We start from the raw sequence: 57,535 nt of genomic DNA on the forward strand, positions 1-57,535 counted from the left end.
GTTCAATGACAGATGGTTATGACTGCTATCAAAATGCACTGGCTGAGAGTAAACGGTATTCTTAAAAACGAATACTTGTTAATGAAACCAAATAACCTAAATGAGGCAAGGGAAATGGTAAAACAATCAGTCGATTTATATAATCAACAAAGGCCACATTCGGCCTTAAAATACAAAACGCCCGATGAAATTCATCAGGCGTTTTAATCAAAAAAGTGTCAACCCATACTAGGATGGGTCACAGCAGACTTCAAAAAATCATATTAGCTGTGCTGATCTAACAAAGTGGCAAGTCTGTCTTGCACTATTGCTACATCGGTTGTTTCAACTAAAAATGCAGCTTTGGTTTCATCTAAATCCAGCATGCTGGCAAAAAAGCCAGATAAGCCTCGCGCTTTGCGATCGATTTCTAAATACACCTCAGTGCCATTTTCTAAGTTATTAAAAATGACTTCTACTTCATCAACTCGGCCGACAAACTCACCGTGTTTGGGTTTGAACTCACATTCTTGAATAAAAGTTTGTCCCCATTTTTTTGATGCTTCGTTTTCTGCTTTAACCATGGCAAAACCCAAATTCTCCAACGCTTGTAAAAACGCGAGCTGATAGTCGTTAGCAAATACGTGTAAATAGTCTCTGTCTTCTCTATCGAGTGCAAAGTCGATATCGAGTCTGGTATCGATCCAAATTTCACTGTTACCTAACGTCATTGGGGTATTGAGCGGCAAGGTGGCATGAAACGGGATTTCTTTTATTTGCTCTGGGCCAATTCGAAAGTCGTCCCTCAGTTGTATCGTTGATAAGGTTGCTACTTTTTCAACGGTTTCGGTTTCTTCTTCAATTTCACCATAATCACCTTCAGAAGTATGTGTGACTTCAGCAAAGTAATTACAGCGAATATCTAAATCAATTTTGTTGATATCTTGGGCAACTTTTCCGCCTTGAATAAAAATCGTGCCGTGAATGGTGCCACCAGGAAATAACTGCTCTTCGGCAAGTCTTGTATCAACCACTGCTGAGCCTATGCCCACGGTTGATAGAACTTTTTGGAAAAATGACATGGGTAAACCTCTTGTGCATGTTCACCTTTAAAGTATCAGATAAAGGCTTGGAAAGGGAAAGCTACTCGTCGTATTTATTTTAATTTATACCATTTTTACATAAGGTTTACTGGTGAAATTAACAGGGGTTGGGAAGTCGGTTTTTACATTTAGATTTGTTACAATCGGCGACAATTTTAACCATCTGCTTTTATCGGGAACTTTCGACGATAAAAGGCTCTCTAAGATGGGCGCTAACTCACATAAAAACTATTAACTGGAGCATTTGCTACCAATGAAATTAAAGAAAATTGGCCGTTGGCTGTTAGTTACATCTCTCGTTGCTTTTTCTGCTCACGCTGTAACCCCTGCACCTCCAACAATTAATGCAAAAGGTCACTTATTAATCGATGCTGAAACAGGTAAAGTGATTTCTGAAGAAAACTCAGAAACGCAATTAGCACCTGCATCATTAACTAAGATGATGACCAGTTACATCATTGGGGCTGAAATTGAAAAGGGCAATATCAACCCTGAAGATATGGTCACTATCAGTGAAAACGCTTGGGCAAAAAACTTCCCAGATTCATCTAAGATGTTTATCGAAGTGGGCAAAGAAGTATCTGTTGCTGACTTAAACCGCGGTATCATCATTCAATCGGGTAATGATGCCAGTGTTGCTATGGCAGAACACATTGCTGGCTCTGAATCTGCATTTGCTGATTTAATGAATGCTTATGCTCAACAGTTAGGTATGACTGCGTCTAACTTTACTAACAGCCATGGTTTACCTGACCCAGAGCTTTACACAACGCCAAAAGACATGGCGATTTTAGGTAAAGCCCTTATCAATGACGTACCTGAAGAGTACGCCATCTACAGCGAAAAATCCTTCACTTATAACAACATCAAGCAATACAACCGCAACGCTTTATTGTGGGATAAGAGTTTAAATGTCGATGGCATCAAAACTGGCCACACAAGTGAAGCGGGTTACAGCTTAGTTTCATCTGCGACTAAAGGCGACATGCGTTTAATCGCTGTAGTCATGGGTACTGAATCTGAGCGCCAACGTAAAGTTGAAAGTAAAAAGCTACTTAACTACGGTTTTCGTTTCTTCGAAACAATTACGCCGTATGAAGCGGGTAAGAAGTTTGTTGATCAACCTATCTGGATGGGCGACAAAGAAACGGTTCGTTTAGGTATTACCCAAAGCACGCCTATTACCATCCCTCGTGGTCAGCGCAAGAAGTTAGAAGCTAACTTTGAACTTGATAAAGAGCTTAAAGCCCCAATTAAGAAAGGTGATGTCGTAGGTACGTTATACTTACAGTTAAATGGTGAAGATGTTTCACAATATCCATTAGTTGCACTAGAGAGTGTGGCTGAAGGCAGCTTATTTAGCCGCGCAGTTGATTATTTAAAAATGCAATTTGCTAACTAAAAAGCGCTAACCCATCTGTTTTACGCAGGCTAAGGAACGCACAGTGTTTCTTAGCCTGTTTACTTTTTATAGTGTGTGAAAAAATGAAAACACGTTTTGATGAATTTTTAGAATTTCCTTGTCGCTTTCCTTTTAAAGTTGTCGGTTACACAGACCCTGCTTTAATTGATGAAGTGGTTGCCGTGTTACAACAACACGTGCCAGGTGATTACTCGCCAACGTCAAAAGACAGCGGTAAAGGCACGTATCAATCGATTACCGTTGATGTCAATGTCGAAAGCAAAGAGCAAGTTGAAAAGCTATACCAAGCTTTATCAGAAATCGAAAAAGTACGTATGGTGTTATAGGTAAATCCTTCTAATGACTGAAGCTTTACTCTCTGAAATATTGGTACGTGATTTAGGCCGTCAACCTTACGAGCCTATTTGGCAAGCCATGCAAGATTTCACGGCTAATCGCCAAGACGATGCCAAAGACGAAATCTGGTTTGTTGAACACGATCCTGTATTTACTCAAGGCCAAGCAGGCAAATCAGAGCACGTTTTATTTCCGGGTGATATTCCCGTAGTTCAAGTTGATAGAGGCGGACAGGTCACATACCACGGACCCGGCCAGTTAGTCGCTTATGTCTTGATCAATATTCGTCGGAAAAAAATCAGTGTGCGTGATTTGGTCTCTGCAATCGAAAACGCCATTGTTGCCGTATTGAAAGATCACAAGATAGACGCATACCCAAAAGCGGACGCGCCTGGTGTTTATGTCGATGATAAAAAAATCGCGTCACTCGGTCTAAGAATCCGTCGTGGTTGTTCATTTCACGGTTTAGCGTTAAACGTGAATATGGACTTAGCGCCTTTTGGTCGAATAAACCCTTGTGGTTATCAAGGTCTTGAAATGACGCAATGTGCTATACTCGGCGGCCCTGATAATTTAGCGCAAGCTAAAGCCGAATTATTAACGCATTTGAAAGAAATTTTGGCGTATAGCCAACATACTGAAGTACCTGGAGTTTTGTCTCATGACAACTAAATCGTCTCGCACCGTTGCCGGTGAAAAACTTCGTGACGAAGATAAAATGCGCCTGATCCCTGTTCAGGTTATACCAACAGAAAAAGAAGAAATGTTGCGTAAGCCTGATTGGATCAAAATCAAGTTACCACGCAGCACAGAGCGTATTGATGAAATCAAAAAAGTCATGCGTGAAAATAAGCTTCACTCAGTTTGTGAAGAGGCGTCTTGCCCTAACTTAGCTGAGTGTTTCAATCACGGTACTGCGACCTTTATGATCTTAGGTGATATCTGTACGCGTCGTTGTCCATTCTGTGATGTGGCACATGGTCGTCCACTTGCTCCCGATCCTGATGAAGCAGAAAAGCTTGGCCAGACTATCGCTAAGATGAAACTTAAGTATGTTGTTATTACGTCTGTTGACCGTGATGATTTACGTGACGGTGGCGCACAGCACTTTGTTGACTGTATCGACGCTATTCGAAAATATAGCCCAGAGATCAAAATTGAGATCTTAGTGCCGGACTTCCGTGGCCGTATGGATAGAGCATTAGCTATTTTAAATACTTCACCACCTGATGTATTTAACCACAACTTAGAGACAGCGCCGCGCTTATACAAAATGGCTCGTCCAGGTGCTGATTACAAATGGTCGCTTGAGTTACTAAAAAAATTCAAAGCTGCTAACCCTAATGTACCAACTAAGTCTGGCTTAATGATGGGGATGGGTGAGACGAACGAAGAGATCGCAGAAGTGATGCGTGATTTACGTGAGTACGATGTGGAAATGCTGACTTTAGGTCAGTACTTACAACCATCGAAACACCACCTTCCTGTTAAGCGTTTCGTTCACCCTAAAGAATTTGATGAATTAAATGACTTAGCTGAAGACTTAGGTTTCACACATGCTGCATGTGGTCCTATGGTGCGCTCTTCATACCATGCTGATAAACAAGCTGCGGGTGAAGAAGTCAAATAATACCTGTTTATGAGTATCTATCGTTGATATATTCAGCGCTAGATACTCAGCTCCTCCCAATCTATCTACCACTTCAAACCAAACCTAGCTATTTTTGTTTCAGCTGTGTAAACCCGATAGGGAAGCTTTACTTTATTGCTTAAAATTAGCGCGTCTTAACACAAATTTACTCGCTGATGAAAGTTTACCTGCTAGAGCAACACAAAATACAGTTTGTACTGCTACAACGTTTGTTAGCAGGGCTAAACGATATTGAACTGATTTCACTACCAGATTTTGACTCTGGCTTTTTTGAAATTGCATTGGAAAAAGAGCCGTGTATTTTAATTTCGGGGTTAGGGCTTAAGCGTTTAGGCGCCAGTGAGTTTTTACAGCGTTTGGCCATGTTAGATGCGGTCAAAGGTTTATTGTTACTTAGCGATGCCAGTAGTGATATCTTAGAGTCGGTTGAGATCTTTGCTAAAAACTTAGGCATAGCGCATGTTAGAAGTTTACCGATTCCGGTGACCAAAACCTCAATTGCTGCAGCGACAACCCAGTTAATTAGTGCGATTAAGACTGTCGATGTGCCAACTAAGCGCAGTCGGCATACTGAAGTATTAGATGCTGAAGCTTTATCTGATGCTTTGTACAATCAAAAGTTTGTGCCTTATTTTCAACCTCAGGTCTGCGCGCAAAAGCGCAATGTCGTTGGGTTTGAATTACTAGGTCGCTTGCATCACCAAGATCAAGTTATTTACCCGGGTGATTTTATCCCTGAACTGCTCGACTCAGGCCTGATTTGTCATTACACACTACATCTTATTCAAACGGCTATTCGCCAAGCAAGGTTATACGGCTTTAGTGATAAATTGTTATCGGTCAATGTTGATTATGTCAGCTTAATGGAGCCGGGGTTTGCCCACGATTTACTAGCCATACTGAAAAAAGAAAACTTCCCCAGTCACTTATTTGAAATAGAAGTCACGGAAACGAGTTGCCCCAATAGCTTGTACGTGATTGCGAATTTAACTGAAATTCGCATGGCGGGCATATCGGTGGCAATTGATGATTTTGGCACGGGCTTTTCTGGGCTAAACGAATTACTGCATTTGCCATTTAACGTGATCAAGCTAGATAGAACTCATGTTGCGCGAGTGAATAAATCGCAAAAAGCCTTCCATGTCTTAAAAGGCATTCAACAAATGGCAAATGACTTAGAAATGAAAACGGTCGCTGAAGGGATAGAAACGGAACAGAATGCCGATGCGATGTCGGCATTAGGTGTCGGTCGGTTGCAAGGTTTTTATTACTCACCAGCGGTAAAGGCGGTGAAAGTGCCGGAGCTTATCGAGAAGATAAATTTAGCCGCGCTGGATATCCGAATGGCACAGGCCAATATCTATAAAGTGGTGAGCTAAAAAGCGACTTAATAAATTGAGCCTACAGCAATACCGCAGGCTTAATTTAAAATCACTACTCTTCAAGTAGCTCAATAGCCAGTTTGACAAAATCACTCGAACTGACAATGCCAAGTACGGCATTGGTATCTGATATCACAGGCAAGCAACCGTACTTCCTATCTAAAAAATGATTAGCTGCTAACGATAGGCTGGTGTTGATACCCACTGTTGGGTTATTGCTGTCCATAATATCTATTATAGGAACCTGACTTTCTCTTCTGTCTAAACGGTTATTGCCATAGGTTGATACTATGTTCATTATTTTAGACAACATCACTTTTTGACTGACGACGCCTAAGTATTCCAATGTCTCTTTATCAACTACAGGTATGTGACGAATACCTAAATCACGCGTGATGTTATGGGCGTCGAGTAAACTGGCACTATTGTCTAAAAACTTCACATTCGTAGTCATAATATCGCCTACAACACGTTTGCTCATATCCACCTCATTGTTTCTGTTCAATTAATTTCAAACTAAGTATGACTTATCTTGGCCAATTTACTTTGTGCTAGCGCAAATAAATCGACTTTTTTGGCAAATTGAGCAGTGTAAGGGCTAGTAGGGGGGATGATTCAGGCATAAAAAAAGCAGGCTAAGCCTGCTTTTTATCAGTTACCAGTGAATGCTTAAATGAGCTTATTGCACGTGATTGGCAATGGCTAACTCAAGGTACTTACGCACACTTTGGTTGGCGTCATTGACTAAGCGTTGATAACACATACCGGCAAACGCATAGGTTTTATCGGCGTAACTTAGCATGACCGTTGGGGCTTCTGGGTTCGTTGTGTCGTATACCCAAGTGCCGCCAATGGTCTCTTTAAATACTTCACCAACATAAGCGCCAAAGATATTGCAGACAGTGAAGATAAACTTATCTTGCTCTTGTTGGCTCTTTAGTAAAGCTGCACATTGTAATAAAACATCATCAACAGAAGTCACACTGTCCATGCTACCGTCTAGCTCGATATCGAATTGTTCTGTGGCAAACGAGATCGCATCTTGCTTAGAAGCGGCCATTAAGGTTTGTAATTCTTCAGTATTAGGTGCGTCTTGCGTCATTCTGTTTTCCTATTTGCTAACGTCAAATATCGGTTGACTCTATATGCTCACTATAAGCTTACTTAGTAGCGATAACAACCGCCCTTTTAGGTGCAGGGTAACCTTCAATTGTCTTGGTTAGATCATCGGCATCAAGAAAATCTTCTAAAGACTCATTTTCCATCCAATCGGTTTTTCTTTGCTCTTCTAGTGAAGTGGTATCGATATCAACAACACGCACATCTTTAAAACCGACGCGTTCCATCCAGTGTTTTAACGCATCACAACTTGGAATAAACCAAACATTACGCATTTTTGCATAACGCTCCCCCGGCACTAATACTTGGTTTTGATCGCCATCGATAACAATGGTTTCTAATACCAGTTCGCCACCTTTGCGCAACTGATCTTTTAGCTGGCTCAAGAAATCGAGTGGTGAGCGTCTGTGATACAAAACGCCCATTGAAAATACCGTATCAAAACACTCAGACTTAGGCAGTTCTTCAATACCTAACGGCAATAAATGAATATCTGGGCTTGGGTTGTATTTATGAATACATTGGAACTGGGCTAAAAATAGCTGTGATGGATCGGCTCCGACAACGATATCGGCCTCTTCACCCAACATACGCCACATGTGATAACCACTGCCACAACCGACATCTAACACCGCACGGCCTTTAAGTGGCGTTAAATGCGGTAAAACGCGATCCCACTTCCAGTCACTGCGCCATTCGGTATCAATGTGCATGTCGAATAAATCGAATGGGCCTTTGCGCCATGGCATAAACTGCTTGAGTAAAACTTCTAAACGCTTTAACTGCCCCGGTACAATATCTTCCGCCGTGCCAAAAGACACCTTGTCTTTTAACTCAATTTGACTGGCAGTGACATCGGGCAAGTTTTTAATGGTCTTTTGCCATTGATGAAATTCACCATGCAAATTTTCTTTATACCAATGCTCTAAAATAGGCGGTAATGTGGTTAACAAACCTTGTAATGGCGAGTCGATGATACGGCGGTAGAATTCAGTAAATTGCATGATGGCTCTGGTTATTGATGTTTAAAGTAGAGTATAGCGAACTGGTATGAAGTCAGACCGTTTAAAGGCAAGAAAAAAGCACGGAATGTATAAGCATACTTGAGCACTTTCGACGCCGTATTTTAGAGAGCTGACGACATGTTCCATTCGCTATTTTATTGCTTGATAGCGATAAAGGAAGTAAAGCTAAAACATTGATACCATTGATCAACGTGATTAAAGCCAGCGCGTTTTAAGCGAGTTTGGTGACAAGCTAAGGTATCGGTGCGCATAACATTTTCAATGGCGGTGCGCTTTTGGCTGATCTCAAGCTCTGAGTAACCATTGGCGCGTTTAAAGTCTAAGTGCAAATCATCAATCACTTGATGGGTGACTTGATCGGCAAATTGCAGCTTTTCAGATAAAACTAAAATACCGCCGGGCTTGAGCGCTTGGTAAATACGGGCGATTAAATCGTCCCTATCTTCTGGTTTTAAAAACTGTAGCGTGAAGTTTAAAACCACTAATGAAGCATTTTCCATGTCGATATTTAAAATATCGTCGCACAAGATAGTAGTAGGTACGTCGCTTTTATAAGCCGATAAAAAGCTGGTGCATTTCTCGACCATTGCCTTTGAGTTATCGACCCCGATAATCTGGTTTTTTTTAACACCTGCTGTTTGAACTGAGCGGCGTATGGCAATGGTTGCGGCGCCTAACGAACAACCTAAGTCATAGATATTGGCATCATCTTGGGCGTGTAATCGCGCTAACTGGCCTATGGTAGAAATGATGGTTTGATAGCCCGGCACCGAGCGTTTGATCATATCGGGAAAGACATCGACCACAGCTTGGTCAAACACGAAATCTTTCACTTCGCCTTGTGCATCAGCGTAAATATTATCTGGGTTTTGCATTATTTGCTTACTTGCAGCATAAAATCTCTTAATGGCTGAATTTTAGCTTAATCTGACTACTGCATAAACTGCTTTATTGCTTTATAATCTCCGGCAATTTTTCGGCTAGCTTTAATTGCATCGCCGAACCGCAAATTTTAAAGAATAATTCTCAGGAACAGATACATGCGTAGTCATTATTGTGGCCAAATTAATAAGGCTTTAGTGGGTGAAGAAGTCACTCTATCGGGTTGGGTAAACCGTCGCCGTGATTTAGGTGGTTTAATTTTCTTAGACATGCGTGATGTTAAAGGCATCATCCAAGTGGTTATCGACCCTGATTTTAAAGAATTATTCGAAACAGCTAACCAATTACGTCATGAATTCTGTATCCAAGTTAAAGGTACAGTGCGCGCACGTCCTGATAGCCAAATCAACAAAGACATGGCAACAGGTGAAGTTGAGTTATTAGCCTCAGAGTTAACGATTTTAAACAAAGCAGCACCATTACCACTGAACATGGACGGTCACTTAAACAACTCTGAAGAGCAACGTTTAAAATACCGTTACTTAGATTTACGTCGCCCTGAAATGACAGAGCGCATGCGATTCCGCGCTAAGGTGACTTCGTTTGTTCGCAACTTCATGGATCAAAACGATTTCTTAGACGTTGAAACGCCAATTCTAACTAAAGCGACACCAGAAGGTGCACGTGACTACTTAGTACCAAGTCGCACACACAAAGGCCAGTTCTTCGCATTACCGCAATCGCCACAGTTATTTAAGCAATTGTTAATGATGTCGGGCTTAGACCGCTACTATCAAATCGTTAAGTGTTTCCGCGATGAAGACTTACGTGCCGATCGTCAGCCAGAATTCACGCAAATCGATATCGAAACTTCATTCATGTCAGCTGATGAAGTGATGGGTATTACTGAGAAAATGGTACGTGACTTATTCCAGCAAATGTTAGACGTGGACTTAGGTGAGTTCCCACGTATGACTTACGAAGAGGCGATGACGCGTTTCGGCTCTGATAAGCCAGATTTACGTAACCCATTAGAAATGGTTGACGTAGCGGATTTATTAAAAGACGTTGAGTTTAAAGTATTTGCTGGCCCTGCAAACGATCCTAAAGGTCGTGTAACGGTTATTAATGTACCGGGCGGTGCTGAGAAGTTCTCGCGTAAAGGTATTGATGAATTAACTAAGTTCGTTGGTATTTATGGCGCCAAAGGCTTAGCTTACATCAAGGTTAACGATGTAGCAGCAGGCTATGAAGGTTTACAATCTCCAATTCTTAAATTCTTACCAGAAGATGTAGCTGCCTCAATTGTTGAGCGCGTGAACGCACAATCTGGCGATATCATCTTCTTTGGCTCTGATTCATACAAAGTGGTAACAGAAGCGTTAGGTGCATTGCGTCTTAAACTAGGTGAAGACTTAGGTTTAACAACAGATGAGTGGAAGCCACTTTGGGTTGTTGATTTCCCAATGTTCGAAGAATTAGAAGACGGTGCCTTAACGCCGCTTCATCACCCATTCACTGCACCAATTAATGTTACGGCAGAAGAATTAAAAGCCAGCCCAGAAACGGCGCTTTCTAATGCATACGACATGGTATTAAACGGTTGTGAGCTAGGCGGTGGTTCGGTTCGTATCCACGAGCAAGACATGCAAGCGGTGATCTTTGATATCTTAGGTATCGAAAAAGAAGAAGCCGAAGAGAAATTCGGTTTCTTATTAGAAGCATTACAATTTGGTGCGCCACCTCACGCTGGTTTAGCATTCGGTTTAGACCGTTTAGTGATGCTAATGACAGGTGCTACATCGATTCGTGATGTTATGGCATTCCCGAAAACTACAACGGCAGCGTGTCCGTTAACCGATGCCCCAGGTTTTGCTAACCCTGCTCAATTAGAAGAATTAGGCGTAGCTTTAATTCCGCAAGAGAGCAAAGACGAAAAAGAAGGCGAATAATTAACGCTGAATAAGGTGTTATCCAAAAAGCCTTGCTCGTAATTGAGCACATATCGTAATAAGCTAAAAGGCCGTTTTAGATTGAATCTAATCGGCCTTTTTTGTTTTTACCCTTTGAATGTTTGTAAATAGTTTTAGGTTTTAATTTGTCTATTATTCTTGCTATCGATCCCGGCTCTCGCACTACAGGTTATGGCGTAGTTAAAAAGCGCGGCCACAATTTTGATTATTTAGGCAGTGGCTGTATTCGTTTAGGCGATGCTGAATTACCCGCGCGGTTAAAAATGATCTTCGATGGCGTATCTGAGTTAATTAAACAATTTCAGCCCAGTGAATTTGCTATCGAGCAAGTGTTTGTCGCCCATAATGTTGGTGGTGCCTTAAAATTAGGGCAAGCAAGAGGTGCTGCTATTGTCGCCGCAGTAAACGCTAACTTACCTGTAGCTGAGTATTCAGCCAGACAAGTTAAACAAGCGGTAGTGGGTACAGGTGGCGCCGATAAATCACAAGTACAACATATGGTGCAAAGTATTTTAAAACTATCGAAATCACCGCAAGCCGATGCAGCCGATGCCCTTGCAATCGCGATGTGCCATGGTCATACCCAACAAAGTCTAATCGGTATGGCAGGGCAGGCGAGTAAAACGGTAAGAGGGCGGTTAAGGTAGGTTATGTCAGATTCAGCTATAAACACACAACACCACTTCCCTTATAAAGGGAGAGAGCAGAAACGGTTTGAAATTCGCTATGAAGATTTTAAGCGTACTTGGCGCAAATTTTGTGTGCCACAGTATACAACTCAAAATATTCAACAAAGGCTACATGGTGATGCAGAGGGTGCATTTAAAGTGTTTGCTTTTGCTCATGTTGCTGGGCAAGAAAATAGTTTAGCTTTTAGGTATTTTTCACTCGCGCATCAATTATTCCAACTGCATGTGCAGTTGGAATTAAACCCAGGCGTGGAGCAAAGTAGGGTTATAGAAGGCCACACCATAGTGCAAATTGGTAAGCCTTATAAAGTGTGTATGCATGGTACAGATTTGATTGAGCCTTATTGCTCCGCCTTACTGATGCGAGACTTCGCCGCTATTGAAGGGATGCAAGGTTATCAACACGATAACTTTATTCACCCGCTGGCAGAAGCGCTTGATTATGAAGCGCCCTTAGCTGACTTTTTTTTAGGTATTTTTAACCCAAGGGCTGATATTAATAAAAGCATTAATGAGTTTATTCGTTTATCAGCGCCTGAGTGTATGCCACAAAGAAGACAACCTTATACCTATAATGTGCTGATGCCGTTTTTAGAAATCTTGTTATCTATATTAGCCAAAGATGAAGCCCGTTATCATCAAGCCATAAAAGATGCATTAACAGCCAGTACTAAGCACTATAGTCAAAAAAGAACTGAGGGTTTAGCATGTGGTTGGGTACCACTTCATATTTGTGGCCCCGCTGCTCTTGCCTTTGACCAACTTGGCTATAAACTCCCCGAACCTAGCCCTTATTTACCAGAGTGGCTAATTTATGGCGAGTTTAGAGAGTGGCAATAGCGATAATTAACTTGATAAACAAAAAAGGCTTTTTCAAGCACTGGTAGTGCAATTTATTTTGGAAATATAAACTCTGGGGTCACCCATTAAGAAGCTGTGTGCCATGGTCATACCCAACAAAGTTTAATTGGTATGGCAGGGCAGGCGAGTAAAACGGTAAGAGGGCGGTTAAGGTAAGTTATGTCGGATTCAGCTATAAACACACAACATCACTTTCCTTATGTAGGAAAAAATAAAAGGCGATTTCAAACTTGCCAGCGTTTATTTGATGAGCCATGGCAGAACATACGTTGGCCACAATATTTATCAATAAATATTCAGCAAAGGCTGCATAGTGATGCTAAGGATGCATTTAGAGTGTTTGCTTTTGCTCATGTCGATGGGCAAGAAAATAGTTTAGCTTTTAGGTATTTTTCACTCGCACATCAATTATTCCAACTGCATGTGCAGTTGGAATTAAACCCAGGCGTGGAGCAAAGTCGGATAATAGAAGGCCATACCATAGTGCAAATTGGTAAGCCTTATAAAGTGTGTATGCATGGTACAGATTTGATTGAGCCTTATTGCTCAGCCTTACTGATACGAGATTTTGCCGCTATTGAAGGGATGCAAGGTTATCAACACGATAACTTTATTCACCCGCTGGCAGAAGCGCTCGATTATGAAGCGCCCTTGGCCGACTTTTTCTTAGGTATTTTTAATCCAAGTGCTGATATTAATAAAAGCATTAATGAGTTTATTCGTTTATCAGCGCCTGAGTGTATGCCACAAAGAAGACAACCTTATACCTATAATGTGCTGATGCCGTTTTTAGAAATCTTGTTATCTATATTGGCCAAAGATGAAGCCCGTTATCATCAAGCCATCAAATATGCATTAACAGCCAGTACTGAGCACTATAGTCAAAAAAGAACTGAAGGTGTCGCTTTTGGTTGGGTACCGCTTCATATTTGTGGCCCCGCTGCTCTTGCCTTTGACCAACTGGGCTATAAACTCCCCGAACCCAGCCCTTATTTACCAGAGTGGCTAATTTATGGCGATTTTAAAGAGTGGCAGTAACCTATCAACGGTAATAATCAATAATAAGAGTTGTCTTGATAAACAAACGAACCTTTTTCAAGCATTGGTAGTGCAACTTATTTAGGAAATACAATGAAATCGACATTAACTAAATTATTTTGGCCAATCCTTAAATTCTTTGAAACGGGAGAAGAGCCTGAAAATTTTAAACCATCACACCGCATGGCATTAAATGGCGTTGGCGGTTTGTTTTTATTTTTAGCTGTGGTTTCAGGTATTGCTGCATCGGGTAGTGATGACTTGGGTGGTTTTATCCCTGTTGTGGTGTTCTTTGCGGTGGGTTTTGTCGCTGTACTGGTTGGTACTTTAGGCACAAACAAAGCCGTGGCGAAAATTTGGGGTACAGGTAAATAAAGCTCGTCTCTAATAATGAGCTAAGAATCGGTATTACCTAAAGCATTTTAATCGCCACTGCTTTTTTATTTATCCTAATCAATTATTACCTGATACTGCTCAAACTGTTTATCGATAAATTCAGCATGTTCACTTTCATGTCTTAATTCTGTTTTATCCACCCCTTTTAATGCCGCTAGTGAAGCGATACGACCCTGTTTATTAAAATGGTTATGCCTTGGGTGATAACTTAAAGCCAGTGAATCTTGATAGGCTTGTTCTGGGCTAATAATTTCCCAGCCTTGGTTTTTTATATGGGTGGCTAATTGCCCGATAAAGAGCGCTGCTACTTCATTTTCATGCAATAACAAAATGTGTTTAGGCGATCGATTTAAGTGCTTTTGTGCAAGTTGGTCATAAAACTCAATACTTTGCCAAAGTATATCGACATAAAGCTGACCGAGCTTTTGATAATCGACTTTTTTACCTTGCTCAATGGCCGTTAACATTTTGCTGTTAATGTACCAATCAAAATTATCGACCGTGACATAACCAAACTGATAACCCTTTGCACTGAGGTGGTTATAAATGGTTTGTCGTTTTGCTGGTGTTTTGCCGTAATGCAAATACGGATGGCGGTGCAGTTTTAATACCTTGTCAAAAGGGGCGAGTAACTGTTCTGCCTGATCAAAATCAGCTAGGTATTCGGCTGCACTAATTTTATTGGCGGATAAGTGTTTATGACTGTGATGCGCTAAATGAAAGCCCGCTTGGGTGTAGGCATTAAGTCTATTTTTATCGGCCTCGTTTTTGATGTTGTTAGTCGTGACAAAAAACAATGCATCATCAACTTTGGCTTTTTGTAGTTGCTCAATAATGTTGGCTGTTTTCTCTGTGCCTGACATGAAAGCGCTACCAGCAAGTGGCGCGTCATCAAAGCTCAGGGCAATCTGTTTTGCGTTAGCATTAATCGAGCAAACAACGGCTAAGCTCGCTAATAAGGTTTTTGGCCAATTCATTATCAAGTCCTTATGGTTTTAAGTTGGGTCATGTTAATTGAAAAGGGCAACACCCGCCAATTGGCTTTATAATCTTGATATACTGTTTATTTAATCAGTTATCTAGGGTAAAGTAGCCGCATAAATTTTTCATCACTAGGATAAGAATGTGATTGTTCGTCTTACCGGCACTATTATTGAAAAAACGCCCCCTCAGTGTGTTATTGATGTCAACGGCGTAGGTTATGAAGTGAATTTACCTATGACGAGTTTCTATCAACTCCCTAATGGCGAAGCCCCAGGCGAAGAAACAAAAGTCACTTTATTTATCCATCCTATCTATCGTGAAGATACCCAAGCGCTTTATGGTTTTAACGATAAGTTCGAGCGCGATTTATTCAAAGAGTTGTTAAAAGCAAATGGCGTTGGCCCTAAATTAGCCTTAGCTATTTTATCGGCGTTATCAGCCGATGAATTTATCAGTGCCATTAACCAAGGCGATGTTAGCCGCATTGTTAAAGTACCGGGTGTGGGTAAAAAGACGGCTGAACGTTTAGTGCTTGAAATGACGGATAGATTAAAAGCTTGGTCTGAACGTGTGCCGGTTACTGTAATGACCAGCAAACAAGGCGAAATGCAAATGAGCGCACCTGAGGCGCTTGAGCAAACGACCAGCCCAACTAATGATGCCATTGATGCGCTTATTGCGTTAGGTTACAAGGCGAACCAAGCTGAAGCGGCTGTTAAGAAAGTGGCACAAGCTGGGATGAGCAGTGAAGCGCTAATTAAAGATGCGCTCAAATCCATGATTTAATGCTAGATTAAATAGCAAGTTATCGCCCAAGTAATCAATACAAGTAACAGAATAAATGATCGAAGCAGATAGAATTATCAGCGCTGAAGCTGCTCGAGATGATGAAGTCATCGACCGTGCCATTCGCCCGCAGTTATTGCAAGACTACACGGGGCAAGCCCATGTGGTTGAGCAAATGGAAATTTATATTGAGGCGGCGAAAAGACGTCAAGATGCACTCGATCACGTATTGATATTTGGCCCACCGGGCTTAGGTAAAACCACACTGTCGCGCATTTTAGCCAATGAGATGGGTGTTAATATCAAAACCACATCTGGCCCGGTATTAGAAAAAGCTGGCGATCTCGCAGCGTTATTGACCAACCTCGAACCAAACGATGTTTTGTTTATTGATGAAATCCATCGTTTAAGCCCTATGGTTGAAGAAGTCTTGTATCCAGCGATGGAAGATTATCAGCTCGACATCATGATAGGTGAGGGCCCAGCTGCCCGCTCTATCAAACTCGACTTACCGCCTTTCACGCTAATTGGCGCAACAACACGTGCCGGTTCATTAACATCACCACTTCGCGATCGTTTTGGTATTGTTCAGCGCTTAGAGTTTTATAAAGTTGAAGAGTTACAGCAAATTGTTAAACGCTCGGCCGACTACTTAAATATGCAACTTGATGATGACGGTGCATTAGAAGTTGCGCGCCGCTCTCGCGGTACGCCGCGTATTGCCAACCGATTATTGCGCCGAGTACGAGATTACGCTGATGTCAAAGCCGATGGTATTGCCAATGGTGAAACGGCCGCAGCTGCACTATCAATGTTAGAAGTGGATACCCAAGGTTTTGATTATATGGATCGCAAGTTACTCGATGCCATTATTGATAAATTTGAAGGTGGACCGGTTGGTTTAGATAATCTGGCCGCAGCAATTGGTGAAGAAAAAGAAACCATCGAAGATGTGATTGAGCCCTATCTTATCCAGCAAGGTTTTATTCAACGTACCCCGCGTGGCAGAATTGCCACCCCAAGAGCCTACGAGCACTTAGGTTTATAAAACCTAAGTCGGCTTGGTTCGAAAAAGACTGAATTTTTTGCATCGCTTTTTGTCATAACTTTAATAATGCGCTAGGTTAAGCCTTAGTTGCTGATTTTTAGGCAAAAAAAAGCCCAATCAAACGATTGGGCGTAAAGCTATGAAGGAAATAAGTTAATTCCAGAGAGTGTCTGACTAGCCTCAGAAGAGGGAGGCTAATCAATTGCAAGCGATTCCAAAATCTGCTGTGCAATTAAGATGTGTGTATAGTAGAGATCTCACTGATTGAAAACAAACGAGAAAAATTGTGCTTTCGCATAAAAAAAACTAATGTGAAGTGTTTTGACCTCAACACACTTCTGATTTATTTTTCAACAGGTGTTTTATCTTGGTGAAGTAAAAACTCAATAAAACCAATTGCTTATCGTTTTTGCACCAAGTTGGGACATTTGTTTAAAAAGGATTTTTCAATACAAATAGTTATTTATAGATGTTTTAAGGGGACAATAATGGAGGAACTATCCCAAGGTTTCATAGAAAAAGTATTTCACTTTCCAGTGCGCGTTTATTACGAAGACACAGATGCTGGCGGTATTGTTTATCATACTAACTACCTTAAGTTTTATGAACGTGCTCGTACAGAAATGTTGTCAGCATTGGGCATAGAACAAGATATTTTGCTTAAGGAGCGGATAGGGTTTGTTGTTCGTCGTGTAACTGTGGATAATATAGCGCCAGCACAGTTTAATGCGCGTTTACAAGTTAAGACAGAAATCACAGAACTGAAAAAAGTCAGTGTTACTTTTAATCAATCTGTCTTTGATCAAGGCAAAGAAATTAATCGGGCTGAATTTATCATTGCGAGTATCAACCTCGATACCTTTAGGCCAGTGCGATTACCAGAAAATATAATAGAGGAATTTAAGCGTGTCAGCTGATATTACTTTTATTGGTCTGTTTATGCAGGCCAGTCTTTTAGTTAAAGCCGTAATGATTATGCTTTTAGCTATGTCAGTTATTTCATGGACGATGATCTTCCAACGCAGTAAAGCGTTAAAACAAGCAAAAACACTGAGCACTAAATTTGAAGACAAGTTTTGGTCTGGTGTTGATTTATCTCGCCTTTATCAAGATTTAAATGCCAAGCAAAATAGCGAAGGTTCAGAAGCACTATTTAAAGCTGGCTTTAAAGAATTTGCCCGCACACGTCAAACAGCAGGGCGCGGTACTGATAGTGTTATGGATGCAACCCACAGAGCAATGCGCGTTGGTTTATCACGTGAAGTAGAGAAGCTTGAAACACATCTTACTTTCCTTGCCACAGTCGGTTCGATTAGCCCTTATATCGGTTTATTTGGTACCGTTTGGGGGATCATGAATTCATTTATTGCGTTAGGCTCAGTTAAGCAAGCGACCTTGAGTATGGTTGCTCCTGGTATTGCTGAAGCCCTTATCGCAACAGCTATGGGTTTATTTGCCGCTATTCCTGCGGTTATTGCCTACAACCGTTTTTCACACACAGTAGAAAAGCTTGAAAACAGCTACCACAACTTTATGGAAGAGTTCTCAGCCATTTTACATCGTCAGGCGTTAGCGCATCAAAGCGGAGAGTAATCGCTATGTATGAACGCAAGCGCCGCCGCAAGGTTGCTGAAATTAACGTCGTACCTTATATCGACGTCATGCTAGTGCTGTTGATTATTTTCATGGTAACAGCACCGCTTATCACCGCGGGTGTGAATGTTGAATTACCAAAAGCAGATGCCAACCCACTTGCTGAAGATTCCAAAGGCCCTGTCATTGCATCCGTGACAATTGATAACGAGTATTTTTTAACGGTCGATGGTGATAAACAAGGTCCACTTGATCCGGTTGAATTAGCGACTATTGTCGGTGCTTATATGGAAGCCACGCCTGATCGCCCTGTTATGGTTGAGGGTGATGGACGAGTCGATTACAACTCAGTCGTGCAATTAATGGTGTTGTTGCAAAAATACGGCAATGTGCCAGCTGTTGGCTTAATGACAGATTCGGTGGAGTAATTTAATGCAGAATTATGTCATTCCTTTCATTTCATCTTTTGGTATGCACATTGTGCTGTTGGTGCTGTTAATTTTTAGCATGGAATTTCACATGCCTGAAAAGCCAAAGCAACCAACTGCGCAACCTGTCGTTGAAGCGGTATCTGTTGATAAAGTTGAGCTACAAAAACAAGTTAAAAAGATTCAAAAAGCGGAAGCGGATAAAAAGCGCAAAGAAGAAAAGCGCATTGCTGATCTGGAACGCCGTTTAAAAGCCGCCGAGCAAAAGAAAAAGCAAAATGAACGAGAGCTTAAAAAGCTAGCTGATAGAAAGAAAAAGGCTGAGCGAGAAGCTAAAGCGGCGAAAGAGCGTCAAATTAAAGAAGCGAAGCGCGCTAAAGAGCTGAAGAAAAAAGCAGAAGCAGAAGCGGCGAAAAAGAAAAAAGCAGAAGCGGAGGCAAAAGCAGCTAAAAAACGTGCTGATGATGCGAAGAAAAAAGAAGCCGATGCGAAAAAACGAGCAGAGCAAGCCCGTAAGAAAGAGTTAGCTGAGAAGAAAGAGCGCGAGCGCAAAGCACGTGAGGCAAAAGAAAAAGCTGAAATGGAACGTCTGATGGCCCAGCAATTGGCTGCAGAGCAAGCTCAACGTAACAAGCAGAAGCAAAAACTGGTATTAAGTGAAGTTGAAAAGTATACCGCGCTTATTCGTGGCACCATCCAACGCAATCTTCGCGTAGATGAAACCATGAAAGGCAAGTCGTGTCGCTTGAACATCAAGCTGGCGAAAAGCGGCTTTGTTGTTAATGTACGCAAACTCAGCGGTGACGCGTTAGTGTGTCGTGAAGCCGAGCGAGCGGTATTAAAAGCGGAAACGTTACCTGTTTCAACCGACCCTGATGTATTCGCTAAGTTAAAAGATATTAACTTAACGGTAGAACCTGAATTTTAAATAAACGAAAGATAAAGATAAGCATATGAAACGAATAGTTTTCCTTTTTGTCTGTCTATTTTCGCTTGTGGCTCAAAAAGCCCATGCAACTTTAGAAATACTGATCACTGAAGGTTTAGATACGGCTCGTCCTATCGCCATTGTACCTTTTAGCTATGAAGGGGATGGCGTCATGCCATTACAGCTAGCCGATATCATCAAAGCGGATTTAGCGCGCAGTGGTAAATTTAACCCTGGTGTGAAAATGCCACAGCAACCGACATCAGAAGCAGATGTCGATTATGCTCAGTGGGTTGAGAGCGGTGTTGAAGCCATTGTTATTGGTCGTGTTAAGCAAACGGCTTTTGACCAATATCACGTCCATGTAAAGTTACTAGATGTGGTTCGCGGTCAAGTGACTGGCGGGTTCGGTCGTACGATTGAAGCCGGTGAACAGCTTGAAACCAATGACCATATTCTTTACGAAGCAGATGTAAGTGTCGAAAGTCGTCGCTTCCGTTATCTAGCACACCACTTTAGTGACAATATTTTTAAGAGTTTAACGGGTATTCCTGGTGCGTTTAAAACTAAGATTGCTTATGTGTTAGTTGATAACGAAAAAGAGTCCAAGCCATATCAGTTAGTAGTCGCTGATTATGACGGTTATGGTGAAAAAGTATTGCTTAGCAGTGAAGAGCCACTGATGTCACCAAGTTGGTCACCTGATGCAACTAAGCTGGCCTATGTGACCTTTGAAAATCGTCAGGCACAAATTTACATCCAAGACTTATACAGCTCTGCTCGTCAAAAAATAGCTTCTTTCCCTGGTATTAATGGTTCACCAAGATGGTCACCTGATGGTAAAAAAATGGCCTTGGTGTTATCGAAAGACGGTAATCCAGAAATTTACGTCATGGACTTAATTACGAAACGTTTGAGACGTATAACTAAGAACCGAAACATAGATACCGAGCCAAGTTGGTCTCCTGACGGCAAAGAAATTGTATTTACCTCGGAGAGGGGTGGTAAACCTCAGTTATATAGCGTAAATTTAGCTACAAGAAAGGTAAGTCGCTTAACCTTTACTGGTGAGATGAACTTAGGTGGCTCAATTACGCCAGATGGCAAAGACCTGGTTATGGTAAACCGCACACGTGGTAACTATCACATTGGTCGACTCGATTTAAATTCGAGAGCCCTCCAAGTGTTAACCAAAACATACCTTGATGAGTCACCAAGTATTGCGCCAAACGGTACTATGATCATCTACAGTACACTACACGGTCAGAACCAAGTTCTTGCACTTGTATCGCTTGATGGACGTTTTAAGGCACGTTTACCATCAGGAAGAGGACAGGTAAAAGCACCAGCTTGGTCACCAATGATGTAATATTGCAGAATTTAAACTATTATTTTTGACAAAATAACAACAAAGGAACTTAACAATGCAACCATCTAAAATTGTTAAAGCATTGGCAATTGCTCTACCTATCTTAACGTTAGCCGCTTGTGGTTCAACACAAGATGCAGAGCAGCAAGTAGAAGAAACAAATCAAGCGCAACAAACTGAACAAGTTGAAACTCCAGCAAACGTTGAAGTAAGCAAGCTTGAAAAAGAAAAAGAATTACAAATGTTAGAGCGTCAGAAGCAACAAGATATGCTTCGTCAAAACGCTGTTATTCGTTTCGAGTTCGACCAAGCGCGTATTGGTAGCGAGTACTTCGAAATTTTAGAAGCGCATGCAAGTTTCTTACGTGATAACCCAGAAGCAAAAGTTGTTGTTGAAGGTCACACTGATGAGCGCGGTACACCAGAGTACAACATCGCATTAGGCGAGCGTCGTGCTAAAGCGGTTGTTAAGTACTTACAAAACTTAGGTGTTTCTGCTTCTCAAATTAGCCAAGTAAGCTATGGTGAAGAAAAGCCAGAAAACACTTCTCGTACTGAGGCTGCATTTGCTGCTAACCGTCGAGCTGTTTTAGTTTACTAATCACTAGTAGTACTATTTCACAAGATGGTTAAAACACATCAAAGTTTAGCTTTGTTAGGCGCATTAGCATTATTTGCTAATGCGTCTTTTGCTTATCAAAAGCCAAGGTTAGAAGAACGCGTGACCAAACTTGAACGCATCGTTGAGGCGCGCTCACAAGCACAGGTCAACTTATCCCAACAAATCGATATCCTGCAAGATGAGATTAATCAGCTCAGAGGTGTCTCTGAAGAGCACAACTTCAAGTTAGAGAAAATTTTGCAGCGTCAACGTCAACTTTACCAAGAGCTAGAAACTCGCCTAAGTAATGTGATGCAACAAACTGAGCAGGTCGCTCAGCAAGCTGCCAGCCAAGCAACCAACTCAAGTGTCGAGTTTGCTGATAACTTAAGTGAGAACGAAGCCTATGACCGCGCGGTTAACTTGGTTTTAAAAGATAAACGTTACGAACAAGCTATTCCCGAGTTTGAAAGTTTCTTATCGACTTACCCTGCATCTGTTTATGTACCGAATGCACATTACTGGTTAGGTCAGTTACTTTTTAATAAAGGTGAATATGCAAAAGCTGAAACTAACTTTGAGAAAGTGGTCAACGATTTTCCCGATTCGAGTAAACGTTGTGACTCTATGTTTAAGTTAGGATTAGTAGCGCAAGCGCAAAATAATAATGCGTTAGCGAAAACTAAGTACCAAGCTGTACTTAGTGAATGTGCAGATAGTGCATCTGCGCGATTGGCGAAAAATCGACTTTCAGGTATGGAGTAAGTAACAATTTCGTTATATTCGCTGTTTTTTTCAGCGTTTTAACTGCTTTTTGACCAGTTAGAAATAAAAGTGAAAAAAAACGAAAATAGTTGTTGCACTCCAAATCTAAATCAGTATTATACGCCCCCGTTGACGCGATGAGCCACACGGCAAGTTAGCGAAGACAGTTTGAAGTGGGTCATTAGCTCAGTTGGTAGAGCAGTTGACTTTTAATCAATTGGTCGCTGGTTCGAATCCAGCATGACCCACCATCTTCAAACATTTCCAATAAAGTGGGTCATTAGCTCAGTTGGTAGAGCAGTTGACTTTTAATCAATTGGTCGCTGGTTCGAATCCAGCATGACCCACCATCTTCAAACATTTCCAATAAAGTGGGTCATTAGCTCAGTTGGTAGAGCAGTTGACTTTTAATCAATTGGTCGCTGGTTCGAATCCAGCATGACCCACCACTTTCTTGATACAAAATCCCCCTTTTAAAAAAATACCACAAACGCTAACAACTCATATTGTTTTGCTGTATAATTCGCGCCCGCAAAATCAAGTTGCAGTTTTCATAAATGCTACAAGGCACGCTACGGAGTTTTACATCGCATGAGCATAATAGATTTCAGTAAATCAGCTTACCCATTCCCACCAAAACCACGTCAATTAACAGACGTTGAAAAGCAGGAATACAAAACACGTATTAAGCGTTTATTAAAAGAAAAAAATGCAGTCTTGATTGCTCACTATTACACTGACCCTATCATTCAAGCTTTAGCGGAAGAAACGGGCGGTTGTGTATCTGATTCATTAGAGATGGCGCGTTTTGGCCGAGATCACGAAGCAGAAACCTTAATCGTTGCTGGTGTTCGCTTTATGGGGGAAACCTCAAAGCTGCTTAGCCCTGAAAAGCGTATCTTGATGCCTAACCTAGAAGCAACTTGTTCATTAGACGTAGGTTGCCCTATAGAAGAGTTCAGCGCGTTCTGTGATGAGCACCCAGACCACACTGTGGTTGTTTATGCCAATACCTCTGCTGCGGTTAAGGCGCGTGCTGATTGGGTGGTGACATCAAGTATCGCACTTGAGATCGTTGAGCACTTAGATGCAGAAGGTCACAAAATTATTTGGGGACCAGATAAGCACTTAGGCGGTTATATCGAAAAGCAAACTGGCGCTGAAATGTTAAAGTGGAATGGTGCCTGTATTGTTCACGATGAATTTAAAACTCAAGCTCTTATCGACTTGAAAAAAGAAAACCCAGATGCAGCTGTTTTAGTTCACCCTGAATCGCCAGATGAAATTGTTCAGTTAGCCGATGCGGTTGGTTCTACCAGCCAGTTAATCAAAGCTAGTCAAACATTACCAAATGAAAAGTTCATCGTTGCAACGGATAAAGGTATCTTCTATAAGATGCAACAGCTTGAACCGAATAAGACCTTTATTGAAGCGCCTACAGGCGGACAAGGTGCAACGTGCCGTACATGTGCACATTGTCCTTGGATGGCAATGAACGGCTTAGAAGCGATTGAGCAAGCATTGCTAGCCGATGACTCAACTAATCATGAAATCTTTGTTGACCCAGCATTACGCGAACGAGCCAAGTTACCACTTGATCGCATGTTAGATTTTGCCGCTGAATTAAAAATGAAAGTGAAGGGCAACGCTTAGTTTTATAATTGCCGATGTAATTGTCATATGTCGGTAATTTTTTCTTGATTTAGCGTTATGTTTTCCCTAGCATAGCGCACTTCTTTTTGCGGTGAGATGGCTGAGCGGCTGAAGGCGCACGACTGGAACTCGTGTATACGTTAATAGCGTATCGAGGGTTCAAATCCCTCTCTCACCGCCATTCTTCCTTTTCTTGATTATTCTCTCTGCCCAGATACAAAATATCCCACACTCGGCGGGACTTTTAATATTGGCTAATCAGTTTTAAATTATTAGTTGAGCTTGTCAGAAATAGCAGCGGTGATTGCTGAGTCTGCGAAATTATTCGCTTGTGCCCACTCTAACTCTTTACTGTTTTTAAGGTTTTTCTTTGATACTTTTTTAACTAAGTATTTTCCTGCTTTTTCAGCATTTTTAGTTTGTGCAAACTGAATTAGGGTTAAGTCATTGCACATAATTTTGTCATAGATTTTACGCAGTTTCATACCACTTAAATGTAATGATTGACGAATTCCGTTATGGTCGTTGTTCATGCACATTTACATAACGCCAAGCTGGTAATGTTTTCCAAAGTGGCTGACGAAAATATTACTAAGTTTAAACTAGCGACAGCAGTAAGACTTAGTTTTTTGAATGTATTCACGTTATTGTTTATTCCCATTTAGTTGAGTTTTCAGGCTTATAATTTAAATTTAGAAACAGACTTGAGTAAGCTTGTTGACGATGACTCTACAGCGACACTCGCATCCATGGCTTGGTTGGCTCCCTTAGCTGTTTTATCAGTTATTTCAACTATATTTAGTAGCTTCTTGCTAATTTCTTCACTGACACTAAATTGCTCGTTAGCAGAGCTAGCAATTTCTAAACTCTTTTCACTTGCACGCGCAATAGCGTCGTTGATCTGTTGTAAGGCCTGCTCGGTTTGGCTTGCTTGTGTTACTACATCACTGGCTTGGCTTCGACTCTCATTCATCACCGTAACTGCCTTGCTCGTACCGTTTTGCAGCTCTTCAATCATATTTTGAATTTCACTGGTTGATTGCTGCGTACGGCTGGCCAATGAGCGAACTTCATCCGCGACGACGGCAAAACCACGGCCGTGCTCACCCGCTCGTGCCGCTTCAATGGCTGCGTTAAGTGCCAGCAAGTTAGTTTGCTCGGCAATGCTGCGAATAACATCTAACACACCGCCTATGGTTTCGGTATTTTCACTAAGCTGATCGATAACCCTTGCTGCGTCTTCAATTTTATGAGAAAGATTTTGAATGATTTGGCTACCTTGCTCAGACATATCTCTAACTGACTCTGATGATTGACTCGCATCTTGGATGAAATCGCGCGATTCTTGTGCCGATTTTGAGACAATTTTTGAGGTTTGACTCATTTCCATCGTGGCCGATGAAATCTGTTCGACTTCTTGCTTTTGCTCTTCAATTTCTTTTACTGTGCCCGATGCAACACTTGATACCTGTTGTGCGGCAACAGCGGTGTTATGACTATTTTCCATTATTTCATGGACGACATTTTTTAAACCTTCAACGACGTGATTACAGTTAGCAGCCAGTTCGCCAAACTCATCGTTTGATATTGGCTTAACACTGACGGTTAAATCGCCCGCCGCTATTTCATCAAGTGCCTGGTTAACATGTGACAAGGGTTTAATAATGCTATTGAGTACAACAAACGTCACCGAAATAGCAATAATCACGGCAATGATGATGATGATCCAAGCTAATAAATTGGCAGCACTGAGCTCTTTCTCCATCTCAGAAATTGTAGATTTAACAAGGGTTGATGAGTCTTTTGTGAGTTTATTTAAAGTAGTAAATAAAGTGTGTAAGTTCTGCTCTGATTTAGCGGTTTTAACCTTAGCTTGCTGACGTGCTTTTAGCATTTGCTTTTTCATTGCGACTAAGCCCTGACTTGCTGTTAATTGGCTGTTTAGCTCGCTAATGCTTGCTTGATACTCGTTGATGTATCCGTTGACCTCAAAGTCTTGCGAAAGTTGTTTAAAAGACTCTGCTGAGTAATCTAATCTGCTGATAAGCCCTGCTATTGCAAAAGAAAAGGCCTCTAGGTTTTCGACATTTTTGATACTGTCAATTTCTGCGATATAACCCAGTAAAATACCAATATCACCATCGGTTGCATCAACATAATCTAACAAATTTTCATCCAAATCGGCCATTTCCGCTAACGCAGCACTTGCGTTATCGGCGGTATCGGTTGCTGCACCAGCAATTTCAATGACCTTTTGCTGATAACTTAAAAAATCACTTTTTGCACCGAGTACTTGCTCTACCGACACAAAATAATCTTCAGAGAAGGTATTGATATTCAGATTGTTTTTATCACTAAGCGATAAAAAAGTACTAAGCAGTGTTTGATACTCGGCTGTTTGATGTTCAATTTGAAGGGTTAGGCTATTGAGGTTCTCTTGGTCGTCAGCATTAATCGCTGAGACAATGTTTTTACTGATCTCAAGCATTTTATTTTGCAGACTTACACTAGTATTTTGCAGTGGAAATGCTTTGGAGGTGACTTCCTCATTGCTTTGGCTAATTGAAGACAAACTACTGATGGTAGCTAAACCATACAATACGAGTGACAAAGTAATTGAGCTAAAGCCGAGGATGATCTTATTAGCAACCGTTAACTTCATGGTTTGGGTGATCCTGTAGTCTAAATGCTTGTGAAAATCTCTGATGTACAGCGCCTTAAACTAGGGGCTTTTGGGCGTATTGTTCATGCTTTTTTTGCTAAGTTAATTATAGAAAAGTTAGGTAATTTTATGGTGATAAATCCAGCTGTAACTTCGTAAAAAATCTGTAACGAAGTATGAAAACAAGAAGGGGAAGTATGTGATAACTGATACTAATACCAACATTTATTAGTTTATAGTCACGACTTTTCCAGACTTTTCAATTAAATACAATTATTTAGTAAGGTTTGTGTGAAGTTTTTATAGTTTTGTATCTTCATACATTTGCGATTTATATTTATTCACCCTTTACCAATTTTAGCGTTGTTGGTTAAGCTTTGTTCTTTTGCTTAAAATGACAATGCCGATAAATTAAGCCTTTGTTGATGCGTCACTTTTCCCTGCTGATTTTTTAGACCAAATGTTAGGAGCGGATCAGCTTGTTGCCAGTTGATATCGATAAAGCCATAGTTAATTTTATCTGTGTAATTGCCATGTCGATGACGGTTCGGACTGACGGCTTTCCATTCTTCAGACAAACCAGAGCTGGTGATTTCCCATAGTGGATAGCCAATATCGATTTGAGATAACTCTCCCCAATGTGTATCACCACTGATGATCATTACGCCATTAATTTGTTTTTGTTTGATAAAGTTGAGTAGTCGCAGTCTATCAGCAGGGTAGTTTGCCCATGACTCCCAACCGGTAAATTCAGGGAGTAATTGCAAACTTGAGCCAATAATTTTTAATTTGGCTGGTTTGAGTAAGGCTTGTTCTAGCCACTGCCATTGGGTTTCACCTAGCATACTGGATGTATCTTGGTGAGCTTTGTACGGCCCTTGATTGTTAGGGCGACGTTTAAAAATGTTATCAAAAGTAGAAACGCTATTCAGTGGGTCTCGATTCCACCTTAAATCAGGCAAGATGACATGAATTTTATTGTTATCGCCAATAAAGTAATCTTGATAGATGCCTTGATGCTGATGGCGGGTTGACGTTTTTGGCTCTTGCCAAAAGTCCAGAAACAGCTTTTTTGACGCGTGTTTATTCGGGTACTCACGACCTGCATCATTTTCACCATAGTCATGATCATCCCAAATAGCTAAGACTTCAGATTGCGCCCTAAGTGTTTGAAAGTTCGCTTTATCTGCCAACATTTGATATTTAGCGGCTAATTCTTCTGTATCTCGACTATCACCATAAATATTGTCACCCAAGAAGATAAATACATCCGGCTTATCTTTATTAATACTATCTAAAATAGTTAGATCTTTATCTTGTTTGGCACAGGAGCCAAAATAAATACGAGTTTTGGCTTGCACTGAAAATATCAGCAATAAACTGAAAAATAGGACGATTATTTTCATTTGATGATCTCACTAATCGCATTGTTAGCTTTTGGATTAAAAGTAATTGGGTCTTGTTTAAGTAGGGTTAGGGCTGTGCTGGCTATTTGGCTTTGATAAAAGTCTTTTTCGGCCTTTAATAAACCTATATTTTTAATGTCTGGCCCTATGGCGGCCATCCAAATATGCTCGGCACCGACGACGCCATTGGCAAAGTCTTTTTTTAACGCTTTCATATAACGCTGTACAGCTTGATTGCTAGCGTGGTGTTGCCAGTCTTTTAGGGTATTACCTCGACCGTGATCGGTAACAATTAATAAATTGGTATTGTTTTTATATTCGGGCATTTGCTGTAATTGTTGCCATAAATCGGCAATGTATTGATCCGTTCTTAATGCCGCTTCTAGGTATAAATCGTATCGACCGTCGTGTGCAAAATCATCGGTTTCACCAAAAGCAATGGTTAACACCTCTGGCTTGATATTTAATAAATAGTCTTTGGCGAAGCGGTAGGTAAAACTATCTAGGCGGACATTATGCCAAGGACTTGGGATCTCGCTTTGCAATTGATTGAGCAATGTTATTTGTGCTGATTGGGGTTGATGGCTCGCACTGGCAAAGCCGGCATTAATATGAAGCTGACTGCGCGGTTGATTCAAAATATAAGGGAAGACATCCCAACTACCAAAAAATCCAATTTTGTTCTGGTACTTTGGTTGATGATTGAGCCATTCTAAAAAGCTGATTTCAGGGTTGTAACGCTTAGCATTACTATCGAGTTTAGGGTTGGTGACACCCGTGAATATCTCACTGTAACCTGGGTAAGAAAAAGCCCACTGGTTTTGCACCTGCATTGTTGAATCTTGATTTCTATCGCCAATTAACACACCTTGCTCGGCGATGGTTTGCCATAAAAATGGCATTAAAGCCTGTCTTCTTTGGCTTTCATCGCCCTTTAATAACTGAGCTTGTTGCAAATGCGGGCTAATGTTTCGATTATGCGCCATCGCTAGGTCGGCACCATTAAATACTTCTTGCCAACGCAAGCCATCTATAGTGATTAAGACCAGCTTTCTATCTTTTGCGTGTAGATTTATTGAAACGAATAAAAGGCTGGTTAACAGCAGGTAGACGATTTTCATAACTAAGGTGCTATTTTTTAGTTTAAAAAGAGAAATTAAACAAAAAAACCAGCACGCAAAGCGTACTGGTTTTACTTGCTGAGGCTCATTACAAACTTAGAAGCTTGCCGTGAGATTAATGGCTGCCGTTCGAGGTGCGCCAATCCAGCCACCCCAACCGCCAGCTACGCCACCGATATAACTTTCATCATTTAAGTTATTTACAGTCGCTTTAAGTTGAACATCTTTTAAGTCACCAAACTGACCTAAGTTAACACCTGCGTAAAAATCTAATACTGTGTATGCATCAATTCTTTGCGTGTTTTGTGGGTCCATCCAGCGCTCGCCTACATTTTTAGCCGATAGGCCCGCTAAATATTTGTCGTTGTTGTAGTCGATAGATAACACCATCATATCTTCTACCGAGCCAAATACCGTATTACCTTTTGGATAATCTGACGTGCCATCAACATATTCAGATTCATTATCTGTATATGATGCATATAACGACCAGCTATCAGCAAAGTAGTAAGTAACAGCGGCTTCAATACCACTTGATTCAATACCACCCACGTTGATGTAGCTGCCGTTGGTACCAAGAATATAATCAGGGCCATCTGGTGATTCAGGTGAAATAAACGTGATGCGGTTTTCAAAATCGATATCGTAGAAAGTCACACTCGCATTGATACGATCACTTGCGTAACGCAAACCAAAGTCTAAGTTGTCGGCTGTTTCTGGCTCAATATCAGTTAATGCTGAACCATCGGCTTCTAATACGCTGTCTTTGATGGCTGCAAAGTTTTCTGCAAAGCCGGCAAATACTTCTAAACCTTCAACGGGGAGCTGAGCGACAAAACCTGCTGACAATAAAGTGTCTGAATCTGAATTTAAGCTAGTTTTAGTACCCGTGAAAATATCCGTGCTTTCTAAATCAACCATGAACTTTTTCACCCCTAAACGCGCAGTGATAAAGCGCCACTCAATGGTGTCTTCTAAATACACCATAGTGGTCTCGACAGGGAACTCTTTAGAGTATTGAACCCAGTAAGGGTTATGATCAAAGTAGTAGCCCGTTTTTGAATCGATAATTTTGTGCCAATCACGGTGTTCTTTGCGCTCGTAATCTTCATACCAAAGGCCACCGCGTAATGAGTTCATGGCCTCACCTATTTGCGCATTCCAGTTAAAATCTAAATTTAAACCGAAGCGTTCTTTGCTGTAATGCGTGTGTCGGTATGAGCCAACAGGTATTGCGCCGTCGTCATAGCAGAGTGGATCAAACTCTGCTCCTGCACCACCATAAGGGAACGTAATAGAACTTTCACAACCTGCATTAGGCGCAAGGGCTACGCCGTTGGCATTGACAAAGTGAATTTGACCTATCGCGCTACCACCCATTGTAGACGATGTACCAGTGACTTCTGAATGCGGGTTACCTGTACCATCGTCGACAATATCTACGATATAAGGTGGTACCCAGTCACCACGACCTTCATTATCGTGATAATAAATATTGGATGTGAAATCGACCTCACCAATAGAGAGGTCGGCTTTCAAATAAGCAAAATAGTTTTCGCGTAATGTTGACCAACCTTTACGATAAAGTTGATCTACATAAGGAGTACCAGTCCAAGTTTCAGTTAGTCTGTCCCACTCTGGGTTCTGTTCAAACTCAGTTAAGCTAATACGCTGGTAATTATCTTCGTGTGTATCATCATAAGAGAAGTAACCTTCTAAACGCACTTGTTCAATTTGGCTGATCACTTTAGAAGCAACGTGAAACTTATCATTGTCTGCCGATTGATTAACCCAGTCGCTCGTTTCAGTGTTCGATACACTCACCCAAGCATAAGTATCAGTTAAAAACTCACCGGTATCGTAACGCACATATTGTTTGCGTGAATCAAAATCACCTGCTGATAAGCTTACTGTTACTGACGCTTCTTTTGCTGGGTCAATCGTGGTGAAATTTAATGTACCACCTAATGCTTCGTTTGAGCGAGAAGCGATATCAGCCGTACCTTGAGATACTTCAATTGTTTGTAAGTTCTCTGTGTCGATATAACGGTTAGCTTTTGCGCCACCACCATAGTTTGAATTGCCGTTAGCAATACCATCAATTGTGATACCAATTTGTTGTTCGTCTAAGCTCAACTGAAAGCCGCGCATTGAAACCGTTGTTGACCAATCGTCGGCACCAAATGTATCGCCTTCATTAACTAATACGCCTGGTACGTTATCAATAATGGCTAAAACACTGGTCATATTTGATTGTTGCTGCTTCATCTCTTCGCTAGTCATATTGTTAGCGTAAGACACACTTTTGCCTTGAACTACGATCTCTTCCATTGCTTTGTCTTCATCAGCAAAGCTTGGCGCGCTGATAATGGCGGTGATCGCAATCGCTAATGCAGAGCGATTGAAAGGGTGAGGGAATGTCATTTGTTAGCTCCGATTATTTTTATTGTTCCTAACTGGCTGTTAGGTTTCTTGAATTTAAATCGGCGCTTATCTTGATGGGTTAAAAATACAAGTCAGTGACGTCAGGGTTACAAACTAGTAACAGTTTAAAGTCATAAAAGTGACTGATTTTTAACAATTTTATGAAGTGGTTATCATTCAGCAGGGCGGTGTACTAACACCAGGGCTTTTTCTTACCACCTGTATAAGGGTAACCTAAGTTTGCTTTTATCAGTAAATCAGCCAGGTTTTGACCATCAACCATGACATCGGCTGCAATTCGAAAGTACTTGCCGCGTTGAACGTTCACGAGTTTGATTTGTTCAGCATTGCGCAATTGATTAACGGTAAATTGTTTTGCTTTTCTGGCAAGCTGCTTTTCGCGTTTACACTTACCACGAATTTCTGGGGTATCGACCCCGTTAACCCTAATAGGGATATTTTCACCGACCAAAGCTGGGTAGTCTTTTAGGTTAACGCGAAACGTATCACCATCGTAAATACTTAAAACCTGATCAACATTAATGGTTTGGTACGTTTTAGCAAAAAGTGGAGCACTGAAACAAAGGCAAGATAGAGTAAAAGCAGAAATAACGCGGAACAAACAACACAACCTAAGATGTTTAATAAAGCGCTAGTTTAAATGAAGTGTGCAAGGTAGGGAAGTGGCTTTAGGCTTTTTTACTTTAAATCAAGAGTTGGCTAGCTGAAAAAAGCAGCTAGCCAAGGTGGTTCTTCAATTATTTATTTTCAGTTTGCTGTGCCTGTTTAAACCAAGCGAGTGTTTGTTCAAGCTGCGCCTGTCCATAACTTTTAACATACTGTTGGGTGTAATGGTCTGCATTGTTATTAAGCGCTTCAATGCGTGAAGCAATATACTCGGGCGTTAATTTTAAACCGCACTCAACAGTAATGCAGTGGCGCCACTCATCATAATTAGTCGGAATTAGAGACTGTTTCATATTTACGTCCTTTTAATAATGATTATCATTATCGATTGTAGCATTTAAAACTAGATTAGCGACTACAAAGTAGCGCTCTTTTTCACCCAAAGTCGCAGGCTTGTTACAGCAACATAGAATGGCTTAATAATAACAAAATGCGTTAACTTAAAAGGTAAGTTGACTTGGCTCTGAATGGCGTTATTTTTCCCCTAGTGAGCCTTTTAAAAAAGTATTGCGCTGTCATGTCAACCAAACAGCATAATAAACGTTATACCTTATACTAGACTTATAGTCGCCACCTATAGTTAGAGGTTTAAATGAAGTTGTCTAATGCAAGTAAATTTTTTTTATTGTTTAGTTTATTTTTACTATTAACAGGTTGCGGGGGCGGAGGTAACAACTCTAATAATTCGACACCTTCTTCATCTGACTCCGAATCAATTGAAGCCAATCCGGCAGTAAAAGCGCAATCTACTTACTTTACATTTGTAGATGAAGATATTACATACGCAGAGGGTTTAAGCCTTGGCAACTCAAGCAGCACTCCAATTGCAATACCGCTTAAATTAGACGTTTATTACCCTAGTAATGATTTGACTGATAGGCCTGTATTTATGTTTATCCATGGTGGTGGCTTTGTTGGAGGGACAAAGAGTAGCCCCAATATTGTAGATATGGCTGGTTACTTTGCTTCGAGGGGATGGGTTTTTGTTTCGATAGATTACAGAACCACAGAAGACATAATTACGATAGAAGGAATGCCTCAAGAAGAGCTACTGTCGTTTTATAGCGGTATTGCTCCTCAAGAATGGATTGAGTACACCTTGCAAGGAGCAGTAACTATCAAACAGTTTGAACAAAGCATTGCAATGTATATGGCACAAAGAGATTCAAAAGCGGCCCTTCGATGGATTGTTGCTAACTCTCAAACCTATGGCATTAACCCTGATTTTATTACTGTTGGCGGGGCCTCAGCAGGTGCTATCACAACGATTGCATTGGGAATTTCTGATCAAGAAGATTTTAGAGATGAAATTTCTATTGCCGATGATCCAACACTTTCAACGACGAATTTAGACGCACTCTATAACGTAAAAAGTATGATTTATTTTTGGGGTTCCAATATAAAATTAGACATTTTTGAAGCGGTTTATGGGTTATATCAATATGACAGTAATGATCCTGAGTTATTTATGGCACATGGTGATCAATATGATCCAGTTACCCCATATGAGGAAGCTCTAGAGCTGCAGGAAATATATAACTCTCTTGGCATATATAGCAAGCTGGCTACCCTTGAAGGTGAGGGACACGGTGCATGGTCTGCAACCATAAATGGCAAAGGTCTGTCTGAAATGTCATTTGACTTCATTGTTGAAAGACAAAGTTTAACTGTTGACTAGTTTACAAGCTAAGCTTGAAATCTTTTGAGATTATTATCTGCTTTTTATCTCGAGCGTCATTTTCGCTAGGAAAAAGAAATCAATATGCAAAGACTTGTTTAAAATGGTGGCCCCTCCCAGACTTGAGCTGGAGACTTACCGATTGAAGATGGGCGGGTGAATGATACCGAAATATCAGGCTTTCATGCTCGTATCACACCTAAGGGGAAAATCACCTATTACCTGTACTATAGACACTTCGGAAAGCAGGTTAATTTTAAGCTTGGATCGCATGGTTCAATTACTCCTGCTCAAGCTCGCGACATGGCAAAAGCGAAAGCGGGTGAAGTTGCCAAAAAATTAAAGACGAAAGAGAGAACGGAAACTTATTTCGACAGCAAAGAAATTACCCTTTATTGCCTGACTTAAGATATTTTACCTTTGCTGATTACCTTGAGCCTTTAATTGTTCTGGCAATGAATACAGGGATGCGCCGTGGTGAGCTACTCAACTTAAAGTGGGAACACGTCGACTTAACCCAAAAGTATCTAACGGTTGTTGCAGGTAATGCAAAATCAGGTAAAGGACGTCACATACCGTTAAACAATGAAGCCTTCACAACATTGCAAAGCTGGGCTGAGGATTTTGGTGCGATTGGCTATGTCTTTAAAGGCAAAGAAGATGCGCCTTTAACGGATATTAGCAAAGCATGGCAAAACTTACTGAAAAACACTGAGATCAGCGATTTTAGATTTCATGACTTAAGACATCACTTTGCCAGTAAGCTAGTAATGGCAGGCGCAGACTTAAATACAGTAAGAGAATTGATGGGGCATAGCGACCTTAAAATGACACTACGCTACGCCCACTTAGCCCCAGAGCATAAAGCGATGGCGGTTAATTTGATTGGTTAGCTGTCAATGCATTGAAAACAGCTGCATCGGTTTTTAGATGTGATTGTTAAATTAAATTTGATCCTATAGTCAATGTGTAACGTTATTAATGATGAAGGGTCGAATTATTGTTTTACAACCTTTGTAGCTTATCTGCTACCCCCTTCACCAAGAAACAGAAAAGCGCACTTTTACAGTGCGCTTTTTGTTTCAAACCTACCTTTCTACACGAAATATGCTTATTTATATTAGCCTGAAATTATTTTGGCAATGAATACAGGGATTCGCCGTATTTAGCTACTCAATTTAAAATGTGAACATGTCGATTTAACCCAAAAGTACTTAACGGTCGTTGCAGGAAATGCAAAATCAGGTAAAGGACGTCACATACCGCTAAACAATGAAGCCTTAACAACATTGCAAAGCTGGGCCGATGATTTTGGTACGATTGGCTATGTGTTTAAAGGCAAAGAGGATGCGCCTTTAACGGATATTAGTAAAGCATGGCAAAACTTACTGAAAAATACTGAGATCACCGATTTTAGGTTTCATGATTTAAGACACCATTTTGCCAGTAAGTTAGTGATGGCAGGTGCAGACTTAAATACAGTAAGAGAACTGATGGGGCATAGCGATCTGAAAATGACATTACGCTACGCTCACTTAGCCCCAGAGCATAAAGCGATGGCGGTTAGTTTTATTGGGTAAGTTATATACGCTTTAAATATATAAAAACATTGATAATATGTGTTTAAAATTATGATAAATGGATTTTGAATGTCACAGCCAAATCATACCCTTAGATTTTTTTTCTTTATTTCTGTCATTGCTGTCCTGGTTTGCATACTATTTGGAAAGTACTTTGGTGCATTTGTCATGGCTATTTTCCTATTACTGTTCTATTGGATATTATCCCCAGCATGGAAAGATAATAGTTACTATAGTTCTAGGTTGGCAATCTCTTCGTTATTCTTGATATCGGGGGTTGCAACATTCAATAATTTTTCGATTATCTTAATAAATCATTTTCTACAAACTTACACTACTATTCCCAAGCTAGATAAGATAAGCACTCAAAACTTGGTAATAGTGATTTTGGCAATTATTTCCCTTAACTTAATATATAGAAGACAGTCCCAAGAAATAACCAGAAAAACTGAGTTGGACGGGGTTAGTAACGATCAAGTCAATAAAGAGCTACAAAAACTAAAAGAAATTATTAAAAGGGATTTAAATGAAATTAATAATACTTATAACTGGGAAGCTGATTACTACGAGCCATTAAAGGCAAAAGTTACGCTAGAGACAGCTAAAAATAAAACAAGAAAAGTCTATGACCTAATACGAGGTATCAAAAAAAGTAAAAGTAGCAAGGTTACATTGATATTGGGGCCTCCAGGTTCGGGTAAAAGCGTTGCTTTGAGAACAATTACTGAAAATTTACTGGAGCAGTTTGAAAGAGATGAACAATTACCCATATATGTAAACTTAAAAGAATGGACTAGAAGTGAAAGTGAGAAGAAGGGATTACCTACGCCTGAACAGTTTGAGGAATTCCTGATAAGACATGTCTTAGAAGAACGATTTACAGTAACTAAAGCTAGTTTCTTGAAGAACGAAATTGAAGGGAAAACTATATTCTCTAAATTACTTGAGAAGGGGAGGTTCTTTCTGATTTTAGATTCCTTTGATGAAATTCCTGAGCTTCTTGACCTAAGTCCAGGCTCTCAATTATACAAAGAGTTTTCAAATATAATTTTCAAATTTTTAAGCTTAAACAAGGGAATTGTTAGTTCAAGAAGTCATCGAGTTCCTAGTTTTAAAGCTGATATGACTATGCATTTAAGGTCATTTACGGAAAATAACATCAGGAAAATATTTAATAAAGTATACAAAAAAGACGTAGTTAAAGAGCTATTAAATTCAAGACAAGATTTGACTTCAATAGCAAGGAACCCTTTTAACTGTAGTCTTTTGAAGTTTTATGCAAGTAAGCACCCTGATTCTTTACCGAAAAATCGAACCGATCTGTACGAATACTACTTATTTGAAGTTTTGAAAGAAAACCATGAAGTAATGTCACGAGAGGAAGAACATAATGCAATTAATTTAAAGCTATGTGATGTTAATAACGTTGTTAGATTAATTGCCGATGAGATAAATAAAAATGATGAATTAGATGTACCTAGAGGCGATGTTGTGTCTACTTTGGAACAGACTAATGAATATACAGCTGAGCAAATAGAATATGTTTTAGCTCTTTTAGTAAAGGGGAAAATAGCAAGGCAAGGAAAAAGCAAAACAGAAAAATACTCGTTTGTACATAAAAGGTTTAATGAATACTTTTATGCCAACAAATTACTGGTTGAGATTAATAGATGTAAATCCGAAGATATTCTTGAACAGCTACCCTTGTCAGATATTTTAAATGATGGCAGACATAGAGATGCACTTGTTCTATTTTGTGAAATTGCACCTGAAAACATATCAACTGCCATTGCTGAATACTGTTGGGATTCAATTAAAAAATCCGTTATCAGCACTAGCAAAAAACGAGAGTTAGTAACATACAAAAAGATCTTTGATTATCAGTTTATTCACCCACTTAAATTCATCGTTGATGCTTATCAAGGTCAGATTCAATGTATAAGAAATTTTCAAAATGAGCTTGGGTGTTTTGTTTCTGATATTTTAGTAAGAGATTATGACATACATTTCAAAAAAAATGCTTTGGAGGCAACATGCCTCTTAAATGAAGATAAAGTTGGCCAGATAATAGAAAATTCCTTGAGACTGAAAAATGAGTGGTTAGGATCAACAGCGATTAATTCATGCCGGAATTTTAATAAAATTAGTAGCAGTTTAAAAATACAACTAATGAAACACATAGCGTCGATAGACGTTTTTAAATTTATCACTCAAGTAAATGGTTTGGTTCTTATCTTTTCTTTATCAACGCCCTTTAAGTCGATAGAGAAATATTGCTGGCTCCGATGTGTAGATGGAGCTTTACTTGCTTTAGGAAGCCTAATACTTTTGACTATCGATTCTTTTTTGTTTGTGTGCTCTGCACTCATAGGAATTTTATTTGTCTTATTCTTATCTGTAATGGATGCATTGACTTCTTCAAATGATAATGGCAACGAAACTAAAAAAAAACATAAGCCCCATTCTAAAAACACGAGTGCTAAACCGTTAAGAAGAGCACTAAGGAGGTTGTTGTATTATAAGGGAAAATCATTCCAGCAAATTATAAAAGAGGTCAGGTTAGCGAGAATAAACAAGCATGAGGAGCGAGGCTTTTTTAGCAGAGTTTCAATAATATTAGGCGCAACAAGGCTTTTTCATATAGTAGGTTTAGTTTTTGCGTTTGAAAATAGTGCTTTCATATCTGAAAGGATTTATCAGATATACAAAATTCAATACAACGATAATTTTATATTACTATTTCTTTTACTTATTCCTTATTTCAGTATTTATACTTTCGTTAAAACTTTTTCGTCTAAAAGGTTTGTTTTTTTAGCATTATTGGTAAGTTTAATCTTAACTTCGCTATTTTTAGCTAAATCGTTGGGCACTTCTATTCCAAAAGATTGGTTTCCTTTTATCTCCAGTATTTTACTTTTATGGTTAATTTCTGTCTTAATTAAGTGGTTTATTGGTTGTTTTGAACGGTATAAACGGACCTCTATGGATAAAAAGTTTTACGCGGAATCCATCAAAAGTGGGTCCTTTACAAGGGAGAGGATAAGTAAAGACTTCTATGGTTTAAATACGCAATCCTACAGAGATAAATATTTAACTTTTCTAGAGAATAAAAATATTACGCCAGACGGGAATTGGCCTGATGGAAGGCTTCCAAATATTGATAATGATAAAAGTAGTACAAAGTTGGCACAACTAGAAGAAAGATGGTTGGGTATTTCTGATATCTAGGCTCTTAAAATATAACTCTAACTGAGGTTATGGGCTTACAATTTGAATAGCTTTCTATAGCTGATTTTCATCTTCTCCTTATCTGGTAGGGTTTGTAGCGTTGTTTGGTGTTTTGATGTCGATATCAAATTTATGCATAAGTATGCATGGCTTGTTTTAATTTCGGTGCAAACGGTTTAAATGCAAGCGTTTGAGGCTGATTGGTGGCCGTTTTTATGGCTTTCGTGTGGCTGAACCACACCACGATGGCACACCTCACTGGCGCACCTCACTGGCACTTACTGTTTTTGTTGAGCCTGAGTACAAACAAGCCATGCTTGATGTATTTCAGCATTACTGTTTTGAAGAAGATGGTACAGAAAAGGGCGCAGATAAGCACAGATTAAAAGTGGTTGAGATAGACCCAAACAGAGGTGGAGCTACAAGCTATATTGCCAAATACGTCTCTAAAAACATTGATGGCAAAGGGTTAGATAAAGGGGTTTATGGAGAAGATCCTATCATTGCAGCGGAGCGCATTGAAGCATGGGCATCGTGTTTTGGTATTCGTCAGTTTCAACAAATTGGCGGTGCCAGTGTTACCGTATGGCGTGAGCTAAGGCGTTTAAAAGCCTTATGCACAGAAACCTTTGAATCACTCGAAGCGATTCGACAAAGTGCCGATGAGAGCGATTGGCAAAGCTATACAAAGCTTGTGGGCGGTGTATTTGCCAAACGTAAAGAACAACCAATAAGACCGCGCTCTTGGTAAAAAGGGATGTGAAGTTTGATAGCGAGTCAGGTGAGGTTAAACAAAACAGCTTTGGTGATGCTTTTGTAAAACAACTCAAGGGTATTAGCTATCAAGGGACTGAATTAGTCACCCGTTTTCATGAATGGACGATAGAGAGGGCATAAGCCCTCTCTAACTTGGAGTTCTGTAAATAAGTGTACGGGTAGTTATTATCATTTTGATATATAGCTCATTGAATATTTTAGAGGGCTGAAATATCAGGCTTTTTATACGGCCTCATGGCTAGCAATGGCTGTTCAGTACATATAAAGAAGCATCGTAATTAATTGCTAACATAGAGACTGTTATCGAAAGTACAAAACTAGGAACTGAGTAGTACTTACAGTTATTGGTCTTGCCAACTAATTGTTAGACAACTTCTAACATGTTCATTGTATCGTGAATTAATACACTATCTATCAAAGCAGTCTTTGATAAAAATGCGCGTTTAGATTTGCTATCTCCAATACATATTAACTTTGTGTCTTGAGGAAAATATTCACTTTTAATCGCATCAACATTAAAAAGGGGGTTAGATGAAGTTTCGTCCCCCTTGTATTCAGCCACAGAAAAAACGACTTGACCACTGGATTTCGTTTCTTGAGAAAGGAACTTGAATATATTAGTTCGACTATCTGAATCAATATCTTCTTTAAATATAGCATCTAGAAGAAATGGAAAGCTGTGTATTGTTGGTGCTTGCATTACCATTTCGTAGAATGCAAAGTTATAAGCCATAAGTAGTTGATGTAACTCTACCCCTTGGTAAGGGAAAGAATTTATTGAATACAGTTGTTGGTATTTAAGCTCTTTTGGTAGCTTAACACCTAGAATATCAGCCTTACGCTTAAATATAGAAAGGAACTCTTTTTCCTTAAGCTTTCTTACAGTATCAATATCAGCACCATCTCCTAGCTTTTCTATATTAGTATCAATTAGGTCAATACTTTTTTTACATTCCGCCTTCTTGATAGAAATGTTTTTTAGCATCCGTAAGTTAGTGTTGTGATCAAGCCAAGAGTCAAATGTAATATTGTTAGATTTTAAACTTCGCAAAACGCTAAAGTCCTTCTCTATTTTTTTTCTTAAAGATATTAAGATCTTTTCAGTAGAGTTTAACTTTGTAGCGGTACTTTTTATGTTTTCCTTTACCCTAGCTTTTTCTTTTATTGCATCATTAACGTCTTGAGTATACCTGTAAAACTCCTTTAAATCCCCTGGTAATTTTTGATTACATGTGGGACATTGATCTACTTTTGGCCTTTGATTTTTTATATTGGTTATTATTTGAGATAATACTTTTTGCCTACCTTTTAACATACTTGATTTATTACATAATTTAGTATGTTCTGCTTCTTTAGCTGATAATTCTTCGTTTAACCTTTGATAACTTTCCAAGTAATTTTCAGCTTCGCCCTTGAAGCGTTCATCAAGTAATTTTGACACTTTTAGCTCTTCATTTTTGGCCTCGTAAGAGTCAAGTTGATTCAACTCAAAGTTTAATTCTTTTTTTTCTTTTTCAAGGTTATATTTTTTTATTCTTTCATTACCACTCTCAATACCACAGTAGTAATCCAAGTAATCCAATTTGAAATCTTTATAGAATCTATAATCACCAATAGATTCACGTATGTAAACCCACCCCACCGATTGAGATATATAATACGGCAAAATAGCTGCTTCTAATGGCGCACTTACTAATTCAGTTTGTTTTTGTAGGACTAAATCGAAGCCAATTAATTTTGATAAAAGCTCCTTGTATTTAGCATACTCAAAAGAATTGTTACCATTAATTCCATCAAATCTGACAGCTGGTTCATCACCTTTTTGTAGGACTAAGGTGTCATCGGAACGAATAAATATTAGATTAGAACTTCCCTCAGTTCTTTCTATGGTGCAATCAAGTCGAAAAAACACATCATTGTTATTAATATCATTCAAATAATCTTTTGAATCATTTATGCCCATAGCATAGATAATCGACTGAATAAGTGTGCTTTTTCCTGATGTGTTTCGTCCGTGAATAATATTCACTGAGTCACTAAACTCTGTATGAAACCCTTTCTCTTCATTCGGTGAATAAACCAGTAAGCTTTTTATAATTAATTTAGACATATGTCCCTCTTGTCTCTACGTACGCTGCAATTACAGCAAACGCCACCATATAGCTCTCTAATCTGGGCTGATTGTCTTTTTGATAACATTGATATAAATCCACTATACAATCTGCTTCACTGAAGTGCTTTTCATCAATATCTGTTCTAGTTTCAACAAATTTGTAGATCTTACGGTATTCTACTTGCTGAATATCCTTGAAATAGTCAAAACAGTTTTCAAGTAACTCTTGCGCTCTTCTTCGTATTGGAAGTTTTAACTGTAACTGAACTGAAATCTGCTCAGAGTACTTTCTCCAAAAATCGAAAGACTTTTTGCTTTCTGAGAACATGTGGAATGTTTCATTTATTTTATCTTTGGTTACTCTCTTATTTAAATCGGACAAGAGAACTTTATTATCATCATTATATGTTTGCTCAGCATCCTCTAATAATCGCATTAGTGTTGAAATAACAGCCTCATGGTCATTTACCTCCTGACCAAAGTGTTCCCCGGATAAGCCTCTTAGTTGTCTTTGCCAACTTTGATAGCTTTGTGCAAAATCAATATATTGAAAATGAACGTTTTTTAATTGAGTGCTCTCAAGTATTGTCTGACAAATTTTGGGTTCTATATTTTTCTTAATTTTGTCCGTTAAATCAGAGTATTTTTTGCGACGATTTGAAACTTGAACTTTAACCTTGTCTTGTTTAAAACCTGCTTCTTTTTTACTTGTTAACAACACATTCCGATTAGTAAGAAAGTTGAGTGTATGCTCATAATCATCAGATTTTTTGTGAGGGTCGTTGATAAGTTCTTTACCAACCATTGTCATTTTTCCAATTATCTCGCAAAGAGCATCATCTGTTTTCCAGTCATCTCTTGATTTTTTTGCTTGATAAGTATCAATTTTTTTTAAATGCCGATTTTCATCTAAAAATGCGAATAGAAAGTCTTCGTGGTGCTCTAGACAAATAAAGTAATTTTCTATGTTTAATTCTTCATAGTTTTCAAATAATAGAAAAACAACACAACAACGCTGAAATGAATAGCCTGAGCCACCTTCTACACCTGAGTTACTACTTACCATAATGAACTTCCATGACTAATTTTTAATTCGTTATTTATTTTTATTTAGCGCCTGCTGTAAATTTGCTAGAAGCTCTTGCCAAAGTTACATGTTTCTGGTGAGAACTTAATCTTATTACTAGGCGTGTAAACTAAAACTCGATCTCCACCTAAAAAAAGTACACTCTCAGCTTTTATAGCCCAAGTGTCTGTGCACAAATGATTAGAATTGAAATCAGCCCATAAAGCAAAACGTTTGATTAAAGTTTCTTTTTTAAAAGCTAATTTTGCGACACTACCAATAAAAAATGAGGATAATGAAAGTACAAGAAAGCTAGCCCCAAATACTTTTAGTACTTTTTTAAAAGGTATGGGCAAAACCAGAAGCAATGGGAAGATCCCCCCCCAAAGAATGAACACAACTTTCATTGTGTTCCAAATATTGGTTAATATATTTTCTTGATAAATCATGCCAAACGGCGTGAATAAAAAAGCAAGTAAAGTATAAGTAATACCTAAATGAACAGCATCTACGTAAAATATTTCGTTTAGTAAAGATGCAGCCCATTTTTGGGCATAGATTGCGTATGCAAATAAAAACCAAGACAGAATAACTGCGAAATGCCATTTTTTTAAATTAACGATAATTGATTGGCCTGTTTTGGAATATGCAAGCCACAATACGGTTCCCAAAAAAGGTAGTAGCCCTGTATAAAAAATGGTTACTGCTGAGATAATGCCGTTTTTTATAATTAAAGTAAGGGCGATTAAGCTAATCCAAGATAGGATTAAAATCGAATATGGAGATTTTAGTTTTTCTATCAAAGAGCAAATATCCTTATGTGAGCTACTAACGTTGTTCGAACAACAAAGATGATAGAGCTATTTTTATCAAAATAAGGCTCTTTATAAAACCCTTATTTTAAAAGTATAAGTAAGTAAGACAGATTGATGGTTATTTTGTATCAACGAGGAAGAACTTGGAGATTTTTAAGCTACACGATTGCTACAAACTAAATTTTACAACAGGGTTTGTTAGTAGATACTTACGCTAAAAGGCTAGTTTAAAATGGTGGCCCCTCCCAGACTCGAACTGGGGACTTACCGATTATGAGTCGGGCACTCTAACCAACTGAGTTAAGGGGCCATTTTGTGAAAATTTCAGCTGTGGATGCAAGAGCTTGCAGGTAACTGAAAGTGGCAAGGAGTATAAGCTAGCTGTATTTTCTTGTCACCCCCTTTTTATAAGGTTTAACACCGATTGCTGATTAATTAAACAACTCTTTGTTTAGGCAATAAAAAACGCCGAGTTAGTAATTAACTCGGCGTTTTGTATTTCTCGAAAGACGGTTTTGATTATTCGTCTAAGAAGCTCTTAAGTTGCTCAGAGCGAGAAGGGTGACGTAATTTACGCAATGCCTTCGCTTCAATCTGACGGATACGCTCACGCGTTACGTCAAACTGCTTACCTACTTCTTCTAACGTGTGGTCGGTATTCATATCGATACCAAAACGCATACGTAGTACTTTAGATTCACGAGCAGTTAGGCCCGCTAATACTTCGCGTGTCGACGCTTTTAAGCTCTCTGAAGTAGCAGAGTCGATTGGTGAATCGATTGTGCTATCTTCGATAAAGTCACCAAGATGTGAATCTTCATCATCACCAATTGGTGTCTCCATAGAGATTGGCTCTTTAGCAATTTTAAGTACTTTACGGATTTTGTCTTCCGGCATTAACATTTGTTCTGCTAATTCTTCCGGCGTTGGCTCACGACCCATCTCTTGTAACATTTGACGAGAGATACGGTTTAGTTTGTTGATCGTTTCGATCATGTGAACCGGGATACGAATCGTACGTGCTTGGTCAGCGATTGAACGCGTGATCGCCTGACGAATCCACCATGTTGCATAAGTTGAGAACTTATAACCACGACGGTATTCAAACTTATCTACCGCTTTCATCAAGCCGATATTACCTTCTTGGATTAAATCTAAGAATTGTAAACCACGGTTGGTGTATTTCTTGGCAATTGAAATTACAAGACGTAAGTTCGCTTCAACCATTTCTTTCTTGGCACGACGCGCTTTTGCTTCACCGATAGCCATACGACGGTTGATGTCTTTGATATTGTGTAAATCAAGCTGTGTTTCTTCTTCAACACAAGCGATTTTGTAGATAGCGCGCTCGATATCTGGTGCATGTATTTTCAGTTTTGCTGAGTATGGTGCGCCACTGTCTAATGCTGCTTTTAACCAATCCGTTGTTGTTTCATTACCTGCGAATGCACGCATGAATTCAACTTTAGGCATTTTTGCGTATTCAACCGCTTGTTTCATGATGATACGTTCTTGTGTACGAACGCGGTCCATCATAGAACGCATGTTGCTTACTAGGCGGTCAAACTGTTTTGGAACTAAGCGGAACTGTTTAAATAGCTCTGATAATTCTTCAAAACCTTTTAATGTTTCTTGGCTATCACGACCGTTCTTTTCGATACAGTCTGTGATGCGCTGGTAGCATTCACGTAACTCGTTGAATTTTTCACGAGCGAACTCAGGGTCAATACCTGTGTCTTCTTCTTCTTCATCTTCATCTGATTCAGAATCTTCGTCATCTAATTCTTCTTCAGATAACTCAGAACCAACGTGAGTGGCCGTTGGTGATGCATCTTCTAATTCGTTAGGGTCGATAAAACCAGAAACAATATCTGAAATACGGATTTCTTCCGCTTCAAATTTGTCCCATTGACCTAAAAGGTAAGAGATTGATTCAGGGTATTCTGCAACTGAACATTGTACTTCGTTAATGCCTTCTTCAATGCGCTTAGCGATTGCGATTTCGCCTTCACGTGTAAGAAGTTCAACCGTACCCATTTCACGCATATACATACGAACTGGGTCAGTTGTGCGGCCAATTTCGTTTTCTACTGATGCAAGTGCTTGTGCTGCCGCTTCGGCTGCGTCTTCATCGGTTGATGAAGTTTCTTCTGCCATCAAAAGTTGATCGGCATCAGGTGCTGTTTCAAATACCTGAATACCCATATCATTGATCATACTAATGATGTCTTCAATTTGATCTGAGTCGACGATTTCTTGTGGTAGATGGTCGTTAACTTCAGCGTAAGTCAAGTAACCTTGCTCTTTGCCCTTGGCGACAAGTAGCTTAAGTTGAGACTGGCGATTTTGCTCCATACAGACTTCCACTAACCTTTTAATTTGTGAATGCGATAAAATGCAGATAAATAAACGTAGGAGTATACCAGACATTGTCAAGCTCTGGTATAGAATTATTACATTTACGGTGAAAGCGACGAAAAGGTTTACATCTTTAACAAAGTTTCGAGCTCTTGCTTTTCACTTTGTTCGATAAGCCCCATTCTGGCTTTTGTCATCAACACTTCTTTGCGTTGTTTGACAAATAAAAGCAGTAAATTCTCCATAATATCGAGAAAAACTTTCTGGCGGTTTTCTTCGGTAACGTGATGATCCCAAGCAAGGATTTTCGCTAACATACTGTGCTCGGGGCGCTCTCGCCAGTTTTCTAAGATTTGACCCGCATTGTGGTTTGGGTTGTGCCTGCAAAAGATCAGCAAATCGACCAGTAATCGAATACCGGCAATGTCAATTGCACCGAGTAACTGCAGTTGCTCTTCTGAGATATGAGAAAAGGTTGTAGCCAATTGTGGCGATTCTAATAACAGCGCAACAGCCGTTCTTACCGGCGTCGCTTTACTGCTATTTTTAGCATTCAAGCTAGCTTGTTTTTGTTTGGCTTCTTTTATGTTGTTTTGAGTCTGTTTAGCAGGCGCTGACTTACCTAATGTTTGTGCTAATTTTCCAGCAAGTAGTAATTTAAATTCACCTTCAGGTAATTTAGCTAACATAGGGTTTAGCAATTCACTGAGCTTAGCCTTACCCTGCAAGCTAGTGATATCTGCTTGCTCAGCCAGCTGTTTAAATAAGAAGTCTTCAATTGGCTCTGCTTTGTCAATTAAGGCTTCAAACTCCACTTTACCAATTTGTTTGACCAGTGAATCTGGATCTTCACCATCGGGTAAAAACATAAAGCGCATTTTTACTTTATCAGTCAGGTAGGGGAGGGCATTTTCCAGTGCTCGCCAGGCTGCACTTCGACCTGCGTTATCCCCATCGTAACAACAGATAATTTCGTCTGTGTACCTGAACATTTGTTGAATCTGTTCTGGTGTAGTTGCTGTACCCAGTGAAGCGACTGCATAGTTGATATCGGCTTGAGCCAGTGCGACTACATCCATATACCCTTCCACCACTAATAGTTGGTCTAATCGACGGTTAGCCAATCGAGCTTGGTGTAAACCATAAAGCTCTTTACCTTTGTGGAAGATACGCGTTTCAGGAGAGTTTAAGTATTTAGGTGTATCGTCACCAAATACCCGGCCACCAAAACCTATGCATTTACCGCGTCTATCTAAAATAGGGAACATCAGGCGATCGCGAAAACGATCGTACAGGCGCTTGTTGTCGTTTTCGATCAACATGCCTAAGTCACGCAGTTGGGTTGCTGCTTGTTGTGTACGGCCAAGGTGTTTCAGTAACCCGTCCCACTCAGCAGGAGCGTAACCTATTTGAAAACGCTGAACGATTTCAGCAGATAAGCCGCGTTTTTGAATATAGGCCTGTACTTTTTCTGATTCTGCGTGCGCTGTTTTTTGTTGGCTGAAAAAATCTGCCGCCATTTGCATAATTTCATAGTCAGCTTTGATCTGTGAAACTTGCTGTGCACTTTGCTGTTTGCCACCTTCTTCTCTTGGTACCTCGATACCTTGGCTACCAGCTAGCTCTTCAACGGCATCAACAAACTCGAGTCTGTCATATTCCATTAAGAATGAAATCGCATTGCCATGCGCGCCACAGCCAAAGCAGTGATAGAACTGTTTGTCGGGTGCAACGGTAAAAGAAGGGGTTTTTTCGTTATGGAATGGGCAACAGGCTTGATAATTTCGACCTGCTTTTTTGAGTTTCACCCGCGAGTCAATAAGCTCAACAATGTCTGTTCGAGCGATAAGATCATCTATAAAAGCACGTGGGATTCTGCCTGCCATAACCTCTGGACTTTGCTTGGGAAAATTTTTCTGGGGTATAAATATAACAAAACCGCACTAAAAAGCGCGGTTTTGTTTTCGCAAATTTGCGTGGGATTAAGCGGTCAATGCAGCTTTAACTTGCTGGCTTACCACGCCCATATCGGCACGGCCTTGAACTTGCGGTTTTAATACCGCCATCACTTTACCCATATCTTGCATACCTGCTGCACCAGATTGCGCTACGGCATCTTTTACAAGGTTTGCAAGTTCAGCTTCATCCAGCTGTGCTGGTAAGAAGCTCTCGATTACTGCAATTTCGTCAGCTTCAACTTGAGCTAATTCTTCACGACCCGCATCTGTATATTGATTAAAAGAATCTTTACGCTGTTTAACCATTTTGGTTAATACCGAGATGATTTCATCATCATTTAGCGTTTTCTTTTCGTCGATTTCGATTTGCTTGATCGCAGCTAATGCCATGCGAATAGTACCAAGGCGTACTTTTTCTTTCGCACGCATTGCATCTTTCTGCGCGTCTTTTAACTGATCTAATAAGCTCATAGTTAAACTAACTTAAAAGGCTTAGTATAAACGAGTACGACGTGCGTTTTCGCGAGCTACTTTCTTAGCTGCACGCTTAACCGCTGCTGCTTTCTTACGCTTGCGCTCTGAAGTTGGCTTTTCATAGTGCTCACGACGACGCACTTCTGAAAGGATACCTGCTTTTTCGCAAGAACGCTTGAAACGACGTAATGCTACGTCAAACGGTTCGTTGTCTCTTACCTTGATAATTGGCATTTAAATCTCACCTCGGGTTTGTATTTAATACTAATCTGCTTACTATTTAGCCAAGCAGAGTAAAAATGGTGCGGTATTCTAATCCCAACCTACCTCGGTTGTAAAGCTTGATGATCTTAAAACTGGTTAAAAAAGCCGAACAGAGATAAAATGCGCGGAAAATTAAGCCTTAGGCGTTCACCATTAGTATTTATAAAGGCAAAAACTATGCGAATTTTAGGTATCGAGACTTCATGTGATGAGACAGGTATTGCTATATATGATGAAGACAAAGGCATTTTGTCGCATCAACTTTACAGCCAGGTCAAAGTCCATGCTGATTACGGTGGCGTCGTACCTGAATTAGCCTCGCGCGATCACGTCCGCAAAACGTTGCCTTTAATTGATAAAGCACTAAAAGAAGCCGGTTGTACAGCTGACGATATTGATGCCATTGCTTATACCGCAGGCCCCGGACTTGTGGGTGCTTTATTAGTGGGCTCTACTGTGGCGCGCGGTTTAGCGTTTGCTTGGAATAAACCTGTTGTACCTGTTCATCACATGGAAGGGCATTTATTGGCGCCTATGTTAGAAGATGAAGTGCCTGAATTTCCTTTTATTGCTTTATTGGTATCCGGTGGTCATTCATTGCTGGTAGAAGTGCAAAACATTGGCGAGTACACAGTATTAGGTGAAAGTATTGATGATGCGGTTGGTGAGGCATTTGATAAGACGGCCAAACTAATGGGCTTGGATTATCCAGGTGGTCCACGCTTAGCTAAATTAGCCGAATCAGGTCGTACCGGTATTTATAAGTTCCCGCGTCCAATGACAGACAGACCAGGTTTAGACTTTAGTTTTTCAGGCTTAAAAACCTTTGCGGCTAATACATTACGCGCGGAAATTGATGAAGCCAACGATGAAAACAATGAGCAGGTTAAAGCCGATATCGCTTACGCTTTCCAAGAGGCGGCTGTTGATACCTTAGTGATCAAGTGTAAACGCGCCCTGAAACAAACGGGTTTAAAGCGTTTAGTTATTGCCGGTGGTGTAAGTGCCAATACGGAACTCAGAGCTAAGTTGAAAGAATTAATGACAAGCTTAAGAGGCCAAGTGTATTACCCAAGGTTAGAATATTGTACTGATAACGGGGCTATGATCGCTTATGCCGGCTTACAGCGATTTAAAGCCGGTCATATTGATGATGCTGCGCAAGTTCATCCGCGTTGGCCATTGGAAGAATTAGCATCTGTCGTTAAATAACTAGAGCAGCCAAAAGCGGGTAGGGACATATGATGAAAAAGCTACGACAACTTTTCATTGCTATTAGTTTAATGAGCCTGACTTTCCCGCTTTTTGCTTATCAAACATACCTTCATGAATTTGTCGGTCAAACAACCAAAATTAGACATCCGGTAGCGGTTGTTGTGCCAGACGCTTATCTTCAAGCGCAGCAACAAAAACAAGCTAAAGCTTTTAAGGTCGTTTATTTATTACATGGTTATGGTGGTGACTACCGCAATTGGTTTAAAGCGACCGATGTAGAGAAATACGCTGACTTATATCAGTTTATTTTGGTTGCGCCTGATGGTAATCGCAACTCTTGGTATATCAACTCTAAACTCAATCCTGCCTCGCAATATCAAAGCTATATTGCAAAAGATCTCGTCACTTTTATTGATGATACTTATTCGACTCAAAGAAATGATCGAGGTCGAGCAATTACCGGACTGTCGATGGGCGGTTTTGGTGCTTTACACATTGCGATTAATAATCAAATGGTATTTGGTGCGGCAGGGTCGACATCGGGGGGCGTCGATTTTACGCCCTTTCCTAATAATTGGGATATTAACAAACACCTAGGTCGTTATTCGTCTAACCAAGCGTCTTGGCACGCGATGAGTATTAAAAACAATTTAGATAAACTGCAAGGTCGAAGTCTAAGAGTGATAATAGATGTAGGTGTGAGTGACTTCTTCTTGCAAGTTAATCGTCAACTTCATCAAGCAATGTTACAAGCTAATTTGAACCATACTTATATAGAAATGCCGGGCAAACACAATTTTGCGTATTGGCAAAAATCGATTGGTTATCAAATGAAGTTTTTTGCTGAAGAATTAAAAGACTAACTTTATTCTGAAGGTTGCTCGGCTTTTTGACTGGCCTTTAATCTCTTATCTTTATCTGCCATGGTTGGCTCTGTGCCATTGAGTAACCTTTTAATATTCGGCATATGACGCACAATGATCAGCAAAGAAAGCAGTAAGACTGGCGTGGTATATAAAGGTTTATAAAAATAAACATATAAAGGTGCACATGCGGCCGTCACTATTGATGCAAGTGAAGAGTAGCGCGATTTCCAAATAACCAATAACCAGGTTAAGGCTAATACGGCTGCAAACTTAAGACCAAGCGGCAGCATTGCCCCAAAGGCAGTAGCGACGCCTTTACCCCCTTTAAACCCATAAAACACCGGCCAGATATGCCCCAAGCATGCGGTAATGGCGATAATGGCCAGTTCGATAGGTGCTAAGCCCAAGAAGTAACTACCATAGACGGGAATAAGCGCTTTAAAGCTGTCTAAAACAAAAGTGAACGCGGCAGCGCGAAACCCGGCAATACGGTACATATTGGTTGCACCAGGGTTACAAGAGCCTGTTGTCAGCGGGTTGGGTGTTTTGAAAATGACACAAGCAAGACGTGCTCCGGATACAGAGCCAACTAAATAAGCGGCGATGAGCATGAGCCAGAACATTAAAGTCATGTTCGTGTTGCTTGTCCTTGATTTTAAATAGGGTAAACTTGTCGCCGATTTTGTCGCTTATTGATCTAGACAAAATCTCGACCTGCTCTTGAGCATAACAGACTAATAAAGGCAAACAAAGACCTAGTATGGCGATTGTATTTATAAATGAGCTGACAGTGAATGCGTGCATTGGCGTATTTGACTGGGAAAAACGTATTCGACAACGCTTAGTTTTTGATATCGAAATGAGTTGGCCTAATCAAGCCGTTGCTGCAACAGATGATATTAATAAAGCGCTCGATTACAGTGAAGTGGCTGAATTGGTCACTGTCTTTGCTGAATCAAGACAATTTGAATTGATTGAAACCTTAGCTGAACAAGCAGCAGAGCTGATCATGACACAATGTGGTGTGAAGTGGTTAAGGTTAGAAATTGCAAAGCCGGGTGCAATTAAAAATGCGGCCAAAGTGGGTATTCGAATCGAACGTGGCAGCTTAAATGGCTAGAATTTACATTAGCGTCGGAACCAGTGTTAATAAAACGCATCACCTCAAGCAGTGTTATTTGGCACTGAATGCTGTGTTTTCTAATCTGGTTTTTTCGCGTGTATTTGAAAGTGAGTCGGTCGGTTATCAAGGTGATATTTTCTATAACTTAGTGGTGGGTGCTGATACTGACTTGGCAATTGCCGATGTAGTGAAAACGCTCAAGGCAATTGAAGATGACAATGGTCGCATTCGCGACGGTAACAAGTTTTGTGGCCGCACACTCGATTTAGATTTACTGACTTTTGATGATGTCATTTGCGAAAGCCCTGTGGAGTTACCAAGAGACGAAATCACTAAAAATGCCTTTGTTTTGTGGCCGCTTTCAGAAGTTGCAGGTGATGAAATACACCCCGTTGAACAACAAAGCTACCGAGCCTTATGGCAAGCTTACGATAAGCAAAAGCAAGTACTTGCCCCGATTGCTTTTACTTGGCCAGCAGCAGCGGCCCCTTTGATGGAATAAAAATAATAAATTAGGACGTTTTTATGAGTTTTATAGAAATTTTAGTCTTGGCGATTATTCAGGGCATAACTGAATTTTTACCTATTTCGAGCTCTGCTCATTTAATACTCCCTTCACAAATTTTAGGCTGGGAAGATCAAGGCACTGCATTTGATGTGGCGGTTCACTTTGGTTCTTTATTAGCGGTTGTTATTTATTTTCGCCAACAAATATCTGAGATCTTCTTTGCTTGGTGTCAGTCACTTAAAACTAAGGTACAAACTCCAAATAGCCGTTTAGGTTGGTCTATTATTGTTGGTACTATCCCGGGGCTCGCCTTTGGCTTGGCGATGTCAGGTTTTATTGAAACCTATGCCCGCTCGCCTTGGATTATTGCCACGACGACAATCGTTTTTGGTTTGTTACTTTGGTATGCCGATGCTAAAGCAAAGCAAGTGGCAACGCTCGATACTCTCAACTTTAAAACAGCAATGATTATTGGCTTGGCTCAAGCCGTCGCGGTGATACCGGGTACATCTCGTTCAGGGATAACCATGACCGCTGGCTTATTATTAGGTTTAACAAGAGATGCGGCAGCACGTTTTTCATTCTTGTTGTCTATTCCTATTATCTTAGCGGCGACTTTGTATTATACGATGAAGCTCGTTACCGATGGTGATGCAAACCCTGTGCAGTGGGAAGTATTATGGCTTGGTATCGTGTTATCGTTTATCAGTGCTTATGCCTGTATTCACTTTTTCTTAAAGCTTATTAACAGTATCGGTATGCTACCGTTTGTTATCTACCGCCTTGCTCTAGGTGTTGGCTTAGTTGCCTTTATGCTTTGGGCATAATAAAAATTGCTTTGAAAAAGCCGCGATTGACAATCAATTGCGGCTTTTTGCTTTAAACATTTTCTATGATGCTTTTTATCGCATTAACCCTTTGTTCATCGACTGCTTCTTTAATAGCTGGGCCTTTAACACCTGATGCGACAATTGCTTTGATATCAACTTGGTTTGCCGCTTGGTAACAGGCTCTAAGAAAATCGGTTTGTGGGTAATCCCTATCTTCAAAACCGGTACGACCTCTAAAATCAGCTTCACAGCACAATAAAAACTGCTCAAACCTTTGGCTTTTACGCCAAACATCTAAGCGATTAAACATGCGTAAAATCGTATCCGCTCTTAATTCAAAAGCTTTGTGGCTGTGCAAATGGAACTCACTAACAAGACTGGCCAGTGCTTTACAGTCGTTGGGCACTCTGATTCTTTTGGTCATTTTATCTATCACCCAGACCCCAGTTTTTTCATGACCGTGATGGGCTGGCCATTTTTCTTCTGGTGTTCTGCCTTTACCTAAATCATGGCAAAGTGCGGCAAAACGGGTGGCGAGCTCATCACTTAACAAGCTGGCTTGTTTCAGTACCAGCATAGTATGAATACCCGTATCGATTTCAGGATGCCATTGTTCTGGGTTTGGTATCCCCCAAAGTTTATCGACTTCAGGCATGATGACTTTTAACGCGCCACATTCGTGTAGTACTTCAAAGTAAACTTGGGGTTCTTGCTCCATTAGTGCTCGGGCGGTTTCTTGCCAAACTCGCTCTGTAGTTAAATGATCTAGCTCACCTGATTGACTTAATTTTCGCATTAAGTCCATGGTTTCTGTGGCTATGGTAAAACCTAAATTGGCAAAGCGAGCGGCAAATCGAGCAACGCGCAGCACGCGGAGTGGGTCTTCGATAAAGGCATCTGATACATGGCGTAAAACGCGATTAGTAATATCTTGTTGGCCTTGGTAGGGGTCGTGTAAATTGCCATCTTCGTCTTTTGCAATCGCATTGATTGTTAAGTCGCGGCGCATCAGGTCCTGCTCTAACGTAACATCCGGCTCGGCATAACAACTAAAACCGGTATAACCCGCACCTTGTTTTTTTTCCGTGCGGGCTAGCGCGTATTCCTCTTTACTTTTGGGGTGGAGGAAAACAGGGAAATCTTTGCCAACTTGTTGGTAATCGAGTTCGAGCATTTGCTCTGGCGTGCTGCCAACCACTAACCAATCTCTATCTTTGATTGTTAAATTTAATAACTGGTCGCGAACTGCGCCACCAACAAGATAGATCTTCATTCGGTTGCCTCTTGGATTTTCTCAACAATACGTTTTACACTAGCGACCAACAATTAAAAGCGTATAGCTGTATTAATTATGGCTTTGGATGCGCAATTTTACACAAATTCACTATGTATAACGGTTTTTTTGGCTTAAAAGAGACGCCTTTTTCAATTGCACCTAACCCAGACTATCTATTTATGAGCGAACGCCATAAAGAGGCGTTGGCGCATTTAATGTTTGGTTTAAGAGAAACGGGTGGCTTTGTTTTACTGACGGGCGAAGTAGGAACGGGTAAAACGACAACGTCGCGTTGCTTAATCGAGCAAGTGCCTGAAGATACCAAGGTGGCTTTTATTTTAAATCCAACCTTAAGTGAACATGAATTACTGGCTACTATTTGTGATGAGTTTAATATTGCCAATGACAAATCCAACACACTGAAAGAATTAACCGACAAGATTCGGGATTTCTTATTAATCAATCATCAAGCCGAACAAAACGCTTTATTAATTATTGATGAAGCGCAGCATTTAAAGCCAGAAGTATTAGAGCAATTAAGGTTACTCACTAACTTGGAAACCAATACCAAGAAGCTACTGCAAGTTATTTTAATTGGTCAGCCTGAATTACAAGAGTTATTAAAAAGAAAGAGCTTACGTCAATTAGCACAGCGTATTACTGCCAGATACCACTTATTACCACTGACTCAACTTGAAGTGGCCGCATATGTTCATCACAGGTTAAATGTAGCTGGGCGCTCGTTACCGCTTTTTACCAAAAGCGCAATTAAACAGTTGCACCAACTTAGTGGTGGTGTACCAAGAATTATCAATTTGTTGTGTGACCGTGCTTTGATGGGGGCATACAGTCAGCAAAAGCAAAGTATTGATCACAAAATTATTAAACAGGCTGCAAAAGAAGCGCTAGCAGTAGATGTCGATGAAGGCTTTGATTTCAATAAATTTAAAACACCAGCAAAATACCTAACCGCTGTGGCATTGGTTTTAGCATTGGGCATAGGTGTCGGTGCGCAACTGTTTTCTGATAATGCTGATTCAGTACCTGCTATCACTGATAAATCAATGACTGATTCGGTTGTCGATAAAGAGGCAACGGCTGCAGATAAACCCGTTCATTTAGTTCAACCTGAGCTAATGACTGCAAGTGTTAACTTAGAAAAAGGGTTTAAAGATTTACTCAGTTTATGGCAAGTTGATACGGACGCGCTTGCTGCTGACCCTTGTTTGCAAATGGCTGACTGGCGTTTAAGTTGTTATTGGCTCAATACTGATTTATCTGAACTGGTTAGGTTAAATTATCCCGCTCTACTTTATTTACAAGGTGAACAAGGGCCTTTTTACGCCGTATTAGCCGCTAAAGGTGGGCACCAGTATAATTTGATCCTCAACGGGCAATCGGTGCAGGTTGATGATCTATGGTTAGCTGATTATTGGCAGGGCGGAGCCGTGATTTTGTGGCAGCCTAGCCTGGGGTTTGCAGGTGAAATTGATAATGATAGCTCGGCAGAGCAGTTTCAGTGGTTAGAAGACAATTTAGCTGTTGCCCTCAATTATATGCCAAGGCCTGTCGCGCAGTTTGATCGCCAATTACAGATGAACCTTAATCGCTTTCAGTTATTATCAGGTTTGGCGGTGTCGCCATATGCTGATATGTTGACCTTAATTGCCTTACATCAAAAGGTACTTAGTAGTGGTCCTAAAATAGTAGAATAGTATGTCTTATTTACTCGATGCATTAAAAAAATCCGAACAGAACAAGGAGCAATCCCTGCCAGAGCCATTACAGCAAAGTAATATGGTTTATTACCCTGAAGAGGAAAAATCAGGGTTTGATTGGTTTAAGGTTTTTGCGTTGGTGACTATTTTAGTTTTATCTGTTGCTCTTGCTTTTATAATCGGCAAGCAACAAGGTCAAAATCAGGAGTCTAAATTAGCTACTCACTCCCAACCGGTAGTGGTGAGCGATGTAAAACAGGCAGCAAAAACGGTTTTACCATCGCAGGTTATCTCTCAATCAGAACCTGTTACTAATATTGCTGCTAAAGGTGGCAATACTGATACTCAAATCGTTACTCGCCATACTGGCTTTTCTGACCCCGAAAAAGCGAACTCTGCCTTACTGAATAAAAAGAAAACGGCTGCATCACCTGATGTGACCCAAGCTGACATTGAGGGTAAGGTTTTAACCCGACAAAATACTACCGAGAGTTTGGCTAGCGAAGAAGCGGTACCTAGTGAGTTACAACTTAGGTTTGAGCGCGCTTTAGCCGATACCATGGCCATGAGCGATGAAGAGATCGCTGAGTCACAGCGCAATAGCCATATTAAAAGTTTATCTAACATGCCTAAAGATGTACAAGAAGCTGTGCCTAGCTTGTCATTCCAAACACATATTTATTCATCTAAGCCTGAAGATCGTTGGTTGAAAGTGAATAATAGAATTGTAGAGGAAGGTCAAATCATCGCAGGTGATGTGGTGCTTGAAGAGATTCAGCCGCAAATGGTTATTATGTCTTACCAAGAACAGTGGTTCTCTTTACCTGCTTTGACGGATTGGTAATCACAAATTGCAGATATAAAAAAAGCCGCTAATAAGCGGCTTTTTTATTTAAGTTGACCCGTCCTGAATAAGGTTGACACTTTTCCAACTTCAATTTGGAGAAGATAATGAAACCAATAACTAAGCGTACACAAAAAGATGATTCACTTGCCTTTAAATTATCCGTCGTTGATAAAGTAGAAAAAGGCGAATGTACTTACAAATAAGCGCAAAGCCACTATGGAATACAAGGTGCTTCAACCGTTTTAACTTGGCTTCGCCGGTATGGTCAACTAGATTGGAGTAAAGGTACACCCAATCATATGAATGAGCTTCCCCTTATGTCTAAACCCAATGACTTAACACCTGAGCAAAAAATCAAAGCCCTCGAAAAAGAGTTAGAAGATACCAAGATAAAAGCACAATTCTTTGAAACGATAGTCGATGTACTTGATAAAGATTTCGGGGTACGTATCACAAAAAAGCAACGCAACGCGTTATTGAAGAAAAAAACATAACCAAGCTATCTGTCAGTAGAGCTTGTCGTTATCTC

The 57,535-nt window shown here is 40.2% G+C and carries 56 protein-coding genes, 5 tRNA genes and 3 pseudogenes; 41 read left to right on the forward strand and 23 right to left on the reverse strand.

What is annotated here, in order from left to right:
* Positions 1 to 207: pseudogene (locus tag HR060_RS14715) on the forward strand (integrase core domain-containing protein); the annotation flags it as partial.
* A gap of 56 nt (positions 208 to 263) precedes the next feature.
* Here HR060_RS14715 and HR060_RS14720 read toward each other — a convergent pair.
* Positions 264 to 1,061, reverse strand: coding sequence for a sporulation protein (locus HR060_RS14720; RefSeq protein ID WP_174201059.1), 798 nt, complete (start codon positions 1,059 to 1,061; stop codon positions 264 to 266).
* A 274-nt stretch (positions 1,062 to 1,335) separates the two neighbouring features.
* Here HR060_RS14720 and HR060_RS14725 point away from each other — a divergent pair, with 274 nt between their 5' ends.
* From HR060_RS14725 to HR060_RS14745, 5 genes are all read left to right on the forward strand, one after another.
* Positions 1,336 to 2,484, forward strand: a complete 1,149-nt coding sequence (locus HR060_RS14725) for a serine hydrolase (protein ID WP_174201060.1) — start codon at positions 1,336 to 1,338, stop codon at positions 2,482 to 2,484.
* An 83-nt stretch (positions 2,485 to 2,567) separates the two neighbouring features.
* The gene (gene ybeD, locus HR060_RS14730; RefSeq protein ID WP_174201061.1) at positions 2,568 to 2,831 is read left to right on the forward strand and encodes a DUF493 family protein YbeD; all 264 of its coding nucleotides are present in this window, start codon (positions 2,568 to 2,570) and stop codon (positions 2,829 to 2,831) included.
* A gap of 13 nt (positions 2,832 to 2,844) precedes the next feature.
* Entirely contained in the window at positions 2,845 to 3,513 is a 669-nt protein-coding gene (lipB, locus tag HR060_RS14735; RefSeq protein ID WP_174201062.1) for a lipoyl(octanoyl) transferase LipB, read from the forward strand.
* On the forward strand, positions 3,503 to 4,471 hold the full coding sequence (gene lipA, locus HR060_RS14740) for a lipoyl synthase (RefSeq protein WP_174201063.1): 969 nt from the start codon (positions 3,503 to 3,505) through the stop codon (positions 4,469 to 4,471). Before lipB ends, lipA begins: the two co-directional genes overlap by 11 nt.
* A 176-nt stretch (positions 4,472 to 4,647) precedes the next feature.
* Positions 4,648 to 5,871: an EAL domain-containing protein gene (locus HR060_RS14745; RefSeq protein WP_174201064.1), complete on the forward strand. Its 1,224-nt coding sequence runs from the start codon at positions 4,648 to 4,650 to the stop codon at positions 5,869 to 5,871.
* A gap of 55 nt (positions 5,872 to 5,926) precedes the next feature.
* Here HR060_RS14745 and HR060_RS14750 read toward each other — a convergent pair whose 3' ends face one another.
* The 4 genes from HR060_RS14750 to cmoA all read right to left on the reverse strand — a co-directional run bounded on the left by HR060_RS14750 (position 5,927) and on the right by cmoA (position 8,893).
* Entirely contained in the window at positions 5,927 to 6,355 is a 429-nt protein-coding gene (locus HR060_RS14750; protein WP_174201065.1) for a CBS domain-containing protein, read from the reverse strand.
* A 198-nt stretch (positions 6,356 to 6,553) separates the two neighbouring features.
* Positions 6,554 to 6,976 (reverse strand): hypothetical protein, encoded by a 423-nt coding sequence (locus HR060_RS14755; protein ID WP_174201066.1) that lies wholly within the window; start codon positions 6,974 to 6,976, stop codon positions 6,554 to 6,556.
* A gap of 58 nt (positions 6,977 to 7,034) precedes the next feature.
* The gene (gene cmoB / locus HR060_RS14760; RefSeq protein ID WP_174201067.1) at positions 7,035 to 7,997 is read right to left on the reverse strand and encodes a tRNA 5-methoxyuridine(34)/uridine 5-oxyacetic acid(34) synthase CmoB; all 963 of its coding nucleotides are present in this window, start codon (positions 7,995 to 7,997) and stop codon (positions 7,035 to 7,037) included.
* 155 nt (positions 7,998 to 8,152) lie between these two features.
* Positions 8,153 to 8,893, reverse strand: a complete 741-nt coding sequence (gene cmoA, locus HR060_RS14765; protein WP_174201068.1) for a carboxy-S-adenosyl-L-methionine synthase CmoA — start codon at positions 8,891 to 8,893, stop codon at positions 8,153 to 8,155.
* A gap of 165 nt (positions 8,894 to 9,058) precedes the next feature.
* Between cmoA and aspS the strand changes: the two genes are divergently transcribed.
* The 6 genes and pseudogenes from aspS to HR060_RS14790 all read left to right on the forward strand — a co-directional run bounded on the left by aspS (position 9,059) and on the right by HR060_RS14790 (position 13,836).
* Positions 9,059 to 10,852: an aspartate--tRNA ligase gene (gene aspS, locus HR060_RS14770; protein WP_174201069.1), complete on the forward strand. Its 1,794-nt coding sequence runs from the start codon at positions 9,059 to 9,061 to the stop codon at positions 10,850 to 10,852.
* Between the two features lie 146 nt (positions 10,853 to 10,998).
* Entirely contained in the window at positions 10,999 to 11,520 is a 522-nt protein-coding gene (ruvC, locus tag HR060_RS14775; protein WP_174201070.1) for a crossover junction endodeoxyribonuclease RuvC, read from the forward strand.
* 3 nt (positions 11,521 to 11,523) lie between these two features.
* Positions 11,524 to 12,402 (forward strand): immunity 49 family protein, encoded by an 879-nt coding sequence (locus HR060_RS14780; RefSeq protein WP_174201071.1) that lies wholly within the window; start codon positions 11,524 to 11,526, stop codon positions 12,400 to 12,402.
* Positions 12,403 to 12,495: 93 nt separating this feature from the next.
* A pseudogene (locus HR060_RS19475) lies at positions 12,496 to 12,579 on the forward strand (crossover junction endodeoxyribonuclease RuvC); the annotation flags it as partial.
* Between the two features lie 3 nt (positions 12,580 to 12,582).
* Complete coding sequence (locus HR060_RS14785; protein ID WP_174201072.1) at positions 12,583 to 13,461, forward strand: Imm49 family immunity protein; 879 nt, start codon at positions 12,583 to 12,585, stop codon at positions 13,459 to 13,461.
* A gap of 93 nt (positions 13,462 to 13,554) precedes the next feature.
* The gene (locus HR060_RS14790; protein WP_174201073.1) at positions 13,555 to 13,836 is read left to right on the forward strand and encodes a hypothetical protein; all 282 of its coding nucleotides are present in this window, start codon (positions 13,555 to 13,557) and stop codon (positions 13,834 to 13,836) included.
* Between the two features lie 74 nt (positions 13,837 to 13,910).
* Here HR060_RS14790 and HR060_RS14795 read toward each other — a convergent pair whose 3' ends face one another.
* Complete coding sequence (locus HR060_RS14795) at positions 13,911 to 14,834, reverse strand: polysaccharide deacetylase family protein (protein WP_174201074.1); 924 nt, start codon at positions 14,832 to 14,834, stop codon at positions 13,911 to 13,913.
* Positions 14,835 to 14,982: 148 nt separating this feature from the next.
* Here HR060_RS14795 and ruvA point away from each other — a divergent pair, with 148 nt between their 5' ends.
* The 14 genes from ruvA (at position 14,983) to HR060_RS14865 (ending at position 24,193) form a co-directional block, all read left to right on the forward strand.
* Complete coding sequence (gene ruvA, locus HR060_RS14800) at positions 14,983 to 15,627, forward strand: Holliday junction branch migration protein RuvA (protein ID WP_174201075.1); 645 nt, start codon at positions 14,983 to 14,985, stop codon at positions 15,625 to 15,627.
* A gap of 55 nt (positions 15,628 to 15,682) precedes the next feature.
* Positions 15,683 to 16,675 (forward strand): Holliday junction branch migration DNA helicase RuvB, encoded by a 993-nt coding sequence (gene ruvB / locus HR060_RS14805; protein WP_174201076.1) that lies wholly within the window; start codon positions 15,683 to 15,685, stop codon positions 16,673 to 16,675.
* 488 nt (positions 16,676 to 17,163) lie between these two features.
* Positions 17,164 to 17,592 (forward strand): tol-pal system-associated acyl-CoA thioesterase, encoded by a 429-nt coding sequence (ybgC, locus tag HR060_RS14810; RefSeq protein WP_174201077.1) that lies wholly within the window; start codon positions 17,164 to 17,166, stop codon positions 17,590 to 17,592.
* A complete protein-coding gene (gene tolQ, locus HR060_RS14815) occupies positions 17,582 to 18,268 on the forward strand; it encodes a protein TolQ (RefSeq protein WP_174201078.1) in 687 nt (228 codons plus the stop codon). Before ybgC ends, tolQ begins: the two co-directional genes overlap by 11 nt.
* Before the next feature lie 5 nt (positions 18,269 to 18,273).
* Positions 18,274 to 18,696, forward strand: a complete 423-nt coding sequence (tolR, locus tag HR060_RS14820) for a protein TolR (RefSeq protein ID WP_174201079.1) — start codon at positions 18,274 to 18,276, stop codon at positions 18,694 to 18,696.
* A gap of 4 nt (positions 18,697 to 18,700) precedes the next feature.
* Entirely contained in the window at positions 18,701 to 19,624 is a 924-nt protein-coding gene (gene tolA, locus HR060_RS14825) for a cell envelope integrity protein TolA (protein WP_174201080.1), read from the forward strand.
* A 25-nt stretch (positions 19,625 to 19,649) separates the two neighbouring features.
* Entirely contained in the window at positions 19,650 to 20,993 is a 1,344-nt protein-coding gene (gene tolB, locus HR060_RS14830; protein WP_174201081.1) for a Tol-Pal system beta propeller repeat protein TolB, read from the forward strand.
* 55 nt (positions 20,994 to 21,048) lie between these two features.
* Complete coding sequence (gene pal, locus HR060_RS14835; protein WP_174201082.1) at positions 21,049 to 21,594, forward strand: peptidoglycan-associated lipoprotein Pal; 546 nt, start codon at positions 21,049 to 21,051, stop codon at positions 21,592 to 21,594.
* A 24-nt stretch (positions 21,595 to 21,618) separates the two neighbouring features.
* Positions 21,619 to 22,359: a tol-pal system protein YbgF gene (gene ybgF / locus HR060_RS14840; protein WP_174201083.1), complete on the forward strand. Its 741-nt coding sequence runs from the start codon at positions 21,619 to 21,621 to the stop codon at positions 22,357 to 22,359.
* A 175-nt stretch (positions 22,360 to 22,534) separates the two neighbouring features.
* A tRNA-Lys gene (locus HR060_RS14845) sits at positions 22,535 to 22,610 on the forward strand.
* A gap of 23 nt (positions 22,611 to 22,633) precedes the next feature.
* Positions 22,634 to 22,709 (forward strand) — tRNA-Lys (locus HR060_RS14850).
* 23 nt (positions 22,710 to 22,732) lie between these two features.
* Positions 22,733 to 22,808, forward strand: a tRNA-Lys gene (locus tag HR060_RS14855).
* 142 nt (positions 22,809 to 22,950) lie between these two features.
* On the forward strand, positions 22,951 to 24,012 hold the full coding sequence (gene nadA, locus HR060_RS14860; protein WP_174201084.1) for a quinolinate synthase NadA: 1,062 nt from the start codon (positions 22,951 to 22,953) through the stop codon (positions 24,010 to 24,012).
* 90 nt (positions 24,013 to 24,102) lie between these two features.
* Positions 24,103 to 24,193 (forward strand) — tRNA-Ser (locus HR060_RS14865).
* Between the two features lie 91 nt (positions 24,194 to 24,284).
* Here the strand turns inward: HR060_RS14865 and HR060_RS14870 are convergent.
* From HR060_RS14870 to HR060_RS14900, 7 genes are all read right to left on the reverse strand, one after another.
* Complete coding sequence (locus tag HR060_RS14870; protein ID WP_174201085.1) at positions 24,285 to 24,545, reverse strand: DUF3718 domain-containing protein; 261 nt, start codon at positions 24,543 to 24,545, stop codon at positions 24,285 to 24,287.
* A 146-nt stretch (positions 24,546 to 24,691) separates the two neighbouring features.
* Positions 24,692 to 26,674, reverse strand: a complete 1,983-nt coding sequence (locus tag HR060_RS14875; protein ID WP_174201086.1) for a methyl-accepting chemotaxis protein — start codon at positions 26,672 to 26,674, stop codon at positions 24,692 to 24,694.
* A gap of 389 nt (positions 26,675 to 27,063) precedes the next feature.
* A complete protein-coding gene (locus tag HR060_RS14880; RefSeq protein ID WP_174201087.1) occupies positions 27,064 to 28,080 on the reverse strand; it encodes an alkaline phosphatase D family protein in 1,017 nt (338 codons plus the stop codon).
* On the reverse strand, positions 28,077 to 29,201 hold the full coding sequence (locus HR060_RS14885) for an alkaline phosphatase family protein (RefSeq protein ID WP_174201088.1): 1,125 nt from the start codon (positions 29,199 to 29,201) through the stop codon (positions 28,077 to 28,079). The genes HR060_RS14880 and HR060_RS14885 overlap by 4 nt, the downstream gene beginning before the upstream one ends.
* A gap of 96 nt (positions 29,202 to 29,297) precedes the next feature.
* On the reverse strand, positions 29,298 to 31,625 hold the full coding sequence (locus HR060_RS14890) for a TonB-dependent receptor domain-containing protein (protein WP_174201089.1): 2,328 nt from the start codon (positions 31,623 to 31,625) through the stop codon (positions 29,298 to 29,300).
* Positions 31,626 to 31,818: 193 nt separating this feature from the next.
* Positions 31,819 to 32,247, reverse strand: coding sequence for a thermonuclease family protein (locus tag HR060_RS14895; RefSeq protein WP_217434947.1), 429 nt, complete (start codon positions 32,245 to 32,247; stop codon positions 31,819 to 31,821).
* Positions 32,248 to 32,383: 136 nt separating this feature from the next.
* Positions 32,384 to 32,605, reverse strand: coding sequence for a hypothetical protein (locus tag HR060_RS14900; RefSeq protein ID WP_174201090.1), 222 nt, complete (start codon positions 32,603 to 32,605; stop codon positions 32,384 to 32,386).
* A gap of 299 nt (positions 32,606 to 32,904) precedes the next feature.
* On the opposite strand from HR060_RS14900, the gene HR060_RS14905 reads away from it, so the two are divergent.
* The 7 genes and pseudogenes from HR060_RS14905 to HR060_RS14930 all read left to right on the forward strand — a co-directional run bounded on the left by HR060_RS14905 (position 32,905) and on the right by HR060_RS14930 (position 39,695).
* Positions 32,905 to 33,990, forward strand: coding sequence for an alpha/beta hydrolase (locus HR060_RS14905; RefSeq protein ID WP_174201091.1), 1,086 nt, complete (start codon positions 32,905 to 32,907; stop codon positions 33,988 to 33,990).
* A 156-nt stretch (positions 33,991 to 34,146) separates the two neighbouring features.
* Positions 34,147 to 34,398, forward strand: coding sequence for an Arm DNA-binding domain-containing protein (locus HR060_RS19480; RefSeq protein WP_343044250.1), 252 nt, complete (start codon positions 34,147 to 34,149; stop codon positions 34,396 to 34,398).
* The gene (locus HR060_RS14910; protein WP_246283187.1) at positions 34,386 to 34,883 is read left to right on the forward strand and encodes a tyrosine-type recombinase/integrase; all 498 of its coding nucleotides are present in this window, start codon (positions 34,386 to 34,388) and stop codon (positions 34,881 to 34,883) included. Before HR060_RS19480 ends, HR060_RS14910 begins: the two co-directional genes overlap by 13 nt.
* 288 nt (positions 34,884 to 35,171) lie before the next feature.
* Positions 35,172 to 35,570: pseudogene (locus HR060_RS14915) on the forward strand (tyrosine-type recombinase/integrase); the annotation flags it as partial.
* A gap of 69 nt (positions 35,571 to 35,639) precedes the next feature.
* Entirely contained in the window at positions 35,640 to 38,798 is a 3,159-nt protein-coding gene (locus tag HR060_RS14920) for an NACHT domain-containing protein (RefSeq protein ID WP_174201092.1), read from the forward strand.
* Positions 38,799 to 38,988: 190 nt separating this feature from the next.
* Entirely contained in the window at positions 38,989 to 39,549 is a 561-nt protein-coding gene (locus HR060_RS14925) for a replication endonuclease (protein WP_174201093.1), read from the forward strand.
* A gap of 8 nt (positions 39,550 to 39,557) precedes the next feature.
* Positions 39,558 to 39,695: a hypothetical protein gene (locus HR060_RS14930; RefSeq protein WP_174201094.1), complete on the forward strand. Its 138-nt coding sequence runs from the start codon at positions 39,558 to 39,560 to the stop codon at positions 39,693 to 39,695.
* A 244-nt stretch (positions 39,696 to 39,939) separates the two neighbouring features.
* On the opposite strand, the gene HR060_RS14935 is transcribed toward HR060_RS14930, so the two are convergent.
* The 8 genes from HR060_RS14935 to rpsU all read right to left on the reverse strand — a co-directional run bounded on the left by HR060_RS14935 (position 39,940) and on the right by rpsU (position 48,593).
* Entirely contained in the window at positions 39,940 to 41,685 is a 1,746-nt protein-coding gene (locus HR060_RS14935) for an AAA family ATPase (RefSeq protein WP_174201095.1), read from the reverse strand.
* A complete protein-coding gene (locus HR060_RS14940) occupies positions 41,678 to 42,754 on the reverse strand; it encodes a hypothetical protein (RefSeq protein WP_174201096.1) in 1,077 nt (358 codons plus the stop codon). The genes HR060_RS14935 and HR060_RS14940 overlap by 8 nt, the downstream gene beginning before the upstream one ends.
* A gap of 65 nt (positions 42,755 to 42,819) precedes the next feature.
* Positions 42,820 to 43,557 (reverse strand): hypothetical protein, encoded by a 738-nt coding sequence (locus HR060_RS14945; protein WP_174201097.1) that lies wholly within the window; start codon positions 43,555 to 43,557, stop codon positions 42,820 to 42,822.
* A 245-nt stretch (positions 43,558 to 43,802) separates the two neighbouring features.
* A tRNA-Ile gene (locus HR060_RS14950) sits at positions 43,803 to 43,879 on the reverse strand.
* Positions 43,880 to 44,088: 209 nt separating this feature from the next.
* On the reverse strand, positions 44,089 to 45,924 hold the full coding sequence (gene rpoD / locus HR060_RS14955; protein ID WP_174201112.1) for an RNA polymerase sigma factor RpoD: 1,836 nt from the start codon (positions 45,922 to 45,924) through the stop codon (positions 44,089 to 44,091).
* Positions 45,925 to 46,052: 128 nt separating this feature from the next.
* Positions 46,053 to 47,813, reverse strand: a complete 1,761-nt coding sequence (gene dnaG / locus HR060_RS14960) for a DNA primase (RefSeq protein WP_174201098.1) — start codon at positions 47,811 to 47,813, stop codon at positions 46,053 to 46,055.
* 96 nt (positions 47,814 to 47,909) lie between these two features.
* Positions 47,910 to 48,356, reverse strand: a complete 447-nt coding sequence (locus HR060_RS14965) for a GatB/YqeY domain-containing protein (RefSeq protein ID WP_174201099.1) — start codon at positions 48,354 to 48,356, stop codon at positions 47,910 to 47,912.
* A gap of 21 nt (positions 48,357 to 48,377) precedes the next feature.
* The gene (gene rpsU, locus HR060_RS14970) at positions 48,378 to 48,593 is read right to left on the reverse strand and encodes a 30S ribosomal protein S21 (protein ID WP_174201100.1); all 216 of its coding nucleotides are present in this window, start codon (positions 48,591 to 48,593) and stop codon (positions 48,378 to 48,380) included.
* Positions 48,594 to 48,800: 207 nt separating this feature from the next.
* Here rpsU and tsaD point away from each other — a divergent pair, with 207 nt between their 5' ends.
* Entirely contained in the window at positions 48,801 to 49,835 is a 1,035-nt protein-coding gene (gene tsaD, locus HR060_RS14975) for a tRNA (adenosine(37)-N6)-threonylcarbamoyltransferase complex transferase subunit TsaD (protein WP_174201101.1), read from the forward strand.
* Positions 49,836 to 49,864: 29 nt separating this feature from the next.
* Positions 49,865 to 50,701, forward strand: a complete 837-nt coding sequence (locus HR060_RS14980; protein ID WP_174201102.1) for an alpha/beta hydrolase — start codon at positions 49,865 to 49,867, stop codon at positions 50,699 to 50,701.
* 2 nt (positions 50,702 to 50,703) lie between these two features.
* Here HR060_RS14980 and plsY read toward each other — a convergent pair whose 3' ends face one another.
* A complete protein-coding gene (gene plsY / locus HR060_RS14985; protein ID WP_174201103.1) occupies positions 50,704 to 51,336 on the reverse strand; it encodes a glycerol-3-phosphate 1-O-acyltransferase PlsY in 633 nt (210 codons plus the stop codon).
* Positions 51,337 to 51,464: 128 nt separating this feature from the next.
* Here plsY and folB point away from each other — a divergent pair, with 128 nt between their 5' ends.
* Genes folB through HR060_RS15000 form a run of 3 tightly spaced genes read left to right on the forward strand, consistent with a single transcriptional unit; the run spans position 51,465 to position 53,162 of the window.
* Positions 51,465 to 51,824 (forward strand): dihydroneopterin aldolase, encoded by a 360-nt coding sequence (gene folB / locus HR060_RS14990; protein WP_174201104.1) that lies wholly within the window; start codon positions 51,465 to 51,467, stop codon positions 51,822 to 51,824.
* A complete protein-coding gene (gene folK, locus HR060_RS14995) occupies positions 51,817 to 52,329 on the forward strand; it encodes a 2-amino-4-hydroxy-6-hydroxymethyldihydropteridine diphosphokinase (protein WP_174201105.1) in 513 nt (170 codons plus the stop codon). Before folB ends, folK begins: the two co-directional genes overlap by 8 nt.
* 23 nt (positions 52,330 to 52,352) lie before the next feature.
* Entirely contained in the window at positions 52,353 to 53,162 is an 810-nt protein-coding gene (locus HR060_RS15000) for an undecaprenyl-diphosphate phosphatase (RefSeq protein ID WP_174201106.1), read from the forward strand.
* A 52-nt stretch (positions 53,163 to 53,214) separates the two neighbouring features.
* Here the strand turns inward: HR060_RS15000 and HR060_RS15005 are convergent, their stop codons facing one another.
* Positions 53,215 to 54,438: a multifunctional CCA addition/repair protein gene (locus HR060_RS15005; RefSeq protein WP_174201107.1), complete on the reverse strand. Its 1,224-nt coding sequence runs from the start codon at positions 54,436 to 54,438 to the stop codon at positions 53,215 to 53,217.
* A 113-nt stretch (positions 54,439 to 54,551) separates the two neighbouring features.
* Here HR060_RS15005 and HR060_RS15010 point away from each other — a divergent pair, with 113 nt between their 5' ends.
* The 3 genes from HR060_RS15010 to HR060_RS19885 all read left to right on the forward strand — a co-directional run bounded on the left by HR060_RS15010 (position 54,552) and on the right by HR060_RS19885 (position 57,500).
* Positions 54,552 to 56,156, forward strand: a complete 1,605-nt coding sequence (locus tag HR060_RS15010; RefSeq protein ID WP_174201108.1) for an ExeA family protein — start codon at positions 54,552 to 54,554, stop codon at positions 56,154 to 56,156.
* Between the two features lies 1 nt (position 56,157).
* A complete protein-coding gene (locus tag HR060_RS15015) occupies positions 56,158 to 57,003 on the forward strand; it encodes a general secretion pathway protein GspB (protein ID WP_174201109.1) in 846 nt (281 codons plus the stop codon).
* Between the two features lie 302 nt (positions 57,004 to 57,305).
* Entirely contained in the window at positions 57,306 to 57,500 is a 195-nt protein-coding gene (locus HR060_RS19885) for a hypothetical protein (RefSeq protein WP_174201110.1), read from the forward strand.
* The last annotated feature ends 35 nt before the right edge of the window (positions 57,501 to 57,535 follow it).

The organism is Marinifaba aquimaris (assembly GCF_013328345.1).
GTDB classification, from domain to species: Bacteria; Pseudomonadota; Gammaproteobacteria; order Enterobacterales; family Alteromonadaceae; genus Marinifaba; species Marinifaba aquimaris.

Excerpts from the sequence above, each read along its gene's own strand:
- HR060_RS14870 (WP_174201085.1), bottom strand. The coding sequence starts at position 24,545 with ATGAACAACGACCATAACGGAATTCGTCAATCATTACATTTAAGTGGT.
- HR060_RS14790 (WP_174201073.1), top strand. The coding sequence starts at position 13,555 with ATGAAATCGACATTAACTAAATTATTTTGGCCAATCCTTAAATTCTTT.
- lipA (WP_174201063.1), top strand. The coding sequence starts at position 3,503 with ATGACAACTAAATCGTCTCGCACCGTTGCCGGTGAAAAACTTCGTGAC.
- cmoA (WP_174201068.1), bottom strand. The coding sequence starts at position 8,893 with ATGCAAAACCCAGATAATATTTACGCTGATGCACAAGGCGAAGTGAAA.
- nadA (WP_174201084.1), top strand. The coding sequence starts at position 22,951 with ATGAGCATAATAGATTTCAGTAAATCAGCTTACCCATTCCCACCAAAA.
- HR060_RS14980 (WP_174201102.1), top strand. The coding sequence starts at position 49,865 with ATGATGAAAAAGCTACGACAACTTTTCATTGCTATTAGTTTAATGAGC.
- folK (WP_174201105.1), top strand. The coding sequence starts at position 51,817 with ATGGCTAGAATTTACATTAGCGTCGGAACCAGTGTTAATAAAACGCAT.
- HR060_RS14885 (WP_174201088.1), bottom strand. The coding sequence starts at position 29,201 with ATGAAAATCGTCTACCTGCTGTTAACCAGCCTTTTATTCGTTTCAATA.
- tolB (WP_174201081.1), top strand. The coding sequence starts at position 19,650 with ATGAAACGAATAGTTTTCCTTTTTGTCTGTCTATTTTCGCTTGTGGCT.
- folB (WP_174201104.1), top strand. The coding sequence starts at position 51,465 with ATGGCGATTGTATTTATAAATGAGCTGACAGTGAATGCGTGCATTGGC.
- HR060_RS14795 (WP_174201074.1), bottom strand. The coding sequence starts at position 14,834 with ATGAATTGGCCAAAAACCTTATTAGCGAGCTTAGCCGTTGTTTGCTCG.
- HR060_RS14890 (WP_174201089.1), bottom strand. The coding sequence starts at position 31,625 with ATGACATTCCCTCACCCTTTCAATCGCTCTGCATTAGCGATTGCGATC.
- HR060_RS14920 (WP_174201092.1), top strand. The coding sequence starts at position 35,640 with ATGTCACAGCCAAATCATACCCTTAGATTTTTTTTCTTTATTTCTGTC.
- rpoD (WP_174201112.1), bottom strand. The coding sequence starts at position 45,924 with ATGGAGCAAAATCGCCAGTCTCAACTTAAGCTACTTGTCGCCAAGGGC.
- HR060_RS14725 (WP_174201060.1), top strand. The coding sequence starts at position 1,336 with ATGAAATTAAAGAAAATTGGCCGTTGGCTGTTAGTTACATCTCTCGTT.
- HR060_RS14755 (WP_174201066.1), bottom strand. The coding sequence starts at position 6,976 with ATGACGCAAGACGCACCTAATACTGAAGAATTACAAACCTTAATGGCC.
- HR060_RS19885 (WP_174201110.1), top strand. The coding sequence starts at position 57,306 with ATGAATGAGCTTCCCCTTATGTCTAAACCCAATGACTTAACACCTGAG.
- tsaD (WP_174201101.1), top strand. The coding sequence starts at position 48,801 with ATGCGAATTTTAGGTATCGAGACTTCATGTGATGAGACAGGTATTGCT.
- HR060_RS14965 (WP_174201099.1), bottom strand. The coding sequence starts at position 48,356 with ATGAGCTTATTAGATCAGTTAAAAGACGCGCAGAAAGATGCAATGCGT.
- pal (WP_174201082.1), top strand. The coding sequence starts at position 21,049 with ATGCAACCATCTAAAATTGTTAAAGCATTGGCAATTGCTCTACCTATC.
- ruvB (WP_174201076.1), top strand. The coding sequence starts at position 15,683 with ATGATCGAAGCAGATAGAATTATCAGCGCTGAAGCTGCTCGAGATGAT.
- ybgC (WP_174201077.1), top strand. The coding sequence starts at position 17,164 with ATGGAGGAACTATCCCAAGGTTTCATAGAAAAAGTATTTCACTTTCCA.
- HR060_RS14745 (WP_174201064.1), top strand. The coding sequence starts at position 4,648 with ATGAAAGTTTACCTGCTAGAGCAACACAAAATACAGTTTGTACTGCTA.
- HR060_RS15010 (WP_174201108.1), top strand. The coding sequence starts at position 54,552 with ATGTATAACGGTTTTTTTGGCTTAAAAGAGACGCCTTTTTCAATTGCA.
- dnaG (WP_174201098.1), bottom strand. The coding sequence starts at position 47,813 with ATGGCAGGCAGAATCCCACGTGCTTTTATAGATGATCTTATCGCTCGA.
- tolA (WP_174201080.1), top strand. The coding sequence starts at position 18,701 with ATGCAGAATTATGTCATTCCTTTCATTTCATCTTTTGGTATGCACATT.
- cmoB (WP_174201067.1), bottom strand. The coding sequence starts at position 7,997 with ATGCAATTTACTGAATTCTACCGCCGTATCATCGACTCGCCATTACAA.
- HR060_RS14750 (WP_174201065.1), bottom strand. The coding sequence starts at position 6,355 with ATGAGCAAACGTGTTGTAGGCGATATTATGACTACGAATGTGAAGTTT.
- HR060_RS14720 (WP_174201059.1), bottom strand. The coding sequence starts at position 1,061 with ATGTCATTTTTCCAAAAAGTTCTATCAACCGTGGGCATAGGCTCAGCA.
- ybgF (WP_174201083.1), top strand. The coding sequence starts at position 21,619 with ATGGTTAAAACACATCAAAGTTTAGCTTTGTTAGGCGCATTAGCATTA.
- HR060_RS14875 (WP_174201086.1), bottom strand. The coding sequence starts at position 26,674 with ATGAAGTTAACGGTTGCTAATAAGATCATCCTCGGCTTTAGCTCAATT.
- HR060_RS15000 (WP_174201106.1), top strand. The coding sequence starts at position 52,353 with ATGAGTTTTATAGAAATTTTAGTCTTGGCGATTATTCAGGGCATAACT.
- HR060_RS14900 (WP_174201090.1), bottom strand. The coding sequence starts at position 32,605 with ATGAAACAGTCTCTAATTCCGACTAATTATGATGAGTGGCGCCACTGC.
- plsY (WP_174201103.1), bottom strand. The coding sequence starts at position 51,336 with ATGACTTTAATGTTCTGGCTCATGCTCATCGCCGCTTATTTAGTTGGC.
- HR060_RS14905 (WP_174201091.1), top strand. The coding sequence starts at position 32,905 with ATGAAGTTGTCTAATGCAAGTAAATTTTTTTTATTGTTTAGTTTATTT.
- HR060_RS14935 (WP_174201095.1), bottom strand. The coding sequence starts at position 41,685 with ATGTCTAAATTAATTATAAAAAGCTTACTGGTTTATTCACCGAATGAA.
- HR060_RS14780 (WP_174201071.1), top strand. The coding sequence starts at position 11,524 with ATGTCAGATTCAGCTATAAACACACAACACCACTTCCCTTATAAAGGG.
- rpsU (WP_174201100.1), bottom strand. The coding sequence starts at position 48,593 with ATGCCAATTATCAAGGTAAGAGACAACGAACCGTTTGACGTAGCATTA.
- HR060_RS14880 (WP_174201087.1), bottom strand. The coding sequence starts at position 28,080 with ATGAAAATAATCGTCCTATTTTTCAGTTTATTGCTGATATTTTCAGTG.
- tolR (WP_174201079.1), top strand. The coding sequence starts at position 18,274 with ATGTATGAACGCAAGCGCCGCCGCAAGGTTGCTGAAATTAACGTCGTA.
- HR060_RS14785 (WP_174201072.1), top strand. The coding sequence starts at position 12,583 with ATGTCGGATTCAGCTATAAACACACAACATCACTTTCCTTATGTAGGA.
- lipB (WP_174201062.1), top strand. The coding sequence starts at position 2,845 with ATGACTGAAGCTTTACTCTCTGAAATATTGGTACGTGATTTAGGCCGT.
- HR060_RS14940 (WP_174201096.1), bottom strand. The coding sequence starts at position 42,754 with ATGGTAAGTAGTAACTCAGGTGTAGAAGGTGGCTCAGGCTATTCATTT.
- ybeD (WP_174201061.1), top strand. The coding sequence starts at position 2,568 with ATGAAAACACGTTTTGATGAATTTTTAGAATTTCCTTGTCGCTTTCCT.
- aspS (WP_174201069.1), top strand. The coding sequence starts at position 9,059 with ATGCGTAGTCATTATTGTGGCCAAATTAATAAGGCTTTAGTGGGTGAA.
- HR060_RS15005 (WP_174201107.1), bottom strand. The coding sequence starts at position 54,438 with ATGAAGATCTATCTTGTTGGTGGCGCAGTTCGCGACCAGTTATTAAAT.
- HR060_RS15015 (WP_174201109.1), top strand. The coding sequence starts at position 56,158 with ATGTCTTATTTACTCGATGCATTAAAAAAATCCGAACAGAACAAGGAG.